Origin of the sequence: Vibrio sp. VPAP30, assembly GCF_001188205.1 — a bacterium.
GTDB lineage: Bacteria > Pseudomonadota > Gammaproteobacteria > Enterobacterales > Vibrionaceae > Vibrio > Vibrio bivalvicida.
Genome location: NZ_LBLS01000007.1, coordinates 1 through 49,349, shown reverse-complemented (window position 1 = coordinate 49,349; position 49,349 = coordinate 1). Strand labels below are relative to the sequence as shown.

The following is a 49,349-nucleotide window of genomic DNA, read 5'->3' as shown; positions in this document are numbered from 1 at the left end:
GTCCACAGTTCTACTTCCGTACAACTGACGTAACTGGTAACATCGAGCTACCAGAAGGCGTAGAAATGGTAATGCCAGGTGATAACATCAAGATGACTGTTGAACTAATCGCTCCAATCGCGATGGATGAAGGTCTACGTTTCGCAATCCGAGAAGGTGGCCGTACAGTTGGTGCTGGTGTTGTTGCTAAGATCTTCGACTGATTCTTCGGAATTAGCTAAAGACTTCGGAAAATCTTTGAATAAGATTTGACGAACCAGTAGCAAAAAGGGCATCATTTGATGCCCTTTTTCTGCACTATACAAAATGTCAGTTGTTTTCTTATGCAACATGGCATTAAGCAGGATTTTTGGTTGAGGTGTTGCGTCTCAATCAATAAAAGAGTACGTCAATTTATTTAAATTGTCGTTTCATGGATTTGCCCTGCAACAGCGGGGTTGTTGTCGTCTATATTAAGACTTAGACAGGTTGGTTTTATGAAAGCAAATAATGCTGAAACTCCTGATAGCTCAAATAGCGCAGATATTTTCAAGTGGGTTGTCACTTTTACTCTGCTAGCTGCCGCTGTTGTGGGTAATTACCTGTATGGTGAAATGTCTGTAGTGATTCGCGCTGCAGGTGTTGTTGTATTAATCGCTGCGGCACTTGGTGTTGCTGCTACAACAACTAAGGGTAAAGCTGCAATCGAGTTTGCAAAAGAATCACGTATGGAAGTACGTAAAGTGGTGTGGCCTACACGCCAAGAGACTATGCAAACAACTTTGATTGTTTTAGCTGTAAGTATTGTAATGGCTCTAGTGCTTTGGGGCATTGACGGCATTATGGTTCGTCTTGTCAACTTTGTGACTGGGGTATAGAGGGTTTTAATTCATGAGTGAAGCTCCAAAAAAACGCTGGTATGTGGTTCAAGCCTTCTCTGGATTTGAAGGTCGTGTAGCCCAATCTCTTCGTGAGCATATCAAAATGCATGGCATGGAAGAGCTGTTTGGTGAAGTTCTAGTCCCTACTGAAGAAGTAGTGGAAATGCGTGCAGGTCAGCGTCGTAAGTCTGAGCGTAAGTTCTTCCCTGGTTACGTCCTAGTTCAGATGATCATGAACGATGAATCATGGCACTTAGTACGCAGTGTGCCGCGTGTCATGGGCTTCATTGGTGGTACCTCGGATCGTCCAGCTCCTATCACTGATAAAGAAGCTGACGCGATTCTTAATCGTCTAGAGAAAGCAAGTGAGGCTCCTCGCCCACGTACTATGTACGAAGCGGGTGAAGTGGTACGTGTTACTGACGGTCCATTTGCTGATTTCAACGGTACGGTTGAAGAAGTTGATTATGATAAGAGCCGCGTGAAGGTGTCTGTATCGATCTTTGGTCGTGCGACTCCGGTTGAGCTTGAATTTGGTCAGGTTGAAAAACTCGACTAAGACTCTCATTTGTAGAGTATAAAAAATCACCTTTTTAGGCTTGTATAAGGCGCGGATTATGACTATAATTTCGCGCCTTATTATTTTGCTTTAAGCGAAAGCTGCAGAGCAAAATAACAAGTTTTAATATCAACGGGGAGCTGATCGGCCGATTAGCGATTGTACCCAAAATTAGGAATTATCATGGCTAAGAAAGTTGAAGCTTACATCAAGCTACAAGTTGCTGCTGGTATGGCGAACCCAAGTCCACCGGTTGGTCCTGCACTAGGTCAACACGGTGTTAACATCATGGAATTCTGTAAAGCGTTCAACGCGAAAACAGAATCTATCGAGAAAGGCCTACCAACTCCAGTTGTTATCACAGTATACAACGACCGTTCTTTCACGTTCATCACTAAGACTCCACCTGCTGCTGTTCTTCTTAAGAAAGCTGCTGGCGTTAAGTCTGGTTCTGGTCGTCCAAACACTGAAAAAGTGGGTACTGTAACTGACGCTCAAATCCAAGAAATCGCAGAAACTAAAGCTGCTGATATGACTGGTGCTGACATCGAAGCAATGAAGCGTTCAATCGCTGGTACTGCTCGTTCAATGGGCCTAGTGGTAGAGGGTTAATAAGATGGCTAAACTAACTAAGCGCATGCGCGTAATCCGCGAAAAAGTTGACGTAACTAAAGAATACGAAATCAACGAAGCTGTTACTCTTCTTCAAGAACTAGCGACTGCTAAATTCGTTGAGTCTGTTGACGTTGCTGTTAACCTAGGCATCGATGCTCGTAAATCTGACCAGAACGTACGTGGTGCAACTGTACTACCTCACGGTACTGGCCGCGAAATCCGCGTTGCAGTGTTCACTCAAGGTGCTAACGCTGAAGCAGCTAAAGAAGCTGGCGCAGACATCGTAGGTATGGAAGATCTTGCTGAGCAAGTTAAGAAAGGCGAAATGAACTTTGACGTAGTTGTTGCTTCTCCAGATGCAATGCGCGTTGTAGGTCAACTAGGTACTATCCTAGGTCCTCGCGGTCTTATGCCAAACCCTAAAGTTGGTACTGTAACTCCTAACGTTGCTGAAGCGGTTAAGAACGCTAAAGCTGGTCAGGTTCGTTACCGTAACGACAAAAACGGCATCATCCACACTACTATCGGTAAAGCAAACTTCTCTGCTGAGCAGATCAAAGAGAACCTAGAAGCACTTCTAGTTGCTCTGAAGAAAGCTAAACCATCTTCTGCTAAGGGTACATTCCTACAGAAGGTTAGCATCTCTACTACTATGGGTGCTGGTGTTGCTGTTGATCAGGCTAGCCTGAACACCGTAGCATAAATATTTGCTTAGGCGTGAAATTAGTGTATAATTTCGCGCCTAATATTTGTGGTTGGGGCTGAACTTTGGTTCATTAAATTCGTTAAGAATTTGCTGTGAATTATGACCCAGTCTCCGTCCAAGACCGTAGGTGTCTGACTTTGTTTGACAAATGATGGCTTAATATCCCTACGTAGATGGTGCCCGAACTGACAGAAAGCTCTATGTAAATAGTTACCTTTCTTCTGGGAAGCACCTCAATAGCTCTCACTGTTGTGATAATAGTGAGTGGTGTAACGACAACCAGGAGTAAATCCAAGATGGCTTTAAACCTTCAAGACAAAAAAGCAATTGTTGCTGAAGTCAACGAAGCTGCCAGTGGTGCACTTTCTGCAGTTGTAGCTGACTCTCGTGGCGTTGAAGTGGGCGCGATGACTTCTCTACGTAAACAGGCTCGTGAAGCTGGTGTTTATGTACGAGTTGTTCGTAACACACTAATGCGTCGTGCGGTTGAAGGTACAGACTACGAGTGTCTAACAGACACTTTCACTGGTCCTACTCTAATCGCATTCTCTAACGAGCACCCAGGTGCTGCAGCGCGTCTTTTCAAAGACTTCGCTAAAGAGAACACAGATTTCGAGATCAAAGCTGCTGCATTTGAAGGCGCGCTTACTGACGCTGAAGTACTAGCGACACTACCAACTTACGACGAAGCTATCGCACGCCTAATGATGTGCATGAAAGAAGCTTCTGCAGGCAAGCTGGTACGTACTATCGCTGCACTACGCGACCAAAAAGAAGAAGCTGCGGCATAAGCCTTGCTTTTTTCTGGTTGCTTAATAAACTTATTGTTGATTTAAAAGAGAATTGTTATGTCTATTACTAACGAGCAAATCCTAGACGCAGTTGCAGAAATGTCTGTAATGCAAGTTGTTGAACTAATCGAAGCGATGGAAGAGAAATTCGGCGTTTCTGCTGCTGCTGCTGTTGTAGCTGGCGGCGCTGCTGGTGGCGAAGCTGCTGCTGAGCAAACTGAGTTCGACGTAATCCTAGAATCTGCTGGCGGCAACAAAGTTGCTGTAATCAAAGCTGTACGTGGCGCAACTGGCCTAGGTCTTAAAGAAGCTAAAGGTCTTGTAGACTCAGCTCCTGCAGCTCTTAAAGAAGGCGTAGAGAAAGACGAAGCTGAAGCTCTTAAAGCTCAGCTAGAAGAAGCTGGTGCAAGTGTTACTGTTAAGTAATTATTGCATAGTTTCTTAGCCTAACGGCTAATGGCTGGTGGTTTTATAACCACCGGCCTTTTTGCGCTGTAGGGGTTGGGTGATTTTTCCGCTGTTTGAGCACCCAAGTTCCTAGCAAAAAACATTTCATTAGCTCTTAATGAAATGTCACTACGATCAAACAGATGTTAGTCACTGTCTCATAACGATTGGAGACAGTTTGGGTCACTTATCAGCGAGCTGAGGAACCCCATGGTTTACTCTTATACCGAGAAAAAGCGCATCCGTAAGGACTTTGGTACTCGTCCACAAGTGTTGGACATTCCATACCTGCTATCGATCCAGCTCGATTCGTTCGAGAAATTCATCGAACAGGATCCTGAAGGTCAATACGGTCTTGAAGCTGCTTTCCGTTCTGTATTTCCAATTCAGAGCTACAACGGCAATTCCGAGCTGCAATACGTTAGCTACCGTCTTGGTGAGCCAGTTTTTGACGTTAAAGAATGTCAAATCCGCGGCGTAACTTATTCAAAACCACTACGCGTAAAACTGCGCCTAGTTATCTTTGATAGAGACGCGCCAGCAGGTACTGTAAAAGACATTAAAGAACAAGAAGTCTACATGGGCGAAATTCCGCTTATGACAGACAATGGTACCTTCGTAATTAATGGTACCGAGAGGGTTATCGTATCCCAGCTGCACAGAAGCCCAGGTGTATTCTTCGACAGCGATAAGGGTAAGACCCACTCATCAGGTAAAGTTCTATATAATGCGCGCGTAATTCCTTACCGTGGTTCATGGCTTGATTTCGAGTTTGATCCTAAGGACAACTTATACGTACGTATAGACCGCCGTCGTAAGCTACCAGCATCTATCATTCTTCGCGCACTAGGTAAGACGACAGAAGAGATTCTGGATATCTTCTTCGAGAAGGTGAACTTCGAAGTTAAAGATCAAACTCTTCTAATGGAGCTTGTTCCTGATCGTCTACGTGGTGAAACTGCGTCTTTCGATATCGAAGCTAATGGCAAAACTTACGTTGAAACTGGTCGTCGTGTAACTGCGCGCCACATCCGTCAGCTTGAAAAAGAGGGCGTTGAGCATATCGAAGTACCTGTTGAGTACATCGTAGGCAAAGTTGCATCACAAGATTACATCAACGAGGCGACAGGCGAGATCATTGTTGGTGCAAACCAAGAAATCAGCCTTGAAGCACTAGCTAATCTTTCTCAGGCAGGCCACAAAGCTCTACAAACGTTATTTACTAACGATCTAGACCACGGTCCGTTCATGTCAGAAACCGTACGTATCGACAGCACTGTTGATCGTATTTCTGCACTGGTAGAAATCTACCGCATGATGCGCCCGGGCGAGCCGCCAACGAAAGAAGCTGCTGAAGCACTATTCGAAAGCCTATTCTTCTCAGAAGAGCGTTACGATCTATCGACTGTTGGTCGTATGAAGTTTAACAGCTCAATTGAACGTGAAGATGCTCAAGAGCAAGGCACACTTGATGAAACTGATATCATCGAAGTGATGAAGAAGCTTATCGCTATCCGTAACGGCATCGGTGAAGTGGACGATATCGACCACCTAGGTAACCGTCGTATCCGTTCTGTTGGCGAAATGGCAGAAAACCAATTCCGCGTTGGTCTAGTACGTGTTGAGCGTGCGGTTAAAGAGCGTTTAAGCCTTGGTGACCTTGATGCAATCATGCCTCAAGATCTAATCAACGCTAAGCCGATCTCTGCTGCGGTTAAAGAATTCTTTGGCTCTTCACAGCTTTCACAGTTTATGGACCAAAACAACCCGTTATCAGAAGTAACGCACAAGCGTCGTATTTCTGCATTGGGTCCTGGTGGTCTAACTCGTGAACGTGCTGGCTTCGAAGTACGAGACGTACACGTAACTCACTACGGTCGTCTATGTCCTATCGAAACGCCGGAAGGTCCAAACATCGGTCTGATCAACTCTCTATCCGCGTTCGCACGTTGTAACGAGTTTGGTTTCTTAGAGACGCCATACCGTCGTGTTGTAGATGGTGTTGTTACAGACGAAGTAGATTACCTATCTGCTATTCAGGAAGGCCAGTATGTTATCGCTCAGGCGAACACTGTTCTTACTGAGCAAGGTACATTCTCGGAAGAGCTAATCACTGCTCGTCAGAAAGGTGAATCTGGCCTACACCCACGCGAACATGTTGACTACATGGACGTTGCAACCAACCAGGTTGTATCTATCGCTGCGTCGCTTATCCCGTTCCTAGAACACGATGATGCGAACCGTGCATTGATGGGTGCCAACATGCAACGTCAGGCAGTTCCAACACTTAAGGCTGACAAGCCTCTAGTTGGTACTGGTATCGAGCGTAACATCGCAGTTGACTCTGGTGTTACAGCGGTAGCGAAACGTGGTGGTGTAATCCAGTCTGTAGATGCTTCTCGTATCGTTGTTAAAGTGAACGAAGACGAGCTGATCCCAGGTGAAGCTGGTATCGATATCTACAACCTAACCAAATACACTCGTTCTAACCAAAACACGTGTATCAACCAGCGTCCATGTGTGATGCCTGGTGAACCTGTAGCACGTGGTGACGTTCTTGCTGACGGTCCTTCAACAGACCTTGGTGAGCTAGCGCTTGGTCAGAACATGCGTATCGCGTTCATGCCTTGGAATGGTTACAACTTCGAAGACTCGATCTTAGTATCTGAGCGCGTAGTTCAAGAAGACCGTTTCACTACGATCCACATCCAAGAACTATCTTGTGTGGCGCGTGATACTAAGCTTGGTGCTGAAGAAATCACTGCTGATATTCCAAACGTAGGTGAGTCTGCTCTGTCTAAACTAGACGAGTCAGGTATCGTTTATATCGGTGCGGAAGTGAAAGGCGGTGACATCCTTGTAGGTAAAGTAACGCCTAAAGGTGAAACTCAGCTAACTCCTGAAGAGAAGCTACTACGTGCTATCTTCGGTGAGAAAGCGTCAGACGTTAAAGACACGTCTCTACGCGTACCAAACTCAGTTTCAGGTACAATCATCGACGTTCAAGTATTTACTCGTGACGGTGTTGAAAAAGACAAACGTGCACTTGAAATTGAACAGATGCAGCTTAAAGAAGCGAAGAAAGACCTTACTGAAGAATTCCAGATTCTTGAGGGTGGCCTTCTAAACCGTGTTAAAGCTGTACTTCTTGACGGTGGTTACACTGAAGCGAAACTAGATGCTATCGATCGTAAGAAGTGGCTAGAGCTAACGCTTGAAGATGATGCTCAACAGACTCAGCTTGAACAGCTAGCAGAGCAGTACGACGAGCTACGTGCTGACTTCGATAAGAAGTTTGAAACTAAGCGTCGTAAGATCACACAAGGTGATGATCTAGCACCTGGCGTACTGAAGATCGTTAAGGTTTACCTAGCGGTTAAACGTCGTATCCAGCCTGGTGATAAGATGGCGGGTCGTCACGGTAACAAGGGTGTAATCTCTAAGATCAACCCTGTTGAAGACATGCCTTACGATGAGAAAGGTCAGCCGGTAGACATCGTACTTAACCCACTGGGTGTACCTTCGCGTATGAACATCGGTCAGATCCTAGAAGTTCACTTAGGTCTGGCGGCGAAAGGTATCGGTGACAAGATCAACCAAATGGTGAAAGAGCAGCAAGAGCTAGCTAAGTTCCGTGACTTCCTACAGAAAGTCTACGACCTTGGTGATACTCGTCAGAAAGTAGACGTTGCGTCTCTATCTGATGACGAAGTTCGTACGCTGATCAAGAACCTACGTGGTGGTCTACCGATCGCGACTCCAGTATTTGACGGTGCGTCTGAGCAATCAATCAAAGAGCTATTGAAACTAGGTGACCTACCAGAATCTGGTCAGCTAACGCTGTTTGATGGTCGCACAGGTGATGCGTTTGAGCGTCCTGTAACTGTTGGTTACATGTACATGCTGAAACTGAACCACCTTGTTGATGACAAGATGCACGCTCGTTCAACTGGTTCGTACAGCCTAGTAACTCAGCAACCACTTGGTGGTAAAGCTCAGTTCGGTGGTCAGCGTTTCGGTGAGATGGAAGTATGGGCACTAGAAGCATACGGTGCTGCTTACACGCTTCAAGAAATGCTAACAGTTAAGTCGGATGACGTTAACGGCCGTACTAAGATGTACAAGAACATCGTAGATGGCAACCACAGCATGGAACCTGGCATGCCAGAATCGTTCAACGTACTGTTGAAAGAGATTCGCTCGCTAGGTATCAACATCGAGCTAGAAGACGAAGAGTAATCCCTTCTTTCTTAATTGAGAAAAGCGATTATTTGGTAGAAGGTGCTCACTTTTGCGGGTGAGCCCCTTTTAACTCCTTACAGGAGCTGATTGTGAAAGACTTATTAAACTTTCTAAAAGCGCAGCATAAGACCGAAGAATTTGATGCAATCAAAATCGGTCTATCTTCACCAGACATGATCCGTTCATGGTCTTTCGGTGAAGTTAAGAAACCTGAAACGATCAACTATCGTACGTTCAAGCCTGAGCGTGATGGTCTGTTCTGTGCGCGTATTTTTGGTCCAGTAAAAGACTACGAATGTCTTTGTGGTAAATATAAGCGTCTGAAACACCGTGGTGTTATCTGTGAGAAGTGTGGCGTAGAAGTTACACAAACTAAAGTTCGTCGTGACCGTATGGGCCACATCGAGCTTGCTTCACCAGTTGCTCACATCTGGTTCCTAAAATCACTACCGTCTCGTATCGGTCTACTAATGGATATCCCTCTACGTGATATCGAACGTGTTCTTTACTTCGAAATGTACGTAGTAACAGAACCAGGTATGACTGACCTAGAAAAATCTCAGATGCTTACTGAAGAAGAGTATCTAGATCGTCTAGAAGAGTGGGGTGATGAGTTCACGGCTAAGATGGGTGCGGAAGCGATCAAAGACCTACTTGCGTCTATGGATCTGCCTGCTGAAATCGAAGAAATGCGTGAAGAGCTTCAGTCTACTAACTCAGAGACTAAGCGTAAGAAGATCACTAAGCGTCTGAAGCTAGTTGAAGCGTTCGTTCAATCTGGAAACAACCCAGAGTGGATGATCCTGACTGTGCTTCCGGTACTTCCGCCAGATCTACGTCCTCTAGTACCACTAGATGGCGGTCGCTTCGCGACTTCTGATCTGAACGACCTATACCGTCGCGTAATCAACCGTAACAACCGTTTGAAGCGTCTACTAGAGCTTGCTGCTCCGGACATCATCGTACGTAACGAAAAGCGTATGCTACAAGAGTCTGTTGATGCACTTCTAGATAACGGTCGTCGCGGTCGCGCGATCACTGGTTCGAACAAGCGTCCTCTGAAATCTCTTGCTGATATGATCAAGGGTAAACAAGGTCGTTTCCGTCAGAACCTTCTAGGTAAGCGTGTAGACTACTCTGGCCGTTCTGTAATCACAGTAGGTCCATACCTTCGTCTACACCAGTGTGGTCTTCCTAAGAAGATGGCACTTGAGCTATTCAAACCATTCATCTACAGCAAGTTAGAGACTCGTGGCCTAGCGACGACAATCAAAGCTGCTAAGAAGATGGTAGAGCGTGAAGAAGCGATCGTTTGGGATATCCTAGACGAAGTAATCCGCGAACACCCAGTACTATTGAACCGTGCACCTACACTTCACCGTCTAGGTATCCAAGCGTTCGAACCAGTACTGATCGAAGGTAAAGCGATTCAGCTACACCCACTTGTGTGTGCGGCGTACAACGCGGACTTCGATGGTGACCAAATGGCGGTTCACGTGCCTCTAACTCTAGAAGCACAGCTTGAAGCTCGTACGCTGATGATGTCGACAAACAACATTCTGTCGCCAGCATCAGGTGATCCGATCATCGTACCTTCTCAGGACGTTGTATTGGGTCTTTACTACATGACTCGTGACAAGATCAACGTGAAAGGCGAAGGTATGTATCTTGCTAGCCCAGCAGAAGCTGAGAAAGCATACCGTACCAAGACTGCTGAGCTACACGCTCGCGTTAAAGTTCGCATCACAGAGACTGTCGTTGATGAAGATGGCAATAGCACAACTGAGACTAAGATGGTTGATACAACTATCGGTCGTGCAATGCTTTGGCAAATCGTGCCAGCTGGTCTTCCGTACAGTATCGTTAACCAAAAGCTAGGTAAGAAACAAATCTCTCACCTACTTAACGAGGCGTACCGTAAGCTAGGTCTGAAAGACACAGTAATCTTCGCTGACCAAATCATGTACACAGGTTTCGCTTACGCGGCACTTTCTGGTGTATCTGTTGGTATCGACGATATGGTTGTACCGGCAGCGAAGTACACTGAGATCGAAGAAGCGGAAGCAGAAGTTCGCGAAATTCAAGAACAGTACCAATCTGGTCTTGTAACTGCGGGTGAGCGCTACAACAAAGTGATCGATATTTGGGCATCGACCAACGATCGCGTAGCTAAGTTGATGATGGAAAACCTATCTTCTGAAACAGTCGTTAACCGCGAAGGTGAAGAAGAGCAGCAAGAATCATTCAACAGTATCTACATGATGGCCGACTCGGGCGCACGTGGTTCTGCAGCTCAGATTCGTCAGCTAGCAGGTATGCGTGGTCTGATGGCGCGTCCAGATGGTTCAATCATCGAAACGCCGATCACAGCGAACTTTAAAGAAGGTCTAAACGTCCTTCAGTACTTTATCTCAACGCACGGTGCTCGTAAGGGTCTTGCGGATACAGCACTGAAAACAGCGAACTCGGGTTACCTAACTCGTCGTCTAGTAGACGTTGCTCAAGACGTTGTCGTGCACGAACATGACTGTGGTACGCACGAAGGTGTCGATATGATGCCGCACATCGAAGGTGGTGACGTTAAAGTTGCACTTTCTGAGCTTGCTCTAGGTCGTGTTGTTGCTGAAGACGTTCTTAAGCCAGGTACTGAAGAAGTTCTGATCCCACGTAATACTCTAATTGATGAGAAGTGGTGTCAGATCATGGAAGAGAACTCAGTAGATAGCATGAAAGTGCGCTCAGTAGTTACCTGTGATGCGGACTTCGGTTGTTGTGCACAGTGTTACGGCCGTGACCTAGCACGTGGTCACCTAGTGAACCAAGGTGAAGCAGTGGGCGTTATCGCTGCTCAGTCTATCGGTGAGCCGGGTACACAGCTTACAATGCGTACGTTCCACATCGGTGGTGCGGCATCTACTGCGGCAGCAGAGAACAGCATCCAAGCTAAGACAACAGGTACGGTTAAGCTACACAATGCTAAGTTCGTAACCAACAAAGATAAGAAGCTTGTTATCACTTCTCGTGCATCTGAACTGACTATCATTGATGAGTTTGGTCGTACTAAAGAGAAGCACAAACTTCCATACGGTTCTCTACTGAGCAAAGGCGACAACGACGCAGTTCAAGCTGGTGAAACAGTAGCAAACTGGGAAGCGCACACTATGCCAATCATCACTGAAGTGGCAGGTCGCATCCAGTTCGTAGACATGATCGACGGTGTGACAGTTTCTCGTCAAACGGATGACCTAACGGGTCTATCTTCAAGCGAAGTAACTGAAGCGGCAGCTCGTCCAGCAGCAGGTAAAGATATGCGTCCAGCTATCAAACTTGTTGATGTGGCAGGTAAAGACGTAATGATTCCTGGTACTGATATGCCAGCTCACTACTTCCTACCTGGTAAAGCTATCGTTAACATCGAAGACGGCGCTGAAGTAGGCGTGGGTGATACACTTTCTCGTATCCCTCAGAAATCTGGTGGTAACAAAGATATCACCGGTGGTCTACCACGCGTAGCAGACCTATTCGAAGCACGTAAGCCGAAAGAGCCTGCGATTCTTGCTGAGCACACAGGTACTGTGAGCTTCGGTAAAGAGACGAAAGGTAAACGTCGTCTAGTAATTACTCGTGACGGCGGCGACGCTTACGAAGAGATGATTCCTAAGCACCGTCAGCTTAACGTATTCGAAGGCGAGAAAGTTGAACGTGGTGATGTGATCGCAGACGGTCCAGAGTCTCCACATGACATTCTACGTCTACGTGGTATCCACGCTGTAACGCAATACATTGCGAACGAAGTTCAAGAAGTATACCGTCTGCAGGGCGTTAAGATTAACGATAAGCACATTGAGACTATCGTTCGTCAGATGCTACGCAAGTGTACAATCACACATGCTGGTGACTCTACAGAGTTCCTAGTGGGTGAACAGGTTGAATACGCGAACGTTAAGATTGCCAACCGTCAGCTAGAAGCTGAAGGCAAAGAGCTTGTTCGTTTCGAGCGTGAGCTGCTTGGTATTACTAAAGCATCTCTAGCAACTGAATCGTTCATCTCTGCGGCATCGTTCCAGGAGACAACTCGCGTACTAACAGAAGCAGCTGTTTCTGGTAAGCGTGATGAGCTACGTGGTCTGAAAGAAAACGTAATTGTTGGTCGTCTAATCCCAGCAGGTACAGGTTTCGCTTACCACCAAGATCGTCAAGCTAAGCGTACAGAAGAGCAAGAAGGTCCTTCTGCTGAGCAAGCGACAGACAATCTTGCAGCGCTACTAAACGCAGGCTTCTCTTCTGATGAGTAAGTCTGCAGACGAGTAATCGCTGTGTAAGAAATGACAAAAGGCACCTTCGGGTGCCTTTTTTGTTTTTAAAGATAGGGAACGCGTTGCTTCGGGAACGGACTTCGTCCTATGGAAAACTGGTTCGGGCTTCGCCCTACGAGAACACTGCGTTCCGAGAATCGAGACTGGACTTCGTCCTTCGAGAGATGTCCGCATCTCGCATCCCGTATCCGTAGCGAAGCGTTCCTAAGTAAAAAGGGTTAACGCAAAACGTCAACCCTTCAAGATTCTCTAGCTCTCTAGCTCTTAAGCCCCAGGCGGAATCGCTAAGCTATCTGCGATAAGTTGAATCAACTGATCTTCAACTTCAAAACGTACTTCGAGCAGTTCGCCAACTTTCGACATATCTACTTCGAAGTTAGGTAGCTCGTCGTCAGCGCTAACACCGACATACTTATCGTTAAACTCAAGTAAAGGCTCGGTAGTAAGTACGATCTTGGCGTAGGTTGTATCGATTTCGTCATTACTCTTAAAGCCGGTTGCTTGCCACTTTTTCATTACCATATCGTAGATTTTGAAGTGGCCTTCAGAAATGTAATCGACAACGTGATCGCAAAATGAGCTGATTTGTTTCGGGGAAGGCAGTTCGACGACGTTCGCGTGTCCATTTACAGGTTGAAGGGAGCCTAGCTGGCAATATTCGACAATCAAAGCCTGGCGGGTTTCGAGCCAGTGGTCTATGACTTCGCTTGAGCCACCCCATTGTTCTTGTGTTTGTTTGAATTTATTTAGCATGACCATATCCTCATGATCGAGTCACTTCTCCGGTGACCATTACGCTTTGACTCCCAAAGCACGTACAGAGTACAACCTCTTGTCCTTACTAAAATTTATAGTCTCAAAATAGATGGACCACAAACTCTGGTATGAATTTAGATTGCCAGTAAAATAGACGAACTGCAAGTGGAGAGATGAGCCAATGTTAAAGAAAGGTGACGTAAACCGTACGAAAAAAGTTTACTGGTGTGTTGTGTCAGGAAGCGATGTATGGCTGCAAAATGGTCAGTTGCCAATCGGCAGTGCTGATGGCCTTAACTTGCCTTATGAACAGGCAATCGAAGTTGGGCAGTGGAACAATTACCCGGTTATGTGGCTTAACGAAGCCGATGTTACTAAGCCGCTTGAATTGACCTCTTTACGTGACTGTTTGCATGTTCCCAGCGACCTTTTTTTACTGATGAGCAAAGCGGTACAATACGGGCATATGAGTCAAAGCTTGCGGTTTTGTCCTCAATGTGGAGGGAGAAATCACCTTAGTCATAATCAATTGGCTATGCAGTGTGGTGATTGTCGTACCTTGCATTACCCGCGCATCTTTCCATGTATTATTGTTGCGGTTCGCAAAGCTGACAAAATCCTGCTCGCGCAACACCCAAGGCATCGCAACGGGATGTATACCGTGATTGCCGGTTTCTTAGAGGTCGGTGAAACGTTGGAGCAGTGCGTGGCTCGCGAGGTAAAGGAAGAAACAGGGGTTGAGGTGACGAATATCCGCTATTTCGGCAGCCAACCTTGGGCGTTTCCATCTAGTATGATGATGGGCTTTGTCGCTGATTATCAATCAGGGGTCTTAAAGCCAGATTATAGTGAGCTTAGTGATGCTGGTTGGTTCGGCTTAAATGAGTTGCCACCTGTTGCACCCGAGGGGACTATTGCCCGTCAGTTAATTGAATATACGCTGGGAGAAATTAAGTTATCTAGCTGAATTATAGATAAAAAAAACCCTCCAGAAGGAGGGGGTAAGTAAGATGTCGTTATGAGATGCCAAGCACTATGTGCTCGGTTTATAATTGTAGTTTTCGCTAGCAAACAAATTTTTAACACTGATACTGAGTGGGTGCAAATTAAGCACTGATTTAAAAGTTAATAACTTGATCTAGGTTGCAAAGCACACAGCTTTTGCGAGTCAAACAGTGTTAGAATAGCCGCAACAAAAAAACGAGCCTAAAAATCGGAAAAACGGAATGACTGAATTAAAGAATGACCGCTATCTTCGCGCGTTACTAAAGCAGCCAGTTGACTACACTCCTGTATGGATGATGCGTCAAGCCGGTCGCTATCTTCCAGAATACAAAGCAACTCGCGCAGAAGCGGGTGATTTTATGTCTTTGTGCAAGAATGCAGAGTTAGCCTCTGAAGTGACACTTCAGCCATTACGCCGTTTTCCTCTTGATGCCGCTATTCTGTTCTCAGATATCCTAACCATCCCGGATGCTATGGGACTAGAGCTACGCTTTGCAGCAGGCGAAGGACCAGTATTTGACAAGCCAATCACTTGCAAAGCGGATGTAGAAAAAATTGGTCTTCCAGATCCTGAAGGTGAGCTTAAGTACGTGATGAATGCTGTACGTCAGATTCGTAAAGACCTGAATGGTGATGTGCCACTGATCGGCTTCTCCGGTAGTCCTTGGACTCTAGCGACATACATGGTTGAAGGTGGTAGCTCGAAGGCTTTCACTAAGATTAAAAAGATGATGTACGCAGAGCCACAAACTCTGCACCTGCTGCTTGATAAGCTTGCAGATAGTGTGATCGAGTACTTAAACGCACAGATCAAAGCGGGTGCTCAATCTGTGATGGTCTTCGATACATGGGGCGGTGTACTGACTCCTCGTGACTACAACTTGTTCTCGCTGCAATACATGCACAAAATCGTAGATGGTCTAATCCGCGAAAATGATGGTCGTCGCGTACCCGTTACGCTCTTTACTAAGAACGGTGGTATGTGGCTAGAGCAGATCGCAGCAACGGGCTGTGATGCAGTCGGTCTAGATTGGACAATTAATATCGCTGATGCAGTGAAGCGTGTCGGTGACAAGGTTGCGCTACAAGGCAACATGGACCCATCAATGCTTTATGCGTCTCCTGAGCGCATCCGTGAAGAAGTGTCGACTATTCTTGAAGGCTTTGGTGATGCAGGTACAGGTCACGTGTTTAACCTTGGTCATGGTATTCATTTAGATGTACCGCCAGAAAATGCTGGTGTATTTGTTGAAGCGGTGCATGAGTTATCTAAGCCATACCACAAATAATTGAGTAATTAATGAAAAGCGCCTGATACGACCAGGCGCTTTTTTGTTATGGGTTACACTAGCCGCTATACTGCCCTTAGACATAGAGAAAGGAGTGCGGATAATTCATGAAGACTCGTGACAAGATAGTGCTTGCTGCACTGGAACAATTTAATCAACATGGTGAGCGTAATATCACAACCAATCATATTGCCGCCCACATCGATATTAGTCCGGGTAACCTGTATTACCACTTCCGTAACAAGCAAGAAATCGTGCGTGAGATCTTCGCTTTATACTCTAATGAACTTCTTGAGCGCTTCACGCCTATTCAAGGTCAGCAAGAGAGCTTAGTTCTTCTCAAGCACTATCTGGATTCCATCTTTACTTTGATGTGGAAGTATCGCTTCTTCTACGCTAATTTGCCGGAGATCCTTCAGCGCGATGAACAGCTACATGAAGAATACATCCAGGTTCAAGAAAAGCTACAATCCAACCTCATCAATATCATGCAAGCATTTGTCGACCTTGAGCTTGTGTCTGTTGAAGATAGCGAGATGAAATCACTTGTCACCACACTGCATATGATTGCTTCAAGTTGGTTGGGCTACCAAGCGGCAATGTCACCTAAAACAAAAATCACCGAGCAGGTTATCCATCAAGGCATGCTGCAAATGATTTCTGTGGTAAAACCGAAAGCCACGGCGCAAGGCTTGGAGCAGCTTCAATTATTGGAAGATGGCGTTAAAGCAATTCATGCTTAGTCATAACTAATTGAAATTGTTCAATCAGTGAGAACCCATTAGAGTATCGGGAGATATTTTAATGGGTTTTGTTTTATGCACTTCGATGTATTCAATGGTGATGCCGACGGGATCATCGCTCTGCTTCAACTCCGCTTAGCTGAACCAAAGGTCGCTGCTTTAGTGACAGGCGTTAAGCGTGATATCCGACTGCTAGATAAGCTAGAAGCGACTTCAGGCGACTCTGTCACCGTATTGGATATTTCGATGGAGCAGAACAAGGTTGGTTTAGAAAAGCTACTCGCGAACGGGCTAGATATCTTCTATGCCGATCACCATAAGTCTGGAGATATTCCGCGTAATGCCAATTTAGATGCGCATATCGACTTAGATGCAAATACCTGTACCGCTTTAATCATTGATGAGTTACTGGCTGGGCGATATCACGCTTGGGCGATCACGGCTGCCTACGGTGACAATCTGATTGCTAAAGCGGATGAGCTAGCTGATAAGGAAGGTTTGAGTGATGAGCAAAAACAACAACTCAAAGAGCTAGGGACACTCATCAACTACAATGGTTACGGTGCAGAGTTAGAAGACCTGCATTTCCATCCCGCAGCACTGTTCCATGAGCTTTTGGCCTACGATGATCCTTTTGCTGTTATAGCTGATCACAACTCTCCATTTCTAGTTTTGCGTGCGGCTTATCAGGCAGATATGGCTCGGGCTTTGGCGATAACAGCTAAATACCGCAGCGCTAATTTAGCCGTCTTTGAATTACCAAATCAGGCATCATCTCGTAGAATCAGTGGTGTTTATGGCAATCACTTGGCAAATCAAGCGCCTAATTCTGCTCATGCGGTATTAACTGAAAACCGCGATGGAACATATACTGTTTCGCTGCGCGCGCCACTAAACAATAAACAAGGAGCTGGGGATATTTGTATTCAATTTCCAAGTGGAGGCGGAAGAGCAGCCGCTGCGGGGGTTAATGCATTACCTAAAGAGCAGTTAACCGCATTTATCGAGGTGGTTGAGCAGTACTACCGCACCTAAACTGATCTTGGTGGTTCTACGCTAAGTCGCGCGCTACATTGCAAGCCTTAGCGGGTCAACCAGCTTTTAGGGTTTTGAGTTTTACTATTACGGCGAATCTCAAAGTAAAGCGATGGGCGTGGCTGACCACCAGTGTCACCTGCCAGTGCGATACTTTCTCCTGCAGTGACTTTATCACCTTCTTTCTTTAGCAGGCTCTGGTTAAAGCCATATAAGGTCATATCACCTTTTCCGTGGTCAAGTAGTATTACTAAGCCATAGCCGCGCAGGTAGTCGGCAAATACGACCGTGCCTGAGTACACCGCTTTAACAGATTGTCCATAGTTGGCATTAATCACCATGCCTTTCCAGTTTATCTGCCCAGTCTGACGTGAGCCATAGTTATGTAGAACTCTACCTTTGAGAGGCCAAGGCAGTTTGCCTTTCTTCCGGGCTAAGCCATCCATTGGAACGGCGTTGCGCTTAGCTGCTTTCGCTATCTCTGCTTTCAGTCTGGTTTCATTGCGCTGTAGCTCAGAGAGATAAACTTTGTCGTTTGAGATGCTGCTACGTATCTGCGAGACCGTACCTTTACGCTTAGATTGGGTTTTAGTCAGTTGGTCGCGTTTTTTTGTCTGCTGGTTCAGTAGGCTAGTGATTTGCTGCTTCTCTAGTCCTAGCTGTTCTCGGCTATCTTCCAGTTCCTCAGCGGTTTTCTCAAGTTCTGCAATAGTGGTTGCCCGCTCTTTGGCAAGGTGTTGGAAATACTGGCTAATTCGGTCTTCTTCGACGCCTTGGTTAAGAATGTTAGAGGAAGCCTTTGCTCGCTGAGTTACATAATAGGTTTGAATGAGTTCTGCTAACTTATCGCTTTGTGCCTTCTTGTTTTGTTTGAGTTGGTCGACTTTAGACTTTAGATTGGCAATGTTTTTATTGGTATGGTTGAGAGAGGCCTTGGTTTCCTTAATCTCTTTTTCTAAGCGATTAATCGTGATTTCTTGCGATTTAAGGGATTTTTGCAATGAGTCGAGTTTCTTTTTCTGTGAAGACAATGACTGCTTTTGACGAGAAATCTCTCCGCTGACACCTTTAAGTTCATTATTATTGGCCGCGTAGCTAGGTGCTATTGAATAGGCAGAAAGCATTAACCCGAGTGCAAGGTAAATCTTGCTTGTAAATAGAGTCCTTAGTGAGGTGCTCGCCATGTTACAAATTTGCCCTAACTATTTGAGAAGCATTCAGTATACCCAAACCTTTTGATTAGAAGAAAGCGTAATATTAAAACTTGTTGTAGGCTCAAGAAAACAACAAGCCCGAGCAAGTACTCGGGCTTAGAAATACGAGTGCTGGAGTGAATTACTTCACTAGAATCTCACCCGTCATCTCTGCTGGGATCTCTAGACCCGTTAGCGATAGCATAGTTGGCGCTAGGTCAGACAGTTTACCGCCTTGTTTGAACTCAACGTCTTTGTCACCAACGTAGATTAGCGGTACTGGTAGGTTAGTGTGAGCAGTGTGAGTGCCACCTGTCTCTGGGTCTACCATCATTTCCGCGTTACCGTGGTCAGCAGTGATCAGCATTTGGCCGCCTACTTCTTCGATAGCCGCAACAATTTTAGCAACACAGCCGTCGATTGCTTCGATCGCTTGCTCAGCTGCTTCGTAAACGCCAGTGTGACCAACCATATCTGGGTTAGGGTAGTTACAAATGATCGTGTCGTACTTGCCAGACTTGATCGCAGCAACCATTTTTTCAGTAAGCTCTTCAGAGCTCATTTCTGGCTGTAGGTCGTAAGTTGCTACTTTTGGAGAAGCAACAAGTTGACGCTCTTCGCCTTCGAATTCGTTCTCAACACCACCGTTGAAGAAGAAAGTTACGTGCGCGTACTTTTCAGTTTCAGAGATACGTAGCTGAGTTTGACCTTGCTTAGATAGCCACTCACCGTATGTGTTTTCTAGTGACGCTGGTGGGAATGCTATTGCTAGCGGGATGTCGGCAGCGTATTGGGTTAGCATTACGAAGTTGATTGCTGGGAATACCGCGCGCTCGAAGCCGTCGAATACAGGCACGAAAGTACGTGTGATTTGACGAGCACGGTCAGCACGGTAGTTCATAAAGATCACTGCATCGCCGTCTGCGATTACCGCATCTTCTTGGCCATCAGCCTTGATTGCTGTTGCTTTAACGAACTCATCGTTCTCTTCACGAGCGTAAGCGGCTTCAAGACCAGAAACTGCAGTGTCGAAAGTGAACTCAGCTTTCGCTTGAGTAAGAAGATCGTAAGCAACTTGTACGCGATCCCAGTTGTTGTCACGGTCCATTGCGTAGTAGCGACCCACTAGAGAAGCTACTCGGCCTTTACCTAGTTTAGCAAATAGGTCTTGGAAACGTTTTAGAGAGTTTTCTGCGCTGCGTGGTGGCGTGTCACGACCGTCTAGGAAGCAGTGTAGGTAGATCTTTTCTGCGCCACGTGCTGCTGCCATTTCAACTGCTGCATAGATGTGGTCTTCATGAGAGTGTACGCCACCTGGAGACATAAGACCCATGATGTGTACCGCTTTTTCTGCCTTCACTGCCGAGTCGATAGCTTCAACAAGTGCTGGAGTCTGTGCAAACTCACCGTCAGCAATTGATTTAGTGATACGAGTAAGGTCTTGGTATACAACACGACCCGCGCCGATGTTTGTGTGACCTACTTCAGAGTTACCCATTTGACCGTCTGGTAGGCCAACATCCATGCCAGAAGCAGAGATTAGAGTGTTTGGTTTGTTAGCAAACAGGCTATCAAGAAAAGGAGTTTTCGCGTTCGCGATTGCGTTGCTTGCTGTATCTTCACGGTGACCGTAACCGTCAAGAATAACTAGAGCCATAGGCTTCTTAGCTGTCATAGTGATGACCTCGTCAAATTTCAAAGTAACTTTGGAAACAAAATTAGCGTAATTTTACTACACTTTTTAACCAAAACTGTAGGTTAAGATCAAATATTGTGTGCGAAATAGTGTTGTTATCTTTCACCTTACTCTCAGTAAGTATTTTTCCAAAACACCTGTATTACTGTTTTCTTGCTTTTATTTTCCCGTTTAGTAAAGAAATAGATAGTGGAAAATATCTATTGCTCCAATAGTCTAACTGACCAAAATGCCTGTACCTACAACGGCAACAATTGCCCCGAACCAAGCAAATCGGTTGGGTCGTCTGCCGGAGTAAATCCAAAGTATAGGCAACAACATGATTGGCGTGGTAGAAGATAATAGAGCCACCATACCGACGTTACCTTCTTGCAGAGCATAGAGGATTAGTGTCATGCCTACGGCCATAGCGAGAAACCCATTGACCGCAGTAATTGAGAAAATTCGCAGGTTCATTGGTTGTGTTGCACGGGAAAGTTTGGCGCCAGAGAAGAAAAACAGGCAGTGAGCAGCAAACGCGGTCATCATTCGCACGGCTGAGGCAGCGATAGGGTCGATGGCGGTTTGCATGACAGGTTTAGCGATAATGCCACCTAAAGCTTGGCATAAGGCAGCAAGTAGTCCTAACCCTACACCAACCCAAATACTGCCTTTAATCGACTCTAAGTGGTTGTTTGCTTGCCCTTTACGACCAAAAAATATCGCGGTTAATACGCCAGAGAATACCAATGCAGAGCCCAACAATTCAAGAGACGTCATGGTTTCACTGAATAGGAAGTATCCAAGTACAGCGGAGAAGACGGCGTGACAAGAAAAGAGCAGGCCAGCTTGTCTTGGTCCCATGCGATTGAGGCAAGCAAAAAGGGCGGTATCTCCGATGAAAATACCGATCACGCCTGATAGCATCATTGCGGAAATCGCGCTGTTTTCTACTGTTGCCCAACCGCCGGTAACCAGCGCCATGCCTCCTAGAATCACAGAGGTACAGCCCATACGCCAACGACTATAGGCAAATGTTCCTAGATGCTGAGCTGGAGTAACAGAAAGTAGGCTGGCCACCGCCCAAAGAAAAGCCGCTGCCAATGCCTGCCATTCATATCCCATTGACACGAAATCCTTGTGAATTTGGAAGAGTAATGGCTGACAATATGCATTAAAACAGCGTTAATTCAAAGATTATTCTGGTTGGTATCAAACCTTAAAGCGTCCTACTTCTCGGCGCATGGTTTCAGCAGATTCACGCATGTTATCTGCGCTTTCGCTGCTTTGCATAGCTTGTGAAGCAAGGACATCGGAAGCGTCTTTTATCCCTTGTGTATTGCGGCTGATATCTTCACTCACTGCTCGTTGTTCTTCAGCCGCGCTCGCAATTTGTAATGCCATATCATTGATTTCGGTAATAGCATCTGTGATATGACCTAAGCTATCCGCGGCTTGCTGTGCATAGTCAACGCTGGTATCGGCGAGTGAGGTACTGCTTTGCATGCTATTGACAGCTAACTTAGTGTTGCTCTGTAGCGTCTCGATCATGTTGCGGATTTCTTCTGTCGAACCATGAGTCCGTTGGCTGAGAACGCGCACTTCATCAGCCACAACCGCAAAACCACGTCCTTGTTCACCAGCGCGAGCGGCTTCAATTGCAGCATTGAGCGCGAGTAGATTGGTTTGTTCCGCAATCTCTTGAATGGTGGAAAGAATCTGATTAATGCTTTGAGTATTACTTTCTAATTCAGAGATAACTCCAGCAGCAGCCATGACCTGATCAGCCAATTCCACAATCGCTTGGCGGTTTTTCTGAATGACTTGCTGTCCATCCTCACATGCCGAAGAGGAAGTTTGTGAAGCTGAAGCGGTCAGCTCTGCATGACTCGCCACTTCTGCTGCGGTCGCTGACATCTCATGGATGGCCGTTGCGATCTGATTGACATCATTTTGCTGGGCTTCCACTTGCTGTGAAGCTTGTTGCGACAGTTCATTAGCTTGTACAGCTTGATTGGCCAACTTGTCACTATGACTAATAATACCACTAATCATCGCCTGCATTTGGCTCAAAAACTGGTTGACATGTTCCGCCAATTCTCCAATTTCGTCACGACGTTTGATTTCGACTCTTTGTGTTAAATCGCCTTCGCCTTTAGATAGTTGAGATAGTGACGTAGAGAGATCTTGGAGAGGTTTTAACAGCTTAGTGATTGTATAGGTACTAAATGTCGCGATGACCAAGTACAAAATGATCGAGGCGAGCGCAGTAAATTGAATTTGCTCAGTAACCGAAGCAAAGGCTAAGTCTTTATCGACCACGATACCTAAAGACCAGTCCGTTGTCGGCACGTTGGTGACGTAGATAAGCTTATTCCCTTGCTCGGGCCAGCTAATCGTTGAAAGCGCTGATTTGCTGACTAGTTCATTGATCATACTCTGGCTCAGAGCTGGGTTAAGAACCGTCAAAGGTTGCTGACTAAGCTTTTCGTCCTGATAGGCGACGATGTTGTTGTTCCCATCAACGAGGAAGGTAAAACCATCATTGTCCAGAGATACATTGAGAACTTCACTAATGATGTTTGTGACCGTGAGGTCTGCGGCAAGAACCCCTTTTCGCTCACCAGAGAAGGCTTTCGCAAAGCTCACTACAATACTGCCATCAAAATCTTGATATGGTTCCGTTAGGATAAGTCCTGAGGTTTTCATTGCATCTTGATACCAAGGACGAGTTCTTGGGTCGTAATCGGCAGGCCAGTCTTCAGTTTTATCACCGTAAGCAATCGAGCCATCATCGAAACCAGCATATACAGAAAGAAAATCCCCCGCTCGCTTGGTAATCAACATTTCGCGGTCTGAGTTAGTGGACTGGACGATGGTTTTCTCGTTGGCGAGCATCATGTCACTGCGTATGGCCAACCAATCACTAATATAGCGGGTGGTAGCATGGCTAACATTCGCCATTTCGCTATTAAGAGCGGAGGTGGTTTCTTGTTTAAGTTGGCTTACAGAGATCCAAGCTTGAACCCCGCTAACCACAGCGATAACGATTGCGATCGCAATCTGCATTTTTAGTTTTATTGTATTTCTCATTGCCTTTCCTTAATAAACGAGACAATAAATCGAGAAAAGCGGAGTGAGGATACACCGGGAGAAGCTGTTTGCTATGTGGAGAGCATCAACCGATCCTTGTGGGCACTACCGCCGGATAGGAATCTCACATTGATAGTGAAATGGATGTTCTTGTTATTATTGAACTAATTTTATATTTCAAAGCGACCAATTTGCTTGATCTATGTACAGGTTCGCTGACTAATTTACCTATCTACTGCGGATATTGATCAAACTGTGATGTTCAGCCAACAAATATGATGTCACACTCCATCACTAGGTAATCAGCAGTGCCCCGGCATAAACGATGGCTAAACCAATCAAGCCGATAATGAGACCTGTTTTGGCCATATCTTTGCTTTCGATAAGGCCAGTTGAATAAGCCAAAGAGTTTGGCGGCGTTGATACTGGTAAAATCATGCCGAGTGATGCGGAGAAGGCGACAACGACCAATAAACCTTGCAGTCCACCCACGCTGGCTAAGCTCTCCATCGAAGCCCCAATTGCAGCCGCAATCGGCATCAGTAAGTTAGCGGTCGCGGTATTGGACATGAAGTTTGCCATTAGCCAACAGACTATCGACAGAGTTAGAACCACGGCGACTGGTGACAGCGATTCATAATCAATCGCGTGCGCAAGGGCTGCTGCCAATCCGGTTTTATCCAAACCAATACCAATCGCAATACCCCCGGCGACTAGCCACAGTACGTCCCAGTTAATCAGCTTTAGCTCCGCTTTGCCCATGATTCCAGTTAGGGTGAATACCGCTAGCGGAATGATGGAGACGACATAGGTGTTCATACCATGCAACTTAGTCGTCATCCACAATAGGATCGTTGAAGCAAATGTGGCGTAGACAACCATGGCACGCCAATTTTTTTGGAACTGACCATCCAGCTTGAGTTTCATTGTTTGCTGAGAAGAAGGAAACAGTTTTTGCAGTAAAAACCAGGCGATGGTCAACTGAACGATTACGAAGGGTAAGCCCATCATCATCCAGCTTAAGAAATCGATACTGTTTTCGCCAGTTAGGTACTGAAGCGCGATGGCGTTAGGTGGTGTACCGATTGGAGTAGCAATACCTCCCGTATTGGCAGCAATCGGAATACAGAGTACTAAGGCTTTGATCCCAATATCACCCCTAGGCGCAGAAGCGACAATGGGGCCAAGTAATGCGAGCATCATTACTGTTGTGGCTGTATTAGACATAAACATCGAGAACACAGCGGTAATTAACATTAAGCCAAGCATGATGAATTTAGGCTGGTGACCAAAAGGCTTAAGTAGCACGCGAGCAAGGTTGTTATCCAACTCATACTTCGAAGCTGCAATAGCGAGAGCAAATCCCCCCATAAATAAAATAATGATCGGAGACGAGAAGGCGCTGAAGATGTCCGTATAGTTCATCAGCTCCCCCAAATCATGTCCTGCAGGAGGATTGCGGAATAAATGTAGCCCTTTGTCTGAAATCATCACCAGTTCTAAGGCGATGATCAAAATCGACGTGGCAAATACCGGAACAGGCTCTAACACCCAAAGTAGTGCCGCTAGAAGAAAGATGGCCAGAAGTCGATGCTGAATCAGGGTCAGATCATCAATAGGGATCCAGTCAATGGGCATAAACAGCACACCGATTGGCAGACCAAAACTGATCAATAGCTTAATGATAATTCCCGATTCTACCTTTGGCATACAATCCTTTACCTCAAAAGTATTAGTGAAGCCACAGATTAGTTCACAATGAATTAAAGGTCTTAGACCAAGTCTAGAATTTTGATAAACAGTTGAAATTGTTGAGTGAGGTTTGCTTTGGGTCAAAAAAAGCCCCGCGAATGCGAGGCTTCAGAGTCTAGCGTTGGTGATTATTCTGCTGCTTGTTCTGTCTGAGCGGTGTGAGCGTAAGGTGTGCCCATTACTGTAGACTGACCATTTTGCATCGAGTCATCAAATTTCACCGCATCTTTGGCGAATAGGTTGATGACCGTTGAGCCTAGCTTAAAGCGACCCATCTCTTCACCTTTCTTAAGGATTACCGATTTATCACCTTGAGCTGGGTAGTCCCATTTGTAAACGGTATTGCCACGTGGTGGTGTTACTGTGCCAGCCCAAACTTGTTCAATACTGCCGACAATCGTCGCACCAACTAGCACCTGCGCCATCGGACCAAATTCAGTATCGAAGATACATACGACACGCTCGTTACGTGCAAATAGGTTTGGCACGTTTTCAGCAGTATGTGGGTTAACTGAGAATAGGTCACCTGGCACATAAATCATCTGACGTAGCGTGCCGTCACATGGCATATGAACACGGTGGTAATCACGTGGTGAAAGGTACAGCGTCGCAAATTCACCGTCGGCAAACTCTTGAGCCAATTCCGCATCTCCACCTAACAGATCTTGTGCCGTAAAATTATGGCCTTTTGCCTGAATCAGTTTGCCATCAGTGATAGGGCCAAACTGGCTTACACAAGCATCTGCTGGGTGAGTGATAACACTGACTTCTTCAGTGACTGGTCGCGCACCATCTTTTAGCTCACGAACAAAAAACTCGTTAAACGTCTTAAAGTGTTTAGGATCAGAATGAAGTGCTTCATCCATGTTGACGTTGTATTGCTTAATAAACCACTTGATGATTGCTGTTGTTAGACCGCCAGCTTTTGCTGAAGCTAGCTTGCCCACTAAGCGCGTTAAACCGTGCTGAGGGATCCAATATTGCAGTCCAACTTTAATCTTATCCATTGTGTTCAATTCCAATGCTATTTTCATGATTGACTATATTCTGGGCGTGAGATGTTACTCAAATTGCACCCAAAAGTCAGCAGTTGCGATAGTTTGCTTACAAATCTGCTTTTTTATTACGTGAGTACTGTCGGTTAGCCTTGTTTTCCACCATGCTTTCAAGAATTCGGTGGTAGTTCTCGAAACGAATCTCGTTGATCTGTCCATTTTCAACAGCCTGGCGTAGTACACATCCTGGGTCGTCATTGTGTTTACAATCACGGAACTTACAGCCACCTAGATAAGGTCTAAATTCAACAAAGGCTTTAGTCACTTCTTCGGCTTCCAAGTGCCACAGACCAAACTCTCGAACTCCCGGTGAGTCAATCAGGTCGCCACCTGTCGGAATATGGTAAAGGCGTGATGCGGTTGTTGTGTGTTGACCTAGGCCTGAGTTCTCTGAAACCTCACCTTCTTCGACATTGAACTGTGGCATTAGCGCGTTAACCAAACTTGATTTGCCCACACCGGACTGACCGACGAAAATATTGATGCGGTCTTTCAGCTCTGCCTCTAACTCAGCAATGCCTTCACCAGTTTGTTTACTCACAAACAACACCTTGTAGCCTATGCGCTCGTATTCGCTTAGCCAAGATTTGTATTCAGCCAGTTGTTCTTGTTCTAGAAGGTCGATTTTGTTCAGTACCAGCAGAGGCGCAATGCTTAAGGTTTCAGAGGCGACCAAGTAGCGATCAATGATATTGAGTGACAGTTCAGGTAAAACTGAAGAAACGACGACCATTTGGTCTACGTTCGCTGCAACGGGTTTTAGGCCATCGTAGTAGTCAGGGCGTGTTAAGACAGAGGTTCTTGGTTCGACAGCTTCAACAACGCCATTGATGCCTTCCATCGATTCTAGGCCTGGGCGCCAAATGACTTTGTCCCCAGAAACCAGAGATTCGATACCGCGACGCAGATTACAACGTTGGATTTCTCCATTTTCGAGATCTTCTATATCTGCGTGTTGTCCAAAACGAGTGATAACCAGGCCAGATTTACTCCCTCCAAGCATAGATTCATCCCACTGAATGGCCTCTTCCTGCTTAAGTTTGCGTTTTTGGTTATGGCGTACACGCCTCACCTGACCTTTGGTTAGCTTTTTCTTTTTAGCCACGTTTCTCTACTTCAGTTGATTAATTTATCGGGTGATACCTGTCTGACAGCGAGTATCTCAATCTATCTTGGGTATCGGAATTTGGGTATAGTACCTCTTTTAGCACAAAACCAATAGGCAACGATTTATGTCCTTTAGCGATCAAAATTTAATTTGGATTGATCTTGAGATGACAGGACTGGACCCAGAAACCCACAAAGTTATCGAAATCGCCACCATAGTGACTGATAGTGAATTGAATATTTTAGCTGAAGGACCTGTACTTGCCATTCATCAGCCAGAAGAAGAACTGGCTAAAATGGATGAATGGTGTACAACAACGCATACGGGCAGTGGCTTGGTTAAGCGTGTACGCGAAAGTAAAATCGATGAGCAAGAAGCTATCCGCCAAACGATTGAGTTTTTGGAAAAATGGGTACCTAAAGGTAAATCCCCAATTTGTGGTAACAGTGTTGGTCAAGACAGACGTTTCTTGTACAAGCACATGGCCGAGCTTGAGCAGTATTTCCACTACCGCTACATTGACGTGAGTACATTGAAGGAACTTACTCGTCGTTGGAAGCCTGAAGTACTCGATGGCTTTTCGAAAACAGGCAGTCACCTTGCGTTAGACGATATTCGAGAGTCGATAGCCGAACTTCAGTACTACCGTAAAACGATTATCTCAATTTAATCGACTTTAATAACGCCAGCAATGATCGTTGGCGTTTTGAGTAGATAGCTGCAACAGCCCTATTTATGGCACGGGCAGGAATGCAAATTGAGCCACACCATGAACGACCTTAGTTATACCTCGATTCGTCTTGTCTGCGACGATCAGGGCCATCATGTCTTGAATCATTACCATCTTAGTAAATAGGCGATCGAAACTCATATCCCCCCCGTTTCCGTTTGTATCGTTGCTGTATATCAGAGGGTTACCATACTGATCTTTGCGGTGATAGAGTCGCCAAACGAATATCTCGATATTTCTCGCACTGTTATATAAAGATTGCTCATCAAGTGAATCAATAATAAAGAACTCTTGTTGGTGGTTGTACGATCGACGCAGCATTTCTGATAATCCAACGACAGCGGCAAATACGCGATCTCCTTGGAAGTTCTCATCAAAACTGAGCAAAATTGCCTCAATACCTGTGACGCCGTTTAACTCATCGAAAACCAAAGAGGGCAGGTCGATGCTTTCTTCAGAGCCAAATATTTGAGTGATACGACTTTCGATGGTGGCTTGAGGGCTCTTATGCAGTTGAATGGGGTTACGGACATAAAGTTTGCGCGTCAGCTCGATCATTTGTTTTTTCAACTGCCGAGCATGCACATCCATGACGAAGTCTACATCGCTTTTGCCGAGATTGCGCATTGGTTTAGGCATAGAACCACATCCCGCAATCAACAAGGCGAGAGTGAAGGGAATCAACGTTCGAAAAGCAATCCTTTGCAATAACATGGATACAGAACCTTAGCCTAGAGAAATGCGACAGCCAATGAGAGACTTTTATAGCCAATAGTTATATTAAAAAATACAATCATCAGCGACAATAAGTCACCAAAATGCAGGTCAACATCCCAATTTGAGCATGGGTGAAGTTGCTTTTATGTTATTTAACGAAATGCATTTCGTTTAAATTTCAAGCTGTTTTGATTGTTGATGTGCGCTTTTCATCCAAACAGGAAAAAAAAGGATTTTTTTTGCATGAAGGACTTGCATCACAAAAAAATGCTCTTATAATTCGCAGCCCTGAACAACGGAAACGTTGTTGATGCGACACTAGCTCAGTTGGTAGAGCGCAACCTTGCCAAGGTTGAGGTCACGAGTTCGAACCTCGTGTGTCGCTCCACTTTCTTTAGGTGGACAAGTGAAGGCTTTCATCATGCCTTAAATGGTGAACACGGACGCGGGGTGGAGCAGCTTGGTAGCTCGTCGGGCTCATAACCCGAAGGTCGTCGGTTCAAATCCGGCCCCCGCAACCAATTCTCTTTTGAGAAAATGCGACACTAGCTCAGTTGGTAGAGCGCAACCTTGCCAAGGTTGAGGTCACGAGTTCGAACCTCGTGTGTCGCTCCACTTTCTTTAGGTGGACAAGTAAAGGCTTTCATCATGCCTCAAATGGTGAATACGGACGCGGGGTGGAGCAGCCTGGTAGCTCGTCGGGCTCATAACCCGAAGGTCGTCGGTTCAAATCCGGCCCCCGCAACCAATTCTCTTTTGAGAAAATGCGACACTAGCTCAGTTGGTAGAGCGCAACCTTGCCAAGGTTGAGGTCACGAGTTCGAACCTCGTGTGTCGCTCCAATTTTAAGGTCTTCATCGTACCTAACGGTGACACAATACGGACGCGGGGTGGAGCAGCTTGGTAGCTCGTCGGGCTCATAACCCGAAGGTCGTCGGTTCAAATCCGGCCCCCGCAACCAAATGCGACACTAGCTCAGTTGGTAGAGCGCAACCTTGCCAAGGTTGAGGTCACGAGTTCGAACCTCGTGTGTCGCTCCAATTTTAAGGTCTTCATCGTGCCTAACGGTGACACAATACGGACGCGGGGTGGAGCAGCTTGGTAGCTCGTCGGGCTCATAACCCGAAGGTCGTCGGTTCAAATCCGGCCCCCGCAACCAAATGCGACACTAGCTCAGTTGGTAGAGCGCAACCTTGCCAAGGTTGAGGTCACGAGTTCGAACCTCGTGTGTCGCTCCACTTTTTTTTAAGTGGAAAGTAAAGTTGTCATCGTACTTAACGGTGAAGATTGCGACACTAGCTCAGTTAGATTGAGCACAACCTTGTCAAGGTTGAGGTCACGCCTTTCTGTTTATGAATAGGGAACCTCGTGTGTCGCTCCAAATTTAAGGTCTTCATCGTACCTAACGGTGACACAATACGGACGCGGGGTGGAGCAGCTTGGTAGCTCGTCGGGCTCATAACCCGAAGGTCGTCGGTTCAAATCCGGCCCCCGCAACCAAATGCGACACTAGCTCAGTTGGTAGAGCGCAACCTTGCCAAGGTTGAGGTCACGAGTTCGAACCTCGTGTGTCGCTCCAAATCTCCTTCAAATGACATGTCATTTGAATAGACCTTATGGTCACCGCTCTTTATCTAATGCTGCGAAGCATAAACCCCAAATTAGTAAGAAGTCCTCCTAATTTTTAGGTGGGCATTTTTATGTCTCAATATTAAATCTCAGCACGAGATCTGGTAAGTCAGAATCAATAGCAAACACTGTGTGAGCTAGGGCTTTGTACATTAGTCAACAGACTTATCCACAGAAGTTAAAGTGTGGATAACTTGGTGGGTAACCTGATTTTTATCCATGTATAACGTTTGACTAAAACGATCTTTTTGTTTTTGAAACTTTCTTACGTAAGTTGAGTTTCACTATAACTGATTGTTATCTAATGATTTTTTGGTGATTCCAATGCTCGATCAAGTGACTATTTACGATCATTAAGTCACTGTTTTTTGATCCTGGTCATTTCTGAACATTGTGATTAACTTCCCCATCTGTAAGAAAATGAGTAATCATCCTTTCTTTTTTCCACATCTTGGTTTTTGGATCTAGGTCAAACTATGAATGGCTTGGTCCGGCAAGCATTATGCATCTCGTGGTAAGCCTTTCTCGACGATTCTAATCAATCTATTTAGCTTAGTAGATTGAGCGGGAATTTGTGTTTGTTGTTGTTGAGCCCATCGAATATGTACATCTAAGGTGTCACTAAGACCTACGCGACTTTCTAGCGCTTCGATTATGTCGATGGAATATGGTGCATTCCCCATGGCAACAGATAGGTTCCTTAGCCACTGCAAATGTCCAATACGGCGAATAGCCGAACCTTCCATATTTTTTAAGAAAGTCGCCTCATCCCATTTAAAAAGCTCAACGAGATTTGCATTGGTCAATGCTTCTCTACGATGAAAGTCTTGCTGATCGGTTAAATCGGAAAAGCGATTCCACGGGCAGACTAGCTGGCAATCATCACAGCCATAGATTCTATTGCCCATTGCTTTGCGAAACTCTTCAGGGATAACACCCTCAAATTCAATGGTTAGGTAAGAAATGCAGCGTCTCGCATCTACAATGCCATCTGCGACGATCGCCTGTGTTGGGCAAGAGGTGATACAGGCTTTGCATTTGCCGCACTCTTCAACGCTTGGTTTGTCGACTGGAAGAGGAAGATCGATCAGCAGTTCACCAAGAAAGAACCATGAACCACACTCTTTATCGAGGATAAGCGAATGTTTTCCTGTCCAACCGAGTCCTGACTTTTGCGCTAAAGGCCTTTCTAGTATTGGCGCGGAGTCGACAAAAGGTCGATAACCAAAATTGCCAATTTCTTGTTCTATTTTTTGCCCGAGCTTTTTAAGCTGGTTGCGGACTAATTTGTGATAATCACGCCCAAGAGAGTAGCGACTTATATAGGCTTGAGTAGGATCGGATAGATTGGCAGCAAACTGTGCTTGAGGTGGCAGGTAGTTCATACGCACACTAATGACACGTAAGGTTCCCGGTAGCAGTTCTGCGGGACGTGCTCGCATCATGCCGTGACGTGCCATCCAGTCCATTTCCCCGTGGTAACCAGCATCAAGCCACTTCTGTAACTCTGCTTCATGCTCAGACAGGTCTACATCGCAGATGCCAACTTTTTGAAAGCCAAGTTCTTGGCCCCAAATTTTAATCTTGTCTGTTAGCTCTTGGTAGTTCATGCTGATTGATCCGGGTAAAGGGAGCGGGATCTTAACGGATCTTATATGTGGGATCTAGCCAAGGAACAGCGGAAAATGGCAACAAATCGCCGATTTTTCGTTTTACTTACACAAGATCTCTTGTCTCTCAATTCCAACCCAGTTTACTATTCGTGTTCTTTTGTTTTTTATATAGTCACAGCGTAGAGATTGATCTTCATGACCACCAAACAATTTGCCCTTAGCGATGAACAAGCAACGATTCAATTAGGGACAGCATTAGCGCACTTGTGCTCTCAACAGACCACCATCTACTTACATGGTGATTTGGGTGCAGGTAAAACGACGTTTAGTCGTGGTTTTGTACGCGCGCTCGGTCATGCAGGCAATGTAAAAAGCCCAACTTACACTCTAGTTGAACCTTATCAGCTTGATCAGTGGCAGGTTTATCATTTTGATCTTTACCGTTTAGCGGATCCTGAAGAACTCGAGTTTATGGGAATTCGTGATTACTTTACCTCAGATGCTATCTGTCTCGTGGAGTGGCCTGAAAAAGGGCAAGGTTTGCTACCTGAAGCGGATCTGGATATTGATCTTCGCTACGACGGAGAGGCACGTGTTGTCGTACTGACAGCAAATAATCAGTATGGATGTCAATTATTAGAACAGTTGGAGTTATGTTGAAGAGTACTTTTATAAGAGCTGTTTTCTTTCCATTTCTTCTTGCTCTTACTTTTACGCCTAGATTTGCATTTGCAAATGCGTTAGAAGGGATTCGTGTATGGCCATCACCTGATGAGACTCGAGTCGTTATCGATCTTTCATCAGAAGCTGACTACAGTTACTTTACGCTCTCTAGCCCAGAGCGCTTAGTGGTGGATCTAAAGAAGACCTCTGTCAGTACTAAGTTACCAATCAATGTCACTGACAGCCCTGTGTTGAAAAAAATCCGCAAAAGTTCACCGCCAAGCAAAGGAACTTACCGCTTGGTGTTTGAACTCAAGCGTAAAGTAGCTCCTCAGCTATTTAAGCTTGCACCGACTCCTGGTGGTCAGTACGGCCACCGTCTAGTGATCGATATGCCTCATGGCAGCCAGAAGAAAGTTACTTCAACTCCAGCTAAGTCGACCAGTTCAACGACTGTCAGTCGCGATGCCTCTCAATTGGCTGGTACGGCAGATATTGTTGTGGCTATCGATCCGGGTCACGGAGGCGAAGACCCTGGCTCGATTGGTCCGAGTAAGAAATATGAAAAACATGCAACCTTAGCTGTCTCCAAGAAAATCGTCGCTCAAATCAACGCTGTGCCCGGTATGAAGGCGGTATTGACTCGCGGAGGTGACTACTTTGTTAACTTAAACAAACGCTCTGAGATTGCTCGTCGTAATAAAGCTCATTTACTTGTATCGATTCATGCTGATGGATTCCACACACCTCAACCGCGTGGTGGCTCAGTATTTGTATTGAACACCCGTCGAGCTAACTCGGAAATTGCTCGCTGGGTAGAAAATCACGAGGAACAATCTCAGTTGCTTGGTGGTGCAGGCGAAGTGCTGTCCAAGAATAATAGCGATAGAAACGTTAGTCAGACTCTACTTGATCTCCAGTTTAGCCACTCACAAAAAGAGGGCTATAAGCTGGCGACGAAGATACTGCGTGAAATGACCAGAGCTGGGATTAAATTGCACAAGAAAGATCCTGTTAATGCCAGCTTGGCGGTATTGAAATCGCCGGACATTCCATCAGTATTGGTTGAGACGGGCTTTATTACCAACCCAACGGAAGAGAGGCTGCTATTCCAACGCAGTCACCAAGACAAACTAGCTCGTTCGTTAACGAAGGCGATAGTTCAGTATTTTGAGGCGAATCCACCTGAAGGGACTTTGTTCTCCAATCGCGGTAAAACCATCAAGCACAAAGTGGCACGCGGTGAGTCGCTGTCGTTGATAGCCAGTAAGTATGGCACGTCGACGAAAGCGATTATGCAGACCAACAAGCTCAAGAGTACCAGCTTAGCCATTGGTCAGATCCTGACGATTCCGGGCTCAAGTAAGTCTATCTCGGTGCCACAAATTAAGAATCCAGTCGAAACTAAGACTCTGACTCACGTAGTACAGCGTGGCGAGTATCTAGGAAAGCTCGCAGAGAAGTACAAAGTTTCGGTTGCGGCGATTAAGAAAGAAAATAAGCTCAAGTCCGATACACTAAAGCTTGGGCAGAAATTGAAGATTACTGTGAGTATGAAAGATCAACCACTGCGTAAGCACACAGTTAAGCGTGGTGAGTTCTTGGGCAAAATTGCCAGCAAGTATCAGGTGAGAGTGGACAACATTCGCAAAGCCAATAACTTGCGTTCTGATCAGTTGGCGGTTGGTCAGGTGTTGATCATTCCCCACAACTAAAGTGAGTGCCAGACGTGACGATTAAGATCCTTCCTGCGCGCCTTGCTAACCAAATCGCGGCGGGCGAAGTAGTAGAAAGACCCGCTTCTGTAGTCAAAGAGCTGGTGGAAAACAGTTTAGACTCGGGCGCGACACGAATCGATATTGATATCGACAAGGGTGGCGCTAAGCTGATTCGTGTGCGCGATAATGGTAAAGGGATTGCTAAAGATGAGCTTGCTCTAGCACTAAGCCGACATGCAACGTCAAAGATTCATACCTTAGATGATCTTGAAGCGATCATCAGCTTGGGCTTTCGTGGTGAAGCCTTGGCGAGTATCAGTTCGGTTGCTCGTTTGACAATGACCTCCCGACCAGCAACACAAGAGCAAGCGTGGTCTGCGTATAGTGAAGGTCGTGACATGCAGGTAAAGCTCCAGCCTGCTGCACACCCAATTGGCACCACGGTTGAAGTGTTGGATCTATTTTTTAATACCCCAGCTAGGCGCAAGTTTCTCCGTACTGAGAAAACGGAATTTGCCCATATTGACGAACTTTTGAAACGGATTGCGTTGAGCCGCTTCGACGTCACTATTAACCTAAGACACAACGGCAAGCTTATTAAGCAATATCGCGCCGCGAAAACTGAGCCGCAGGCTGAAAAGCGCATAGCCGCAGTTTGTGGTAATGCGTTTGTACGTAATATGCTTAAAATTGAGCTAGAGCACCAAGGGCTTAAACTGCACGGCTGGATCACAACGCCAGAAGGGGCGCGTCAACAAAGTGATCTGCAATATTGTTACGTCAATGGACGTATGATGCGTGATAAATTGATCAATCATGCAATTCGTCAGAGTTACGAAACTAGCCTGCGTCCTGACCAATTTGCAACTTACGTGTTATTTATCGAGCTCGACCCACATCAAGTGGATGTGAATGTGCATCCTGCCAAGCATGAGGTTCGTTTCCACCAAGCTCGTCTAGTCCACGATTTTATTTATCAAGCGCTGAGTGATGCATTGGCTCAGAGTGCCCATATTGATAAACCACAGCAAACCGCATCGGCATTTCATAGTGATGAGCAGGTAAAGCCAATTGATGAGCCTGGGCTGACCTCTACACCCCGTGAAGTTGTCAGTCTTGCTTCTCAGCAAGAGTATTGCGCTATTGAGTCGATACCTTCGTATCCTGGAAAAGCAGACTATGCAGAAAGTCATGACAGTGTGCGAGAAGCTCAGCCCAAGAATGAGTGGCAAGAATCTCGCCCGCTAAACAAACCAAGGATTGCTGAGCGATATAGTGAGCCAGCACCAAGTGCGCAAGAAGTCAAAGCCTACCAGGAGTTATTGCAGACTCCTGATTCCGCTGTAACTGAAAAAGACATTTGTTCAGTCTCTACGACAATTTCAAATGAACAAGTTGAAACACCGGTTGTCGAATCGTTAGGAAAAGCAATCAACTTGGTACAAGGTCGATATCTTGTGATGGCAGACAAGCAAGGAACGCGTTTGGTCAACCTTGCTAAAGCTGAGTGGCTGAGGGTCAATGGTCAGTTATCGACTCGTGAGGGGAGCTTAAAAAGCCAACCTCTATTAGTACCGCTATCGGTAAAGTTGGATGAAAGCTTACTTGAGGTTGCCGAAGCTCTTCAGCCAACTCTGGATGCTTTTGGTATTGAGCTTAAAACACGTGGTAATAAGGCGTTGATGGTGATGGGAGTCCCCCAGCCATTAAGGCAACAAAACTTACAACAACTGGTGCCAGATCTGCTATCTTACGCGCTTTCGTGTCAAGCAGCTTCACTGCCGTTGTCACATACCCAGTTAGCAAAATGGCTGAGTGATCATATTACTCAGGTAAAAAGTGACTACACTTTGTCGGAAGCTATTCAGATAATTGCGGATGTAGAGCAACTATGGCAGGGAAGACTTCCGCTCAGTGACCAGGCCTTTGTAAGGCCCGTAGATTTTTCTGCAACGATTGCAGCGTTAGAATTATGAACAACAAAGAATTACCTTTAGCTCTGTTTTTAATGGGGCCAACCGCATCAGGAAAAACGGATCTTGCGATTCGTTTGCGTAAGAAATTTCCTGTTGAGATCATCTCTGTTGATTCAGCGTTGATCTATAAAGGCATGGACATAGGTACCGCAAAGCCAGATGCACAAGAACAAGCGCAAGCGCCGCATCGATTGATCGATATTTTGGATCCTAGCCAAGCTTACTCAGCGGCTGATTTCCGTCGTGACGCGCTGAATGAAATGAATAAAATTGTTGAGCAAGGTAAGATTCCGCTACTGGTTGGTGGCACCATGCTTTACTACAAAGCGCTATTGGAAGGGTTATCACCACTTCCAGCAGCGAACGCTGAAATTCGCCAACAAATAGAGCAAGAAGCATTGGCTCTAGGTTGGGATAAATTACACGATCAATTGAAACAAGTTGATCCTGTTTCAGCAGAGCGAATCCATCCTAATGATCCACAAAGATTATCTAGGGCATTGGAAGTTTATCGAATTTCAGGTAAAACTCTTACTGAGTTAACTCAAACTAAGGGCGAAAGCCTGCCGTATAGAGTTAAACAGTTTGCAATAGCTCCCAAGGAAAGGGCAGAGCTCCATCGCCGAATTGAACTTCGTTATGAGAAGATGATCGAGGCTGGTTTTGAAGATGAAATGCGTGCGTTATATGCCCGTGATGATCTTCATCCAGATCTTCCATCGATTCGTTGCGTGGGTTATAGGCAGATGTGGGACTATTTGGATGGTAACTGCACTTTAGATGAAGCTATTTTTAAAGGCGTCTGTGCAACCCGTCAATTGGCCAAGCGACAAATCACCTGGTTACGCAGTTGGGATGATTTAACTTGGTTAGATAGCGAAAACATTGAACACGCGCTAGAAACTGTTTCAAATGCCATAGCATCTGACGGTTTTAGCTGTGTATAATGTGATCGCTTTTGCGTGAATGTGCCCTGTAAAGGATCGGTTACTTGAAATTTCGGTTTAAAGTCGTCATAACAGGTAACGACAGGGTGTTATTTTATTCGTTTAGCTCAGAGCAAAGGCCGCATCGTTTTAATGCAGCGCACCACTAGCTAAATAACTAAAACAAAATTACAAAATAAGGAAAATAAAAATGGCTAAGGGGCAATCTCTACAAGACCCATTCTTAAATGCATTACGTCGTGAACGTATTCCAGTATCTATCTACCTTGTAAACGGAATTAAACTGCAAGGTCAGATCGAATCATTTGATCAGTTTGTGATCTTGCTGAAAAATACAGTAAACCAAATGGTGTACAAGCACGCTATTTCTACGGTAGTTCCTGCTCGCCCAGTGAGCCACCACAGCGGTGAACGTCCACAAGGTGAACGTCAGCAAGAGAAATCAGAAGATTAATTCTCTTAATTACCCTATTTTTTTGTAAGGAGTTGATTGCTTGTTTGACCGTTATGAAGCCGGTGAGCGAGCCGTACTTGTTCATATCAACTTCACGCAAGAAGGGGAGTGGGAAGATCTCAACGAATTCGAGATGTTGGTCTCTTCAGCTGGCGTTTCTGCGTTACAAGTCGTAACTGGAAGTCGCCAGTCTCCACACCCTAAGTACTATGTCGGAGAGGGTAAGGCCCAAGAAATTGCCCAAGCAGTGCAATTGAATGGTGCAGATATTGTGATCTTCAATCATGCCCTCTCTCCTGCCCAAGAACGTAACCTCGAAACGTTGTGTAAGTGCCGTGTGTTAGACCGAACAGGTTTGATCCTCGACATCTTTGCTCAACGCGCCCGAACTCATGAAGGTAAGTTACAGGTTGAGCTTGCTCAGCTTCGTCATATCTCGACCCGATTGATCCGCGGCTGGACTCACCTTGAAAGACAGAAAGGTGGTATCGGTTTACGTGGCCCAGGTGAAACTCAGTTAGAAACTGACCGACGTCTATTGCGTGATCGTATTAAAGCGATATTACGCCGTTTAGAGAAAGTCGCTAAACAGCGTGAACAAGGTCGCCGAGCTAGAAATCGAGCGGAGATTCCGACTGTTTCCTTAGTTGGTTATACTAACGCAGGTAAGTCGACCCTATTTAACCGTATTACCGAAGCGGGTGTGTACGCGGCAGACCAGTTGTTTGCTACGCTAGACCCAACTCTACGTAAAATTGAGCTAGCGGACGTTGGTCCGGCAATTCTAGCTGACACGGTCGGGTTTATTCGTCATCTTCCGCATGATCTCGTTGCCGCATTTAAAGCAACACTGCAAGAAACTCAAGAAGCTGACATTTTGTTACATGTTGTCGATGCCAGTGACGACCGTTTTCGTGAGAATATTCAAGCTGTTCATGAAGTACTAGAAGAAATCGATGCCCATGAGGTGCCTTCTCTAGTTGTCATGAACAAGATTGATAATCTAGAAGATCAGAAGCCTCGTATAGAACGGGATGAGGAAGGGGTTCCTCGTGCTGTTTGGGTTTCGGCAATGGAAGGCATTGGTATTGAGCTTTTATTTGAAGCATTGACAGAACGTCTTGCAAGTCAAATGGTTCAGCATCAATTGCGAATTCCGCCACAATATCAGGGGCGAATTCGTAGTACATTCTTCCAGATGAAATGTATTCAACGAGAAGAATATGACCAGGAAGGTAACTTGTTGATTAATGTTCGCATGCAACAAGTGGATTGGTCTAGACTTGAAAAAAGAGAAGGGGCAGTTTTACGTGACTTTATAGTTACTTAAATGACTGCTACAGTATAACGTCATATCAAATGATGGAGCTTTCTAATGGCGTGGAATGAGCCTGGTAATAACAACGGCAACAATGGCCGCGATAATGACCCTTGGGGTAATAACAATCGTGGTAACAAAGGTGGCCGTGATCAAGGGCCGCCAGACTTAGACGAAGTGTTTAATAAACTGAGTCAGAAACTGGGTGGAAAGTTTGGTGGCAAAGGCGGTAAAGGATCGTCTATCGGTGGCGGTGGTGCACTAGGTTTTGGTGTCATCGCAGCAATCGCGGTAGCAATTTGGTTCTTCGCTGGCTTTTACACTATTGGTGAAGCAGAACGTGGTGTTGTGCTACGTCTCGGTAAGTACGATCGCATCGTCGATCCTGGTCTTAACTGGCGTCCTCGTTTTATTGACGAGTACGAAGCCGTTAATGTTCAGGCAATTCGTTCGTTGCGTTCATCTGGTCTAATGCTGACCAAAGATGAAAACGTAGTCACAGTGGCAATGGATGTGCAGTACCGTGTCGCTGACCCATACAAGTATCTATTCCGCGTAACAAACGCAGACGACAGCTTACGCCAAGCTACAGACTCTGCATTGCGTGCTGTAGTCGGTGACTCACTCATGGATAGTATCCTGACCAGTGGTCGTCAACAAATTCGTCAAAGCACACAAGAGACGTTGAATGAAATTATTGACAGCTACGATATGGGTGTTGTGATTGTCGACGTTAACTTCCAGTCGGCACGTCCGCCAGAGCAAGTTAAAGACGCATTCGATGATGCTATCGCAGCGCGAGAAGATGAAGAGCGTTTTGAACGTGAAGCTGAAGCTTACCGCAACGATATTCTTCCTAAAGCAACAGGTCGTGCTGAGCGTTTGAAGAAAGAAGCATTGGGTTACTCAGAGCGCGTAACCAACGAAGCACTTGGTCAAGTGGCTCAGTTTGAGAAGCTACTACCAGAGTACCAAGCGGCTCCTGAAGTTACTCGTAATCGCCTGTACTTAGATACTATGGAAGAGGTCTACAGCAACACTTCTAAGGTTCTGATTGACTCTGAATCTAGCGGTAACTTGCTTTACTTACCTATCGATAAGTTAGCTGGTGAAGGCAAAACTCAAACTAAACGTAGCACGAAGTCATCTTCTGCTTACGATCAAATTGAGCTAGAGACTAAGAGCAATGAGTCAACTTCAGACTCGCAATCTCGTTCAACTGGTTCACGTCAAGGGAGATATTAAGAATGCGTAAGTTAATGATCCCTGTTTTGGTTCTTGCAGCCGTTCTATTGTTGATGTCTGTGTTTGTAATCAAAGAAGGTGAACGTGGTTTAGTAATTCGATTTGGCCGTGTTCTAGATGATAACGGTGTATCTAAGATTTACGAACCGGGTTTACACTTTAAGATGCCATTGTTTGATAGTGTGAAAACCTTGGATGCGAAAATTCAAACTATGGATGGACGCTCTGACCGTTTCGTAACGTCTGAGAAAAAAGACGTTATCATCGATACCTATGTCAAATGGCGTATTGCTGATTTCGGTCGCTACTACCTAACCACAGGCGGCGGTAACACGCTGACAGCAGAAGCGCTACTTGAACGTAAAGTAACAGACGTGCTTCGTTCTGAGATTGGTGCTCGCGAAATCAAGCAAATTGTTTCTGGTCCACGTAACAAAGATGTACTGCCAGAAAGTGCTGATAGTGAAGAAGTGACCACTGAAGCGGCGAAAGAAGCGTTAGAGATCGACGGTGAACGTGACCAAATTATGGAGAACGTTCTGAACGGTACAACTGGTAGCGCATTGAAGGATTTGGGTGTAGAAATTGTTGATTTCCGGATGAAGAAAATCAACCTACCTGATGAAATCAGTGAGTCTATCTACCGCCGTATGAGAGCTGAGCGTGAATCAGTTGCTCGTAAACACCGTTCTCAAGGTCGTGAGCGTGCAGAAGTGATTCGTGCACAAGCTGAGCTAGAAGTTGCTACCGTTTTAGCAGAAGCAGATAAGACTGCCCGTGTAACACGCGGTGAAGCGGATGCAACATCGGCGAAAATCTACTCAGATGCTTACAACAAGGATCCTGAATTCTTCAGCTTTATGCGTTCTCTGAAAGCGTATGAGAAGTCATTTAGCGACAAGAGTGACATCCTAGTATTGGATCCGAAGAGTGATTTCTTCCAATACATGAATCAAGCTTCTGGCGCAACGGCGAAGTAAACAAACACTGATAATATAAAGGCTCCTGAATGGAGCCTTTATTTTTTATAGTAGGGAATATATGTCGAATTCTTTGTGGCTAGCACTCGGCCTAGTACTCATTGTTGAAGGCCTAGGGCCTTTGATTGCCCCGAATGGTTGGCGCAATATGGTAGCAGAGCTTAGTAGACAGCCTGACAATCAGTTGCGCCGCATTGGAGGCTGCTTGGTGGTCGCAGGTGCTGTCATTGCTTATATCTTTGGCTAATGCTTAGTAGTGAGGCGGTGGTGGCTCATTGGCAGGATCGGTCATACTAGGGCTATCCATGTTTTTGACCTTACCCACCACGTACTTCATCTGATCCTGCATCTTCGAGATCAGTAATTGCTGCTGACTTAAGGCATCATTTAATTGGTCAATGGTCTGTTCTTGGAAAGCCAACTGACACTCTAAGTCATTTATGCGGCTTTCTAACTGTTCAACTCGGTTTTCTTTCATGGCTCACTGATCTTTACTGTTAATAGTCCACATCCCAAGCTTGGGCGATACCAGCCGATGTCCCCGAGATCACTCGGTTTTGGCTATCAAAGGCTGCATCATACACCACTGCACGTGGAGGGCGAGTATCTTTTAGCGGTTCGGCTTCAAAGCCATCGATCCGTTTACCAGTGTGAGTGTCCCAAATCATGATTCGACTAGAAGGTGTACCCGTCACAAGGTAGTTGCCATCATCAGAAAAGCGCGCGGTTGAAAAAATCAATTGGCGAGAAAAACTGCGTAGCTTTGACAGTTCTTTCCCCGTGGTGAGATCCCAAACAATGGCTTGATTACCTCCATCAGACGTAAAAGCGAATTTGCCATCACGCTGCAAAGCAACACGGTTAATACGTTGCTCATGCTCAAAGGTTTTGAGTATCTGCCCGGTGCGGGTATCCCATAGATGTGCTTTATAGTCATTGCCACCTGAAAGTGCGAAACGGCCATTGGGTGATAGAGCAACAGAATTCACTTTTTCGTTGTGGGCAAGGAACTCTAGACGACGTCCGGTGACTAAGTTGACGTAGATTGCTTTGCCATTGGATAGACCAAGTAGTACTTGGTCACCATTGCTGGCAATATCAACATCGCGGATTAAGCCATCTGAAATTGACCACAGCCCTTCGGCTTGAGTCCAGGCTAAATCCCAAACTGCGAAGTTGATTTGGGTCGCGGTTACGGCAAAGCGACCATTATCTGATATTCGAATACGAGAAACAGTACTGGCTTGGGGATCTTGAGCACCTAAAGAGGCGAGTTCTTGACCTTCATCGAGGTCCCACAAAACCAGTTGATGTTCTTTAGAGTAAAGAAGGGCGAAACGAGCGTCACGGCTTAATGCAAAGCTGGTGGTGCCTTTGGGTTCGATAGTCCATCGCTGGCTGTCTTGGGCGGAGAAAAAACACCCATTTAACGCTGTAATGACAATCGTGATGATTGTTGAGTTAAAAATTATACGCATTAAGTCCAAATATCCGCTTGTTTACGTTTAATTAAGACGCATATTGGTTATATTGGTACAACATTCAAATGTGTACCAGTGTTTCTTAAAGATTTGTGCACAAAGACAAAAGTCTCAATTGGAGAGTTAAATGAAATCGATTTTTAAAGTGTCACTGCTTGCTGCAACTGTTGCACTCGCTGTTGGCTGTCAAAAAGAAGAAGAACCAAAAGCAGAAACAGCACCAGCGGCAGAGCAAGTGCAAGCAGCAGAAACAGCTAAGACGGTTTCTTTTGCCACAGAGGATGATAAAGCGGCGTACGCGATTGGTGTGTCTTTTGCTAACTACTTAAGCACTAGTCTAGATAAGCCAAACGAAATTGGTATCACACTAAATAAAGATCTTGTTCTTAAAGGTATCGAGCATGTGTTCGCGGGTAACCCTGAGCTAAACGAAGAAGAAACCCGTGCGGCGCTTGAAGGGCTAGATAAGCGCGTTGCAGAAACAATGCAAAAGCAAGCTGTAGAGAAAGCGGCGGCAGCGAAGAAAGAAGGTGCTGACTTCCGTGCTGAGTTTGAAAAGCAAGAAGGCGTTAAGAAAACAGACACAGGTTTACTTTACCAAGTAGTGACAGCAGCTGAAGGTGAGCAACCAAAAGACACGGATACGGTTCAAGTGCACTACAAAGGTACTTTGATCGATGGCACTCAATTTGATAGCTCATACGATCGTGGTGAGCCTGCGACTTTCCCACTTAATCGTGTGATTCCGGGTTGGACTGAAGGTGTTCAGCTAATGCCTGTAGGTTCTAAGTTTAAGTTTGTCATTCCGCCAGAGTTAGCTTACGGCGAGCAAGATACGCCAACGATTCCGGCTAACTCGACGCTTGTGTTTGAAGTTGAGCTGTTAAAAATCGACAACGGTGAAGAAGCGGTTCAATAAACGCTAGTCATTGATTGAACGAAAGGCCTGGTTTCTACCAGGCCTTTTTTGTTACTGAAAATGGGCTTGGCTAGTCATCAATTTTTTGTCCTAAATCACTAGATAGTGGGTTAGCTAGGTGTGCTTATCAAAATTTCTGATAAACTTACACCAATTTGTTGATTTTTCGCGCTAAGGCTTAAAGAAGTGACAACTACAGAAACAGTAAACACGGATATGTTGCTCGAAATGGAATCTGTTAATGTGATGCCATTTAGTGAGCATGACAAAATCATTCTCAGATCTTATGAAGCGGTCGTTGACGGTATTGCGAGCCTGATTGGCCCGTTTTGTGAAATCGTTTTACACTCATTAGAAGATCTTAACACTTCGGCAATCAAAATCGCCAACGGTGAAAATACCGGTCGTCAAGTAGGTTCACCTATCACAGACTTAGCTCTGAAAATGCTGCGCGATATTGAAGGTTCAGAACGTAATTTCTCTCGCTCTTACTTCACTCGCGCGAAAGGCGGTGTGTTGATGAAGTCAATTACGGTGGCAATCCGTAATGGTGAGAACCGAGTGATCGGCTTGTTGTGTGTTAACGTCAACCTTGATGCGCCTTTCTCTCAGGTATTACAATCTTTCATGCCGACAGAAGAGGCAAAACAAGCCGCTTCATCAGTAAACTTTGCCAGTGATGTAGAAGAACTTGTTGACCAAACGGTTGAGCGTACGATTGAAGAAATCAATGCTGATAAGTCTGTGTCAAATAATACTAAGAATCGCCAGATCGTTATGGAGCTATACGATAAAGGTATCTTTGATATTAAAGACGCGATTAACCGTGTCGCAGATCGCCTTAATATCTCGAAGCACACTGTCTATCTTTACATTCGTCAGCGTAAAACTGAGGACGATGAAAAGTGAGCACTTTGACTTACACATTGGTGGTAAATGGCCCTGTGTACGGCAGTCAGTCAGCGAAAAGTGCTTATCAGTTCGCTAAAGCTGTGATTACGAAAGGGCATTCACTCGTGAGTGTGTTTTTCTATCAAGATGGTGTGACTAACGGCAGTGATTTAACTGTGCCAGCCAACGATGAGTTCGATTTAGTGAGAGCATGGCAAACACTCGCCAGCGAGCACAATGTACGCTTAGAAACGTGTGTAGCCGCTGCTCTACGTAGAGGTATCGTGAGCCAGGATGAGGCAAACCAGCATGGCTTGGCCCAATGTAATCTGGCTGAAGGGTTTCATCAAGCTGGGCTTGGCAGTCTTGCAGAGGCTATGTTAGTTCAAGATCGAGTGGTGCAATTTTGAGTCAATTAACCTACTTATTTCGTAGCGCACCACACAGCAGTGCCTCTGGTCGTGAAGGTGTTGATGCTTTGCTTGCTGCTTCAGCCTACTGTGAAGACATTAGCGTCGTGTTTATGGGCGATGGAGTCTATCAACTGTTACATGGTCAACAAACCGCGGACATCCTCAGTAAAGACTATTCCCCCATGCTCAAATTGTTTGACCTTTATGATATCGAGCAGGTGTATGTGTGTGAGGCATCACTGTCTGAACGTGGTTTAGCACAGGCAGATTTGGTACTCAAAGGGCAGATACTCACGCCGTTAGATTTAAGCGCTCAATTACATCGAGCCGATAAAGTTCTTACCTTCTAGGTGTTCTATGTTACATATCGTTAAAACGGTTCAAGCGCTTGAAGATGTAAGTCGAGTGGCGACTGAATCAGATAAAGTGTTGCTGGTGGAACAAGCCGTTTACGCAGCAAATCCACTCCACCACGCTTTTCCGAGTGTAAAAGGGTTAAATACATCGGTTCTGGCGGCCGATGTTGAGGCTCGCGGTATCGCAAATCGTGTCAGTTCTTCAGTTCGTCAAGTCGACTTTGACGGCTTTGTTGAATTGACCATCGAACAGCCAAATTGCGTTACTTGGGAATAGTGAAGTTTTTACATTATCCAGTGTCGTTTTGCTTTTACACTTTTTTCGCCAGAATTGAGCAAAAAAGATCTGTATATTTCTTGACACACCTCTCACCTCTGAATAGAATTTTGCGTCCCTAAGTGCCACTGGCAGTTAGGGATAGATTTTTCACAAAGCTTACTTTCAAGTAAATCAGGAGCTAGTTAATGGCAACTATTAACCAGTTGGTACGTAAGCCTCGTGCAAAGCAAGTTGTTAAAAGCAACGTGCCTGCACTAGAAGCGTGTCCACAAAAACGTGGTGTATGTACTCGTGTTTACACTACTACACCTAAAAAACCTAACTCAGCACTTCGTAAAGTATGTCGTGTTCGTCTAACGAACGGCTTCGAAGTGACTTCGTACATCGGTGGTGAAGGTCACAACCTTCAAGAGCACTCAGTTGTTCTAATCCGTGGCGGTCGTGTAAAAGACCTTCCGGGTGTACGTTACCACACAGTTCGCGGCGCACTAGACTGTGCTGGCGTTAACGACCGTAAGCAAGGTCGTTCTAAGTACGGTGTTAAGCGTCCAAAATCTTAATGGAATCCGTTAAGTAAGGCCAAACACTAAATTATTTTTAATTTTTGAAGAAACTGAAAAGTTTTGGATAACCTGAAGAAGACAACGGAGAAAATCCATGCCACGTCGTCGCGTCATCGGTCAGCGTAAGATCCTTCCAGATCCAAAGTTCAAATCTGAACTGCTGGCAAAATTCGTTAACATCCTAATGGTTGACGGTAAGAAATCTACTGCAGAGAAAATTGTTTACACTGCACTAGATGCAATGGCTGAGAAATCTGGTAAAGATCACTTAGCTGTATTTGAAGAAGCTCTTGAAAATGTTCGCCCAGCGGTAGAAGTTAAATCTCGCCGTGTAGGTGGTTCAACTTACCAAGTACCTGTAGAAGTACGTCCGGTTCGCCGTAACGCACTTGCTATGCGTTGGTTGGTTGAAGCTGCGCGCAAGCGTGGTGAAAAATCTATGGCTCAACGCCTAGCTGCTGAAATGCTAGACGCGTCTGAGAACAAAGGTACTGCGGTTAAGAAACGTGAAGACGTTCACCGCATGGCTGACGCAAACAAAGCGTTCGCACATTACCGTTGGTAATACCTTTCAGTGCCGCGGTAACCTCCGCGGCGCTACTCTAGTTCCTATGCGCAAGCCTAGGAACTATTGCTATATCTAGGGCAAGCAAAAAGTGCCTAAAGCAGACAAGAAAGCAATAGAGATAGCAATAGTCCCTAATTCAAGAGGATTCAATCGTGGCTCGTAAAACACCTATCGAGCGCTACCGTAATATTGGTATCGTCGCTCACGTAGACGCAGGTAAAACAACCACAAGTGAACGTATTCTGTTCTACACTGGTCTTTCTCATAAAATCGGTGAAGTCCACGACGGTGCTGCTACCATGGACTGGATGGAGCAGGAGCAAGAGCGTGGTATCACAATCACCTCTGCTGCAACTACCACTTTCTGGCGTGGTATGGATGCACAATTCCAAGACCACCGCATCAACATCATCGATACTCCTGGACACGTAGATTTTACTATCGAAGTAGAGCGCTCACTGCGCGTGCTTGATGGTGCCGTTGTTGTGTTCTGTGGTTCATCGGGTGTTGAACCTCAATCTGAAACTGTATGGCGTCAAGCGGATAAATACCACGTTCCACGCATGGTATTTGTTAACAAGATGGACCGTGCAGGTGCTGACTTCCTTCGCGTTGTTGATCAAATCAAAAACCGCCTTGGTGCTAACCCAGTTCCAATTCAACTTAACGTTGGTGCGGAAGATGAGTTCAAAGGTGTTATTGATCTAATCAAGATGAAGATGATCAACTGGAATGAAGCGGACCAAGGTACAACCTTCAGTTACGAAGAGATTCCAGCGGACATGCTTGAGCTTGCTGAAGAGTGGCACAACAACCTAGTTGAGTCAGCGGCAGAAGCTAGCGAAGAGCTAATGGACAAGTATCTTGAAGAAGGCGAACTAACAGAAGCTGAACTCAAGCAAGCACTGCGTACACGCACACTAAATAACGAAATCGTACTGGCTACTTGTGGTAGTGCGTTCAAGAACAAAGGTGTTCAAGCGGTACTCGATGCAGTAGTTGAATTCTTGCCATCACCAATCGACGTTCCAGCGATTAAAGGTGTGGATGACAACGAGAAAGAAGTTGAGCGTCATGCAGATGACAACGAACCGTTCTCAGCATTAGCATTCAAAATTGCTACTGACCCATTCGTAGGTACGCTGACCTTTATGCGTGTTTACTCTGGTGTGGTGAACTCTGGCGACGCAGTCTACAACTCTGTGAAGCAGAAGAAAGAACGCTTTGGTCGTATCGTACAGATGCACTCAAACAAGCGTGACGAAATTAAAGAAGTTCGCGCGGGCGATATTGCAGCAGCAATCGGCCTTAAAGACGTGACAACAGGTGACACGCTATGTGACCAGAACCATAAGGTTATTCTGGAGCGCATGGAGTTCCCTGATCCGGTAATTCAGATCGCGGTAGAGCCTCGCTCTGTTGCCGATCAAGAGAAGATGGGTATTGCATTAGGTAAACTAGCGGCAGAAGACCCATCATTCCGCGTAGAAACGGACGACGAAACAGGTCAGACACTGATCTCTGGTATGGGTGAGCTTCACCTAGATATCATCGTTGACCGTATGAAACGTGAATTCAGCGTTGACTGTAATGTGGGTAAACCTCAGGTTGCGTACCGTGAAACCATCCGTGGCAACGCGGAAGTTGAAGGTAAATTTGTACGTCAATCTGGTGGTCGTGGTCAGTATGGTCACGTATGGATCAAACTGGAGCCATCTGAACCTGGCGAAGGTTTTGTCTTTGTTGACGAAATTGTGGGTGGTGTTGTTCCTAAGGAATACATCAGTTCGGTAGCGAAAGGTATCGAAGAGCAAATGAATAGCGGTGTGCTAGCGGGTTACCCAGTGCTAGACATTAAAGCAACGCTGTTTGACGGTTCTTACCACGATGTTGACTCTAACGAGATGGCGTTTAAGATCGCTGGCTCGATGGCATTCAAGAAGGGTTCATTAGAAGCACAACCTGTTCTTCTTGAGCCAATGATGAATGTTGAAGTAACCACTCCTGAAGATTGGATGGGTGATGTTGTTGGTGACCTTAACCGCCGTCGCGGTATGATCGAAGGTATGGACGATGGTGTGGCTGGTATTAAGATCATCCGCGCTCAAGTACCACTATCTGAGATGTTTGGTTACGCAACTGACCTTCGTTCTGCAACTCAAGGCCGTGCGTCATACTCTATGGAGTTTAACGAGTACGCTGAAGTACCGAAAAACTTTGCAGATAAAATCATGGCGGACCGTGGTTACGTATAAACGCATTGAACTAAAAAAAGTCTAGCTTTTTTTAAAGATCAATGCGTCCAAATATTGCGCTGACATGCGTTGGCGCATAAAATAGCAAATTCTGGCGCGTCTCGATCAATTCGGATCGTGGCGAATCATAACTAGGAAGGAACACGATCGTGTCTAAAGAAAAATTTGAACGTACTAAACCGCACGTTAACGTTGGTACTATCGGCCACGTTGACCACGGTAAAACAACTCTAACTGCTGCAATCTGTACTACTCTTTCAAAGGTGTACGGCGGTGAAGCGAAAGACTTCGCATCTATCGATAACGCTCCAGAAGAGCGTGAGCGCGGTATCACAATCGCAACTTCTCACGTTGAGTACGACACTCCAACTCGTCACTACGCACACGTAGACT

43 protein-coding genes, 12 tRNA genes and 1 pseudogene are annotated in these 49,349 nt (G+C 45.7%); 44 read left to right on the top strand and 12 right to left on the bottom strand.

Translation table 11 applies throughout. The features are described from left to right. From tuf to rpoC, 9 genes and pseudogenes are all read left to right on the top strand, one after another. Positions 1–203: pseudogene (gene tuf, locus ZX61_RS00495) on the top strand (elongation factor Tu); the annotation flags it as partial. A gap of 273 nt (positions 204–476) precedes the next feature. Then, entirely contained in the window at positions 477–857 is a 381-nt protein-coding gene (gene secE / locus ZX61_RS00490; RefSeq protein ID WP_049842778.1) for a preprotein translocase subunit SecE, read from the top strand. Positions 858–870: 13 nt separating this feature from the next. Continuing rightward, positions 871–1,419 carry a transcription termination/antitermination protein NusG gene (nusG, locus tag ZX61_RS00485; protein ID WP_049842777.1) on the top strand — a complete coding sequence of 183 codons (549 nt, stop codon included), beginning with the start codon at positions 871–873 and terminating at the stop codon, positions 1,417–1,419. Between the two features lie 183 nt (positions 1,420–1,602). Further along, on the top strand, positions 1,603–2,031 hold the full coding sequence (gene rplK, locus ZX61_RS00480) for a 50S ribosomal protein L11 (protein WP_006957115.1): 429 nt from the start codon (positions 1,603–1,605) through the stop codon (positions 2,029–2,031). A 4-nt stretch (positions 2,032–2,035) separates the two neighbouring features. Continuing rightward, on the top strand, positions 2,036–2,737 hold the full coding sequence (gene rplA, locus ZX61_RS00475) for a 50S ribosomal protein L1 (RefSeq protein WP_049842776.1): 702 nt from the start codon (positions 2,036–2,038) through the stop codon (positions 2,735–2,737). A gap of 299 nt (positions 2,738–3,036) precedes the next feature. After that, a complete protein-coding gene (gene rplJ / locus ZX61_RS00470) occupies positions 3,037–3,531 on the top strand; it encodes a 50S ribosomal protein L10 (protein WP_045975435.1) in 495 nt (164 codons plus the stop codon). A 57-nt stretch (positions 3,532–3,588) separates the two neighbouring features. Continuing rightward, positions 3,589–3,957, top strand: coding sequence for a 50S ribosomal protein L7/L12 (gene rplL / locus ZX61_RS00465; protein ID WP_049842775.1), 369 nt, complete (start codon positions 3,589–3,591; stop codon positions 3,955–3,957). Between the two features lie 231 nt (positions 3,958–4,188). Continuing rightward, complete coding sequence (rpoB, locus tag ZX61_RS00460; RefSeq protein WP_049842774.1) at positions 4,189–8,217, top strand: DNA-directed RNA polymerase subunit beta; 4,029 nt, start codon at positions 4,189–4,191, stop codon at positions 8,215–8,217. A gap of 92 nt (positions 8,218–8,309) precedes the next feature. After that, the gene (gene rpoC / locus ZX61_RS00455) at positions 8,310–12,515 is read left to right on the top strand and encodes a DNA-directed RNA polymerase subunit beta' (protein WP_049842773.1); all 4,206 of its coding nucleotides are present in this window, start codon (positions 8,310–8,312) and stop codon (positions 12,513–12,515) included. Between the two features lie 285 nt (positions 12,516–12,800). Here rpoC and ZX61_RS00450 read toward each other — a convergent pair whose 3' ends face one another. Then, positions 12,801–13,295, bottom strand: coding sequence for an Rsd/AlgQ family anti-sigma factor (locus ZX61_RS00450; protein WP_049842772.1), 495 nt, complete (start codon positions 13,293–13,295; stop codon positions 12,801–12,803). A gap of 178 nt (positions 13,296–13,473) precedes the next feature. Here ZX61_RS00450 and nudC point away from each other — a divergent pair, with 178 nt between their 5' ends. The 4 genes from nudC to ZX61_RS00430 all read left to right on the top strand — a co-directional run bounded on the left by nudC (position 13,474) and on the right by ZX61_RS00430 (position 17,364). Next, positions 13,474–14,259, top strand: a complete 786-nt coding sequence (nudC, locus tag ZX61_RS00445; RefSeq protein WP_049842771.1) for an NAD(+) diphosphatase — start codon at positions 13,474–13,476, stop codon at positions 14,257–14,259. 259 nt (positions 14,260–14,518) lie between these two features. Further along, positions 14,519–15,586 carry a uroporphyrinogen decarboxylase gene (gene hemE / locus ZX61_RS00440; RefSeq protein ID WP_049842770.1) on the top strand — a complete coding sequence of 356 codons (1,068 nt, stop codon included), beginning with the start codon at positions 14,519–14,521 and terminating at the stop codon, positions 15,584–15,586. A gap of 107 nt (positions 15,587–15,693) precedes the next feature. After that, entirely contained in the window at positions 15,694–16,329 is a 636-nt protein-coding gene (locus ZX61_RS00435; protein WP_049842769.1) for a TetR/AcrR family transcriptional regulator, read from the top strand. A 75-nt stretch (positions 16,330–16,404) separates the two neighbouring features. Then, a complete protein-coding gene (locus ZX61_RS00430) occupies positions 16,405–17,364 on the top strand; it encodes a DHHA1 domain-containing protein (protein ID WP_049842768.1) in 960 nt (319 codons plus the stop codon). Between the two features lie 47 nt (positions 17,365–17,411). Here ZX61_RS00430 and ZX61_RS00425 read toward each other — a convergent pair whose 3' ends face one another. The 7 genes from ZX61_RS00425 to rsgA form a co-directional block, all read right to left on the bottom strand. Then, entirely contained in the window at positions 17,412–18,548 is a 1,137-nt protein-coding gene (locus tag ZX61_RS00425; protein ID WP_049842767.1) for a murein hydrolase activator EnvC family protein, read from the bottom strand. 151 nt (positions 18,549–18,699) lie between these two features. Continuing rightward, positions 18,700–20,232 carry a 2,3-bisphosphoglycerate-independent phosphoglycerate mutase gene (gpmM, locus tag ZX61_RS00420; RefSeq protein ID WP_049842766.1) on the bottom strand — a complete coding sequence of 511 codons (1,533 nt, stop codon included), beginning with the start codon at positions 20,230–20,232 and terminating at the stop codon, positions 18,700–18,702. 237 nt (positions 20,233–20,469) lie between these two features. Then, on the bottom strand, positions 20,470–21,357 hold the full coding sequence (locus tag ZX61_RS00415) for a DMT family transporter (protein WP_049842765.1): 888 nt from the start codon (positions 21,355–21,357) through the stop codon (positions 20,470–20,472). An 87-nt stretch (positions 21,358–21,444) separates the two neighbouring features. Further along, positions 21,445–23,325 (bottom strand): methyl-accepting chemotaxis protein, encoded by a 1,881-nt coding sequence (locus ZX61_RS00410; protein ID WP_049842764.1) that lies wholly within the window; start codon positions 23,323–23,325, stop codon positions 21,445–21,447. A gap of 294 nt (positions 23,326–23,619) precedes the next feature. Continuing rightward, positions 23,620–25,035 carry an SLC13 family permease gene (locus ZX61_RS00405; protein WP_049842763.1) on the bottom strand — a complete coding sequence of 472 codons (1,416 nt, stop codon included), beginning with the start codon at positions 25,033–25,035 and terminating at the stop codon, positions 23,620–23,622. Between the two features lie 170 nt (positions 25,036–25,205). Next, positions 25,206–26,084 carry an archaetidylserine decarboxylase gene (gene asd / locus ZX61_RS00400; RefSeq protein ID WP_049842762.1) on the bottom strand — a complete coding sequence of 293 codons (879 nt, stop codon included), beginning with the start codon at positions 26,082–26,084 and terminating at the stop codon, positions 25,206–25,208. A 97-nt stretch (positions 26,085–26,181) separates the two neighbouring features. Then, on the bottom strand, positions 26,182–27,237 hold the full coding sequence (gene rsgA / locus ZX61_RS00395; RefSeq protein WP_049842761.1) for a small ribosomal subunit biogenesis GTPase RsgA: 1,056 nt from the start codon (positions 27,235–27,237) through the stop codon (positions 26,182–26,184). Positions 27,238–27,364: 127 nt separating this feature from the next. On the opposite strand from rsgA, the gene orn reads away from it, so the two are divergent. After that, positions 27,365–27,910, top strand: a complete 546-nt coding sequence (gene orn / locus ZX61_RS00390) for an oligoribonuclease (RefSeq protein ID WP_049842760.1) — start codon at positions 27,365–27,367, stop codon at positions 27,908–27,910. Between the two features lie 63 nt (positions 27,911–27,973). On the opposite strand, the gene ZX61_RS00385 is transcribed toward orn, so the two are convergent. After that, the gene (locus ZX61_RS00385; RefSeq protein ID WP_049842759.1) at positions 27,974–28,684 is read right to left on the bottom strand and encodes a hypothetical protein; all 711 of its coding nucleotides are present in this window, start codon (positions 28,682–28,684) and stop codon (positions 27,974–27,976) included. A gap of 315 nt (positions 28,685–28,999) precedes the next feature. Here ZX61_RS00385 and ZX61_RS00380 point away from each other — a divergent pair. From ZX61_RS00380 to ZX61_RS00330, 12 genes are all read left to right on the top strand, one after another. Continuing rightward, positions 29,000–29,075, top strand: a tRNA-Gly gene (locus ZX61_RS00380). Positions 29,076–29,131: 56 nt separating this feature from the next. Beyond that, a tRNA-Met gene (locus ZX61_RS00375) sits at positions 29,132–29,208 on the top strand. An 18-nt stretch (positions 29,209–29,226) separates the two neighbouring features. Beyond that, positions 29,227–29,302 (top strand) — tRNA-Gly (locus ZX61_RS00370). Between the two features lie 56 nt (positions 29,303–29,358). After that, positions 29,359–29,435: transfer RNA gene (locus tag ZX61_RS00365), tRNA-Met, on the top strand. 18 nt (positions 29,436–29,453) lie between these two features. After that, positions 29,454–29,529 (top strand) — tRNA-Gly (locus ZX61_RS00360). A gap of 42 nt (positions 29,530–29,571) precedes the next feature. Next, positions 29,572–29,648: transfer RNA gene (locus ZX61_RS00355), tRNA-Met, on the top strand. A 3-nt stretch (positions 29,649–29,651) separates the two neighbouring features. Continuing rightward, positions 29,652–29,727 (top strand) — tRNA-Gly (locus ZX61_RS00350). Positions 29,728–29,769: 42 nt separating this feature from the next. Beyond that, positions 29,770–29,846, top strand: a tRNA-Met gene (locus tag ZX61_RS00345). A gap of 3 nt (positions 29,847–29,849) precedes the next feature. Further along, positions 29,850–29,925, top strand: a tRNA-Gly gene (locus tag ZX61_RS00340). Between the two features lie 51 nt (positions 29,926–29,976). Beyond that, positions 29,977–30,068, top strand: a tRNA-Asp gene (locus ZX61_RS23915). A gap of 42 nt (positions 30,069–30,110) precedes the next feature. Further along, a tRNA-Met gene (locus tag ZX61_RS00335) sits at positions 30,111–30,187 on the top strand. A gap of 3 nt (positions 30,188–30,190) precedes the next feature. Continuing rightward, a tRNA-Gly gene (locus tag ZX61_RS00330) sits at positions 30,191–30,266 on the top strand. A 550-nt stretch (positions 30,267–30,816) separates the two neighbouring features. On the opposite strand, the gene queG is transcribed toward ZX61_RS00330, so the two are convergent. Further along, the gene (queG, locus tag ZX61_RS00325) at positions 30,817–31,926 is read right to left on the bottom strand and encodes a tRNA epoxyqueuosine(34) reductase QueG (RefSeq protein WP_049842758.1); all 1,110 of its coding nucleotides are present in this window, start codon (positions 31,924–31,926) and stop codon (positions 30,817–30,819) included. 198 nt (positions 31,927–32,124) lie between these two features. Between queG and tsaE the strand changes: the two genes are divergently transcribed. The 9 genes from tsaE (at position 32,125) to ZX61_RS00280 (ending at position 41,477) form a co-directional block, all read left to right on the top strand. After that, positions 32,125–32,589, top strand: coding sequence for a tRNA (adenosine(37)-N6)-threonylcarbamoyltransferase complex ATPase subunit type 1 TsaE (tsaE, locus tag ZX61_RS00320; protein ID WP_049842757.1), 465 nt, complete (start codon positions 32,125–32,127; stop codon positions 32,587–32,589). Further along, a complete protein-coding gene (locus ZX61_RS00315) occupies positions 32,583–34,307 on the top strand; it encodes a LysM peptidoglycan-binding domain-containing protein (protein ID WP_049842756.1) in 1,725 nt (574 codons plus the stop codon). Before tsaE ends, ZX61_RS00315 begins: the two co-directional genes overlap by 7 nt. A gap of 14 nt (positions 34,308–34,321) precedes the next feature. Next, the gene (mutL, locus tag ZX61_RS00310) at positions 34,322–36,286 is read left to right on the top strand and encodes a DNA mismatch repair endonuclease MutL (RefSeq protein ID WP_049842755.1); all 1,965 of its coding nucleotides are present in this window, start codon (positions 34,322–34,324) and stop codon (positions 36,284–36,286) included. Next, positions 36,283–37,233 (top strand): tRNA (adenosine(37)-N6)-dimethylallyltransferase MiaA, encoded by a 951-nt coding sequence (gene miaA, locus ZX61_RS00305; RefSeq protein WP_049842754.1) that lies wholly within the window; start codon positions 36,283–36,285, stop codon positions 37,231–37,233. Before mutL ends, miaA begins: the two co-directional genes overlap by 4 nt. Positions 37,234–37,423: 190 nt before the next feature. Next, positions 37,424–37,687, top strand: a complete 264-nt coding sequence (gene hfq / locus ZX61_RS00300) for an RNA chaperone Hfq (RefSeq protein ID WP_049842753.1) — start codon at positions 37,424–37,426, stop codon at positions 37,685–37,687. A 40-nt stretch (positions 37,688–37,727) separates the two neighbouring features. Next, positions 37,728–39,017: a ribosome rescue GTPase HflX gene (gene hflX, locus ZX61_RS00295; protein WP_049842752.1), complete on the top strand. Its 1,290-nt coding sequence runs from the start codon at positions 37,728–37,730 to the stop codon at positions 39,015–39,017. 45 nt (positions 39,018–39,062) lie between these two features. Further along, positions 39,063–40,250, top strand: coding sequence for an FtsH protease activity modulator HflK (gene hflK, locus ZX61_RS00290; RefSeq protein ID WP_049842751.1), 1,188 nt, complete (start codon positions 39,063–39,065; stop codon positions 40,248–40,250). Between the two features lie 2 nt (positions 40,251–40,252). After that, positions 40,253–41,230: a protease modulator HflC gene (hflC, locus tag ZX61_RS00285; protein ID WP_049842750.1), complete on the top strand. Its 978-nt coding sequence runs from the start codon at positions 40,253–40,255 to the stop codon at positions 41,228–41,230. Between the two features lie 61 nt (positions 41,231–41,291). Beyond that, a complete protein-coding gene (locus ZX61_RS00280; RefSeq protein ID WP_049842749.1) occupies positions 41,292–41,477 on the top strand; it encodes a DUF2065 domain-containing protein in 186 nt (61 codons plus the stop codon). A 3-nt stretch (positions 41,478–41,480) separates the two neighbouring features. Here ZX61_RS00280 and ZX61_RS00275 read toward each other — a convergent pair whose 3' ends face one another. Further along, positions 41,481–41,708 carry a SlyX family protein gene (locus ZX61_RS00275; RefSeq protein ID WP_049842748.1) on the bottom strand — a complete coding sequence of 76 codons (228 nt, stop codon included), beginning with the start codon at positions 41,706–41,708 and terminating at the stop codon, positions 41,481–41,483. Positions 41,709–41,727: 19 nt separating this feature from the next. Then, a complete protein-coding gene (locus tag ZX61_RS00270) occupies positions 41,728–42,708 on the bottom strand; it encodes a WD40 repeat domain-containing protein (protein ID WP_049842747.1) in 981 nt (326 codons plus the stop codon). 130 nt (positions 42,709–42,838) lie between these two features. Between ZX61_RS00270 and fkpA the strand changes: the two genes are divergently transcribed. From fkpA to ZX61_RS00225, 9 genes are all read left to right on the top strand, one after another. After that, on the top strand, positions 42,839–43,630 hold the full coding sequence (fkpA, locus tag ZX61_RS00265; RefSeq protein WP_049842746.1) for an FKBP-type peptidyl-prolyl cis-trans isomerase: 792 nt from the start codon (positions 42,839–42,841) through the stop codon (positions 43,628–43,630). Between the two features lie 186 nt (positions 43,631–43,816). After that, positions 43,817–44,539 carry a helix-turn-helix transcriptional regulator gene (locus ZX61_RS00260; RefSeq protein WP_004743174.1) on the top strand — a complete coding sequence of 241 codons (723 nt, stop codon included), beginning with the start codon at positions 43,817–43,819 and terminating at the stop codon, positions 44,537–44,539. Continuing rightward, positions 44,536–44,931 carry a sulfurtransferase complex subunit TusD gene (tusD, locus tag ZX61_RS00255; RefSeq protein ID WP_049842745.1) on the top strand — a complete coding sequence of 132 codons (396 nt, stop codon included), beginning with the start codon at positions 44,536–44,538 and terminating at the stop codon, positions 44,929–44,931. Before ZX61_RS00260 ends, tusD begins: the two co-directional genes overlap by 4 nt. Beyond that, the gene (gene tusC, locus ZX61_RS00250; protein ID WP_049842744.1) at positions 44,928–45,284 is read left to right on the top strand and encodes a sulfurtransferase complex subunit TusC; all 357 of its coding nucleotides are present in this window, start codon (positions 44,928–44,930) and stop codon (positions 45,282–45,284) included. The genes tusD and tusC overlap by 4 nt, the downstream gene beginning before the upstream one ends. Before the next feature lie 7 nt (positions 45,285–45,291). Next, positions 45,292–45,567, top strand: a complete 276-nt coding sequence (gene tusB / locus ZX61_RS00245; RefSeq protein WP_049842743.1) for a sulfurtransferase complex subunit TusB — start codon at positions 45,292–45,294, stop codon at positions 45,565–45,567. A 188-nt stretch (positions 45,568–45,755) separates the two neighbouring features. Next, a complete protein-coding gene (gene rpsL, locus ZX61_RS00240) occupies positions 45,756–46,130 on the top strand; it encodes a 30S ribosomal protein S12 (protein WP_004399892.1) in 375 nt (124 codons plus the stop codon). A 97-nt stretch (positions 46,131–46,227) separates the two neighbouring features. Beyond that, a complete protein-coding gene (gene rpsG / locus ZX61_RS00235; protein WP_004415829.1) occupies positions 46,228–46,698 on the top strand; it encodes a 30S ribosomal protein S7 in 471 nt (156 codons plus the stop codon). A gap of 155 nt (positions 46,699–46,853) precedes the next feature. Further along, complete coding sequence (fusA, locus tag ZX61_RS00230) at positions 46,854–48,956, top strand: elongation factor G (RefSeq protein ID WP_049842742.1); 2,103 nt, start codon at positions 46,854–46,856, stop codon at positions 48,954–48,956. A gap of 149 nt (positions 48,957–49,105) precedes the next feature. After that, on the top strand, positions 49,106–49,349 hold a 244-nt coding region (locus tag ZX61_RS00225), incomplete at its 3' end, for a GTP-binding protein (RefSeq protein ID WP_235431278.1).

What these genes read in the sequence shown, in the direction of transcription:
- secE (WP_049842778.1), top strand. Translation starts at nt 477, where the DNA reads ATGAAAGCAAATAATGCTGAAACTCCTGATAGCTCAAATAGCGCAGAT.
- nusG (WP_049842777.1), top strand. Translation starts at nt 871, where the DNA reads ATGAGTGAAGCTCCAAAAAAACGCTGGTATGTGGTTCAAGCCTTCTCT.
- rplK (WP_006957115.1), top strand. Translation starts at nt 1,603, where the DNA reads ATGGCTAAGAAAGTTGAAGCTTACATCAAGCTACAAGTTGCTGCTGGT.
- rplA (WP_049842776.1), top strand. Translation starts at nt 2,036, where the DNA reads ATGGCTAAACTAACTAAGCGCATGCGCGTAATCCGCGAAAAAGTTGAC.
- rplJ (WP_045975435.1), top strand. Translation starts at nt 3,037, where the DNA reads ATGGCTTTAAACCTTCAAGACAAAAAAGCAATTGTTGCTGAAGTCAAC.
- rplL (WP_049842775.1), top strand. Translation starts at nt 3,589, where the DNA reads ATGTCTATTACTAACGAGCAAATCCTAGACGCAGTTGCAGAAATGTCT.
- rpoB (WP_049842774.1), top strand. Translation starts at nt 4,189, where the DNA reads ATGGTTTACTCTTATACCGAGAAAAAGCGCATCCGTAAGGACTTTGGT.
- ZX61_RS00450 (WP_049842772.1), bottom strand. Translation starts at nt 13,295, where the DNA reads ATGGTCATGCTAAATAAATTCAAACAAACACAAGAACAATGGGGTGGC.
- nudC (WP_049842771.1), top strand. Translation starts at nt 13,474, where the DNA reads ATGTTAAAGAAAGGTGACGTAAACCGTACGAAAAAAGTTTACTGGTGT.
- hemE (WP_049842770.1), top strand. Translation starts at nt 14,519, where the DNA reads ATGACTGAATTAAAGAATGACCGCTATCTTCGCGCGTTACTAAAGCAG.
- ZX61_RS00435 (WP_049842769.1), top strand. Translation starts at nt 15,694, where the DNA reads ATGAAGACTCGTGACAAGATAGTGCTTGCTGCACTGGAACAATTTAAT.
- ZX61_RS00430 (WP_049842768.1), top strand. Translation starts at nt 16,405, where the DNA reads ATGCACTTCGATGTATTCAATGGTGATGCCGACGGGATCATCGCTCTG.
- ZX61_RS00425 (WP_049842767.1), bottom strand. Translation starts at nt 18,548, where the DNA reads ATGGCGAGCACCTCACTAAGGACTCTATTTACAAGCAAGATTTACCTT.
- gpmM (WP_049842766.1), bottom strand. Translation starts at nt 20,232, where the DNA reads ATGACAGCTAAGAAGCCTATGGCTCTAGTTATTCTTGACGGTTACGGT.
- ZX61_RS00415 (WP_049842765.1), bottom strand. Translation starts at nt 21,357, where the DNA reads ATGGGATATGAATGGCAGGCATTGGCAGCGGCTTTTCTTTGGGCGGTG.
- ZX61_RS00410 (WP_049842764.1), bottom strand. Translation starts at nt 23,325, where the DNA reads ATGAGAAATACAATAAAACTAAAAATGCAGATTGCGATCGCAATCGTT.
- ZX61_RS00405 (WP_049842763.1), bottom strand. Translation starts at nt 25,035, where the DNA reads ATGCCAAAGGTAGAATCGGGAATTATCATTAAGCTATTGATCAGTTTT.
- asd (WP_049842762.1), bottom strand. Translation starts at nt 26,084, where the DNA reads ATGGATAAGATTAAAGTTGGACTGCAATATTGGATCCCTCAGCACGGT.
- orn (WP_049842760.1), top strand. Translation starts at nt 27,365, where the DNA reads ATGTCCTTTAGCGATCAAAATTTAATTTGGATTGATCTTGAGATGACA.
- ZX61_RS00385 (WP_049842759.1), bottom strand. Translation starts at nt 28,684, where the DNA reads ATGTTATTGCAAAGGATTGCTTTTCGAACGTTGATTCCCTTCACTCTC.
- queG (WP_049842758.1), bottom strand. Translation starts at nt 31,926, where the DNA reads ATGAACTACCAAGAGCTAACAGACAAGATTAAAATTTGGGGCCAAGAA.
- tsaE (WP_049842757.1), top strand. Translation starts at nt 32,125, where the DNA reads ATGACCACCAAACAATTTGCCCTTAGCGATGAACAAGCAACGATTCAA.
- ZX61_RS00315 (WP_049842756.1), top strand. Translation starts at nt 32,583, where the DNA reads ATGTTGAAGAGTACTTTTATAAGAGCTGTTTTCTTTCCATTTCTTCTT.
- miaA (WP_049842754.1), top strand. Translation starts at nt 36,283, where the DNA reads ATGAACAACAAAGAATTACCTTTAGCTCTGTTTTTAATGGGGCCAACC.
- hfq (WP_049842753.1), top strand. Translation starts at nt 37,424, where the DNA reads ATGGCTAAGGGGCAATCTCTACAAGACCCATTCTTAAATGCATTACGT.
- hflK (WP_049842751.1), top strand. Translation starts at nt 39,063, where the DNA reads ATGGCGTGGAATGAGCCTGGTAATAACAACGGCAACAATGGCCGCGAT.
- hflC (WP_049842750.1), top strand. Translation starts at nt 40,253, where the DNA reads ATGCGTAAGTTAATGATCCCTGTTTTGGTTCTTGCAGCCGTTCTATTG.
- ZX61_RS00280 (WP_049842749.1), top strand. Translation starts at nt 41,292, where the DNA reads ATGTCGAATTCTTTGTGGCTAGCACTCGGCCTAGTACTCATTGTTGAA.
- ZX61_RS00275 (WP_049842748.1), bottom strand. Translation starts at nt 41,708, where the DNA reads ATGAAAGAAAACCGAGTTGAACAGTTAGAAAGCCGCATAAATGACTTA.
- ZX61_RS00270 (WP_049842747.1), bottom strand. Translation starts at nt 42,708, where the DNA reads ATGCGTATAATTTTTAACTCAACAATCATCACGATTGTCATTACAGCG.
- fkpA (WP_049842746.1), top strand. Translation starts at nt 42,839, where the DNA reads ATGAAATCGATTTTTAAAGTGTCACTGCTTGCTGCAACTGTTGCACTC.
- tusB (WP_049842743.1), top strand. Translation starts at nt 45,292, where the DNA reads ATGTTACATATCGTTAAAACGGTTCAAGCGCTTGAAGATGTAAGTCGA.
- rpsL (WP_004399892.1), top strand. Translation starts at nt 45,756, where the DNA reads ATGGCAACTATTAACCAGTTGGTACGTAAGCCTCGTGCAAAGCAAGTT.
- rpsG (WP_004415829.1), top strand. Translation starts at nt 46,228, where the DNA reads ATGCCACGTCGTCGCGTCATCGGTCAGCGTAAGATCCTTCCAGATCCA.